Below are 57,671 nucleotides of genomic sequence, written 5' to 3' on the forward strand. Positions count from 1 at the left end.
GCCCGACACCGCCTGAGGTGCCCGATCCACCGACGCCGGTCACGCAAACGCAGACACAATCCAGCGCGGCGCCACAGCCGGATATGCCTAACTTGAATGTGCAAAGCAATATTCAAGGGGTGATGGTGCAAGCCCCGTCGCTAGGCGATTTAAGTGTCAGCACCGGGCCGAACAATCAGCAGGCGATGCCGCTATTTCGGGTCGAGCCCAACTATCCACCACGTGCCATGCGCCGTGGCCTAGAGGGATTTGTGGTGGTGAGCTTTACCATTAGCCCCTCGGGACGTCCACAAGATTTGACGGTGGTCGATGCGAACCCGCCACGTGTTTTTGAGCGAGAGGCGTTACGCGCGCTTCGAAAATGGAAATATGAGCCGAAAGTGGTTAACGGAGAAGCCGTGGCCCAACCCGGTCAACAGGTGAAACTGGAGTTTAACTTACGCTAATGTTTAAACGACTCATTGTTACCTTAGTATTGTTCACTGCGCTGCCAGTCGCCGCGCAGCTGTCACCCTCGGTGGCTCGCTCGATTGAAAAAGCACAAACGTTAGAGCAAGACGCCAAACTGGGGGAGGCGATTGCCGTGCTCGAAGCGCTGTCTGCTGAACGCGCCTACGATAAAGCGTTTGTCGATCGCGCGTTGGGGGTGTTCTATTGGCAATATGGTAATAACGACAAGGCGATCGTCCATATTCAACGTGCGGTTGACAGTGAACAGTTGCAAGATGCGCAAGCCTGGCAAACCAAGCGTATGCTCGCTGATTTATTGTTGATTGATGGTCAATATGCCGCTGCACTTCAATACTACTATCCGCTGGCGCGTTCGGTTCCCAAAGAGAAATCGGATCAAGCGGAAGATGTATGGCTGCGGATTATGCAGGCGCACTATCAGCGTGAACAATGGAGCCAGGTATTAAACGCCTATCCGGCGTATCAGGGCGTAGTAAAAAATAGCGCCAGCGTGTCAGCGCTGTCATTGAAGTTGGGAGCGCAGCTACAACTTGAACAATGGCGCGGGGCGACACCGACGCTTAAAGCATTGTTGAAGCTCGAGCCTGACAATAAGCAATGGTGGCGCCAATTGGCGGCCAACTATGTGCGCTTGGAGCAGCCAAAAGAGGCGATCAGCACCTATTTGCTCGCCAAGCGAAAAGGGATAGCGCTTGAACCGAGTGAGCAGCGCACGGTGGCGCAGTTGTATGCCAATGTCGGCGTCCCGGAGCGGGCGGCGAAGTGGCTCAAACGCTTGCCTGAGAACGAGCAAGATGCGCAAACGCTCGCGCAGCAAGCAAGCTTATGGCAGCAAGCGCGAGAATGGTCTCAAGCGGTTTCAGCTTGGCGTTTAGCCGCACAAAAAGACCGTCAGTACCATTGGCAATTGGCGTTAATGCAAATTCAGCAAGGCGACTATCAGCAAGCACTTACTTCGCTTGATAAGGCGGGTAAAGGGGCATCTGCTAAAGAGATAGCGCTGACAAAAGTGCGCGCCTACTACAAACTGAAGCAGTTTGACCAGGCCCTTGAGCAAGCACGCATTGCTAAAAAGATTGCCCCTGATGAGGCGGTAGAGAGCTGGTTAACGTTTTTGAAAAAGCGTCAGACAATGCAGCGAGGCTGATTAAGTCACACTTAGCGAGTGACCCTTGGTCGGTTACTCTGATAAAAAGCCCCAGCTTGGTGCAACACCAGATAGCCGGGGCTTTTTTGTGAAAACGTGTTGCGTCTATCGTTTGCCATCCGCTGTGTTGATCACGTTCGCCAAACTATAGGCACAAAAAAAGGGCGCCTGAGCGCCCTCTATCAATCAGATCTGGCTTCTTATGCGACGGTAACGTCAGATGCCTGTGGGCCTTTTTGGCCTTGCTCAACGGTGAAGTTCACACGCTGGCCTTCAGTTAGGGTTTTGAAACCTTCGCCAACGATCGCACGGAAGTGTACAAACACGTCTTTTTCGCCGTTGTCACGAGTGATGAAACCGAAACCTTTCTCTTCGTTAAACCACTTTACGATACCAGTTGCTTGATTAGACATAATCATTCTCTCTTAAATTACAAAAAATAGGATAGCTTTGAACGGAGTCGATGAAATGTCTAAAAGCGAAAGCGGGTAACGTTAGAAACTCTATAATATTGATAATAGCGTAGCTTATGTTGACTTTTACTTGATGTATCATTGATGCTCCATGTTCCAGAGCTGTGACCACCATACAGCATTCCACTCACATGTAAAGCACTTATACTTTTTTTTGAAAATTTGTAAGCCCGTACTGTGTTGAGTGTATTAGTGCTCTCTTTGCGTTACGGCGTGAGTATCGTTGTACAGGGTGATCTCCCGTGGCCAAGTTGCCTTGAACTCATCCGCTTGCTGCTTTATCCAGCAACAAAATTGGTCGACTTTATCGCGTTTAAAGTAGCCAGCAGGGGCGCACAAGAAGTAACCATTGGTAGGTTTTACCGCTGCTCCACCGATACGCACTAGGGTGCCGTCAGCTATATATCGCTGCACCAAACTATGACGAGCCAGCACTATCCCTTGCAACGATAATGCGCCTTCAATGGCATAGTTAGAGCCGTTGTAAGTGATGGTTGAGGAGCCCCCTGCGATGCCGACGGTATTGAGCCACCGGGTCCAGTCCATATCACGCCACATATCACTGATTAAATGACCCTTGGGTAAGTCTTCGAGGGTATAAATGCCTTCTTGCTGCTGATAGAGAGGGTGGCAAACAGGGTAGAGGATATCGCCCATCAGCCATTCACTGTGCAAGCCGTCGTAGTGGCCGCCACCATACCGGATACATAGATCAATCGAGGATTGTTCGAAGGTATTCAACGTGGTGGTGGATTCCAGCATGATCGATAAATCTGGGTAAGACGCTCTGAATTTTGCAAGCCGTGGGACCAGCCAGTTTTGGGAGAATGATGGGACGGTTGACAGTGACAACTGATGAGGGGCCGGATCATTATTGAGCAGCCACACACCGTTGAGAATACTTCTAAAGCCTTGTTGGGCATGTGAAAAAAGAATCTCGCCTTCCGGTGTTAGCGTCACTTTGCGATGCTGACGATAAAAGAGAGGGGTATCGAGCCACTCCTCGAGTAGCCTTATCTGTTGGCTGATGGCGGCCGCCGTAACAAACAACTCATTGGCAGCGGCTTTAAAGCTGCCTAGGTGAGCAGCTTGGTAAAAGTAATATAAACCTTGGAGCGGCGGCATGCGTGTAGTGCTGGCGTTTGACATAAGCTCACCTTAACTGAATGTCAGTGTTTATCGTTTGAGCATAATCGTTGGTTGAACAAAAATAAACCATAAGAATTGTTCAAAAAGGCGATATACCATGATGACGATGTATGACCCAGTATTCCCGACCATAAAACAAGTTGTCACTTCAGTTAAGAAAGCATTAACTGTGTGGCGTGCAAGACGCGCAAAAGTCAAGCGAGCGGTGCATGTCTCAGCGCTTCCTCAGCACCTACGTGACGACCTCGATTTAGAGGTGCCTCACAGAGCGCGGCCTAACGCGAGTGACTATTTGTTTCGCCGATGATCTGACCGATTGAGGGAAGGTTTAACCTCTTCCCCAATCTTTTAACAGTTGGGTTACTCCCATTTTCGGGTGATTCAACACGTTGTCATCTTGGGTGACTTCACCGACCACATCATTGGGGTTATAGAGCGAGCAGGTTTTCATTGATAGGCAGCCACAGCCAATGCAGCCACTTAAATTGGCCTGTAACTGCTGTAAGCGCGCGATTTGCTCATTAAGGGTGGCATCCCAGCGCTGTGCCATATCACGCCATTGCTCTTTGGTGGGAGCGCGGTGAGAGGGCAGTTCACTTAATGCTTCGCCTATCTCTTCAAGTGAGAGCCCCACATGTTGTGCAGCCTTAATCACCGCAAGACGACGCAGAACAGCGCGGTCGTAACGGCGTTGATTGCCCGCATTACGCCAACTGGTGATCAAGCCTTTTTGCTCGTAAAAGTGTAGGGTGGAGACCTTTACCCCCGCGCGTTTTGCCACTTGCCCAACGCTCATTTCCATCTTTTTTCACCTTTTTCTGCCACTCCTTGTTTACCTCAATATAACTTGAGGTTTCATCCTGACTAGCATCTTCACAACACAATGAGAGGGGAATCACGATGAAAGAAATGAAAGCGGGCGTTACCTCAATGTTATTGGCGATTATCCAAGGTATTCAAGGGCGAGTTGGTAAGAACCGTAAACCGAAAGCAGTGCCAATCGCATCGATGCCAGCCCACCTTCAAAATGACATAGGGGTGGATACTCTGGATGCTAATGTGCGTCCCTCGGAGAGTCGCTTTCTATAAGCGCGCTGCATCTGTCGCTGTTACAGCATGGGTTGCAGGATGCGAGAAGCGAGGGTAGAAAAAAGGCCAGTCATTGCTGACTGGCCTTCGCAGAATTAACGTGCCGTCGAGATGCGATTAAGCGAGCAACTCTTCAGCGGTGTTAACCACGTTTTCAACGGTAAAGCCGAACATCTTGAACAGCTCGTCAGCCGGTGCGGACTCACCGAAGGTGGTCATACCGACAACGCGGCCGTCTAGACCCACGTACTTGTACCAGTAGTCGGCGATACCCGCTTCAATGGCGATACGTGCTGTTACGTCTGATGGCAGCACGGACTCACGGTAGGCGGCGTCTTGCTTATCGAACAAGTCAGTGCTTGGCATAGAGACGACACGCACTTGCTTGCCGGCGTCGTTCAGTTTCGCAGCTGACTCCATCGCCAATTCGACTTCCGAGCCCGTCGCAATCAAGATCAGATCAGGCTTGCCTGCTGAGTCTTTGAGGATGTAGCCACCTTTGGCAATGTTAGCCAATTGTGCGTCATCACGCTCTTGCTGAGCCAGGCCTTGGCGAGAAAACACGAGGGCACTTGGGCCGTCTTTACGCTCAACCGCTGCTTTCCACGCGACCGCGGATTCAACTTGGTCACACGGGCGCCACATGCTCATATTCGGCGTTTGGCGCAACGTGGCCATTTGCTCAACCGGCTGGTGAGTTGGACCATCTTCACCCAGGCCAATCGAGTCGTGGGTATACACTTGAATATTCTGCACCTTCATCAGGGCAGCCATACGCATCGCGTTACGTGCGTACTCCATAAAGATCAGGAAGGTTGCACCGTAAGGCACAAAACCGCCGTGCAGGGCAATACCGTTGATAATGGCGGTCATACCAAATTCACGCACACCGTAGTGCAGGTAGTTACCGCTGGCATCGTCGGCACTGATCGCTTTCGAGCCTGACCACATGGTCAAGTTAGACGGTGCCAAGTCAGCAGAGCCACCGAGCAGTTCTGGCAGTAGCTTGCCGAACGCTTCTAACACGTTTTGTGATGCTTTACGTGATGCGATTTTGGCTGGGTTAGCTTGCAGATCGGCAATCAGCTTTTGCGTTTCGCTGTCCCAGTTGCTTGGCAGTTCGCCCTTCATGCGACGAGTAAACTCAGCGGCTAGCTCAGGGTATTGTGCTTGATAGGCGGCGAACTTCTCGTTCCATGCGGCTTCTTTGGCCGCACCGGCTTCTTTGGCATCCCACTGTGCGTAAATATCTTGTGGGATCTCAAATGGGCCATGCTCCCAACCGAGGAATTCACGCGCGGCTTGTACTTCATCATCACCCAGTGGTGCACCGTGGCAGTCGTGGCTGCCCGCTTTATTGGGTGAGCCGTAACCGATGGTGGTCTTGGTGCAGATCAATGTCGGCTTGCCGGTTTCCGCTTTTGCCGCGTCAATGGCCGCTTGAATAGCCGCCGAATCATGGCCATCTACTGCAGGAATTACGTGCCAGCCATAAGATTCAAAGCGTTTCGCGGTATCGTCAGAGAACCAACCTTCAACATGACCATCGATAGAAATGCCGTTGTCATCCCAGAAGGCGATCAGCTTGCCCAGGCCTAGGGTGCCGGCGAGTGAGCATGCTTCGTGTGAGATACCTTCCATCAAGCAGCCATCACCCAAGAATGCGTAGGTGTGGTGATCGACGATGTCGTGGCCGTCGCGGTTAAATTGCGCCGCGAGCGATTTCTCTGCCACTGCCATGCCCACTGCATTAGTGATGCCCTGGCCGAGTGGACCTGTGGTGGTTTCAATACCCGGTGCGTAACCATATTCAGGGTGGCCTGGGGTATTCGAGTGCAATTGACGGAACTGTTTGAGATCGTCAATCGATACGCCATACCCGGTCAGGTGCAGTAGCGAATAAATCAGCATAGAACCGTGGCCGTTTGACAGTACGAAACGGTCACGGTTGGCCCAATCTGGGTTTTGTGGGTTGTGGTTCATGTGGTCGCGCCACAAGACTTCGGCGATATCAGCCATGCCCATTGGGGCGCCTGGGTGACCAGATTTGGCTTTTTGAACACCGTCCATCGCAAGGGCGCGGATGGCGTTAGCTAGCATTTTGCGTTCCATGTGTTTACCTACAGGTTGAACAGGTGAAATAGGGTCAAACAGTATCATAAAAGCGGACTGAGCCGCTTTTATTGTGTTAAATCACGCTTTGTGTTGGATCACAATTGTTCGCGAATCATGTCTTCAAGCTTGCCTTGGTCTACCGCAAAATTGCGGATACCCTCAGCGAGCTTTTCAACGGCCATCGCGTCTTGGTTGTGCTCCCACAAGAATTCAGCATGTGTCATACGCGCTGGGCGCTGCTCGGTGGCCCCCACGTCTTTTAACTTAACTGGCACGTCACCGTCGGCGTCGCTAAGCTCTTGCAGCAATTGTGGGCTGATGGTGAGACGATCGCAGCCAGCAAGCTCTAGAATTTCGCCTGTGTTACGGAAGCTTGCGCCCATCACTACGGTGTCGTAGCCGTGAGCTTTGTAGTAGTTGTAGATGGTGGTGACAGATTTAACGCCTGGGTCTTCTGCCGCCTCGAAATCACGGCCTTCTTTGGCTTTGTACCAATCCATGATGCGGCCCACAAACGGAGAAATCAGGTAAGCGCCCGCTTCGGCACAGGCTCGTGCTTGTGCGAATGAGAATAAGAGCGTCAGGTTACAGTTGATCCCTTCTTTTTCCAGGATTTCTGCCGCACGGATACCTTCCCAAGTTGACGCCAGTTTGATCAGAATGCGCTCGTTGCTGATCCCAGCTTCGTTATACATGCTGATAAGCTTGCGCGCTTTGGCAACACTGGCTTCTGTGTCATACGACAAACGTGCGTCTACCTCGGTAGAGATACGGCCAGGGATCACATTGAGAATTTCTTTACCAATGTTGACGGCGAGACGGTCACAGGTATCGGCAACCTGTTGGTCTGCATCGCTGCTATGTGATTTTGCATAGGCAATGGCTTCCTCGATCAGCGGCGCATATTCTTTAATTTGCGCGGCTTTGAGGATCAGAGAAGGGTTAGTTGTGGCATCTTGCGGTTGGTATTTTTTAATCGCTTCGATGTCGCCTGTGTCAGCGACCACTGTGGTTAGGGCACGGAGTTGATCCAGTTTGTTGCTCATCTTCACTCACCTTCTTTACGTGGTAGGCCCAGACGCCGAATAACGTGCTAACGCTTGCTCTGAATATGAACAGATGCAACGCGTCTGAGCAAATGATGTGACGATCTTTGAGTTTTTTACGTCACTTGTCAATTGTATTGCGACATAAAGAGAGTTAAGTCTCACTCTTTCGTCACGAATTTACTCATCCTGTTGAAACGTGAACGCGGTTTCATCGGGAGCAGGCTCAGACATGTTGAGCAGCGCCATCGCACAGCTGGCACTGGTGGCCAACACATCAATCACGCCCGTGCGCAAAGCGCCAAGAATAGATAAGGCTTTGCGACTTTCACTGGCCATCGCGATAACGCTGGGAATACGCGCCAAATCAGGCATGGCTAGCCCAACCACTCGCCCTCGCATCAAATTATCGGTGGGTTGTCCGTCGAGACGGAAAAAATCAAAGCCACCGATGTCTCCGACAATACCATGGTTAACACGTGCTTCAACAAATTCGCGTGCGGTAAAGCAGCCCAATTTGACCATATGGCTATTTTCGTCCATGTCCCCAATGCCGACCAGGGCGAACTCTGCCTTTCTCGCCTGGTTCAAGGTTTCACTGATATTGGGATGAGAGACAAACACTTGCTGGATTGATTCATTATCGACGTAGGCCGGGGCATACAGGGTTTCACTGCTGCCGCCAAATTTTTTGGCGAGACGCCGGCAGATATGATCCGCGTTAAAGGCATCACCACTTCGGTGGGTACCGCCGATAGCACAGACAAAGCGCGCTTGGCGATGAGAGACGACTCCGGGGTGATCAGCCACCGCGGCGACGTTTTGGCCTTGTCCCACCGCGACCACCATGCCGTCGTTGAGGTTACCATCCAAGTAAGTGGAAACTAGGGTCGCGACTTGAGTGCGCTGCTCTTCGGGGGTGGGTTGATCGAGAGAAATTAATGCGCGTTTGAGATTAAATCGCGCCATGAGCCTTTGTTCTAACTGCGCGCTGTGCACCGGGTGAAACTTCACCGTGATTTCAACAATCCCTTCCTCACGTGCTTTTCGGAGCAGGCGGCTGACTTTGGGGCGACTTATTTTGTATTTGCGTGCGATCTCCTCTTGGGTCGCGCTTTGCTGGTAATACAGAATGGCGATTTCGGTAAGCAAATCAGTGTCTTCGTGAACGTTATCTAGGGACGTCGGCGTACTCATGTATTTTGGTCTCGCTCATCGATCGAATCAAACTCACCGCACACTGTACGGCTGACTGCAACGGTGATCAGTATAGCGAGCTGACGAGATTTGAACAAATGTTATGTTTAAAAACGATTGTTCATTGTTTTAGGTGCAACCACAAGTCGTGGAAATATCTGATTGATGGCACGGACAGGCTTTTTAAAGGCGTTATGTTTGAAAAAATAGCCATTACTATCTAGTTTTATTAAGTCCCTCCCAGGTCTCCGGACAGATTAATTTAAAAGATGTACACAGAAAGGGGAGTAAATCTTGGGCGGCAGACTCGTTTTTGGCTAAGGAGTGTATTTTTATGCACGCATTGCAGTCTCGGCAGCCCCTTATTTGGGTGACGACCTTGTTCATACTGGTGGTTATGTTCGCTGTCGGATTTTGGATGACGAGTTTGAGTCGCACCACAGCGCCCGAACTATCACTGGTGGATACGGACTATAGTTATTTCATTGACGAGACGAACGAGCTATCTCTTAACTATGTGCTCGATCATGCCCCCTTTACGAAAGCCGATAACACGGGTGAGATCCCGTGGAAGCTGGCTTATCAAACCTATTGGATCAAGCTTGAGTTTAATTACCACGGATTGACTGAGCGCGACATTCATGTGCTCACCGATAACCCACTGATTGACTATCTAGACGCGTACCATATTTTGGATGGCGAGCAGGTGCGCTCACAGATAAAAGCAGGGGATAAAACATCGGCACGCTTGAGCCGCTTGCCAATGCCCCATTCCATTCCGGTTAACTTACTGCCGGAGCGCGATAACCAATTACTGCTTAAGGTGACATCGAATGATATGGCGATCATGCCGTTAAGCGTGATGTCGCACCAGGCGTTTGATCAGTTATCTCGGTCTTTGCATTTGGTTTGGGGCGGCTTCATCACCTTTACCTTTTTGGCCGCGCTGTATAGCGCAGGGGTGTATGTCTACAGTCGTCAGCGCGTCTATCTCATTTTTGTGCTTGTCGCTCTAATGAGTACCTTGCTTGTGAGTGTTAATCATGGTTTCAGTCGCTACTTTTTGCCGGACCCGGTGCAGATATTGATCAGTAATCACTTGGTGGCGTTGGCCGTTTGCCTACTCATGGCGGGATTATGGTTCACCTACTATTTTCTAGACTTTGAGCGAAGTCGGCTTTATCAGCGCGCGCGTTCACTCTTTTTTATGACCACCGGGGGGCTGTTTGGCTTGGCCTTGCTAAGTTTTATCACCCCCACGTATGTGTCGCTTTCATTTGTTTTTATCGCGCAATTACCGGTCTATGGCTTGGTGGCCTATTATGTATGGCACCAATGGCAACCCAATAAATTTTGGCTATCGCTCTTTACCCTCTGTTGGATCCCGGCCATGGTGGGCGGGGTGATTTTCTACGCTCTGATGCTCAACGTTATTGATTACAGTCTGCTATCACGTTACGCACTGATGATGTCGCTGGGAATGACCATGATTTTCTTTTCATTGGCTCTCGCTGAACGCTTTCGGTACCAGCGATTACAGGAAATGCAGGCGCTGACGCATGACACGCTGAGTTATCTACCGAATAACAATGTGTTACATATGGTGATCAATGATTTGATCAGCCGGAATGCCCGTTTCAATTTGTGCTGTTTATCAGTGGATAATTACAACAGCCTGCTTCCGTATTTAGATGAGCACGCCCGCGAGGAATACATTAACGCGATTGCTGGCCGTATTAATGATGTGTTGATGATGCAACCTGTTTTGGGAGTGAAAACCGACAGTGATATGCCGGATTATCGTTTGGGTTGTTTAAAAGAGGGCGTGTTTGCGTTTTTGATTGATGATGTCGACCACTCGGCTTGCGATACGATTCTCGATTCCGTCATTAAAGGATTAAATGGTGACTTATGTGTTGGCTCATTTGTGACGCAAGTGAATGCGCGTATTGGTGTTTGCCACTATCCCAGTGACGGTGACCACCCAAGCCTTTTAATCAGCCGCGCCCTGAGCGCCATTGATCAACATCGATCGCTTGCCAGCCACTATGCACATTTTAATTCTTACGAGCAACGACACCATCAATTGCATGTTTCTCTCGTGACCGACCTGAGGGATGCTATCGAGAATGATCAATTAGAGCTGTATCACCAACCGCAAATTGATTTACGCACTGGCTCTGTCCATGGCTCGGAAGTCTTAGCGCGTTGGACGCACCCTGAGTACGGGCAAATATCGCCTGAAGTGTTTGTACGGATGGCAGAAGATGTCGGTATCATCAATAACCTCACTCTGTGGGTGATTCAGCGGGCTTTCCAGCAGCAAGCGCAGCTGATCACTAACGGCCATTGTCGTCGCCTGTCAATCAATATCAGTGCGTCTGATATCTATATTCCGGATCTGGCCAACCGTGTGGTCGCGCTGGCGCATCAATATGACATACCGACTAACTTAATTTCGCTGGAACTGACAGAGTCGGTGATGGTCGAGGACTACAACTGGCTAAAACAACTGATTACAGCACTATCAGCCAGTGGCATTGAAGTATCGATCGATGACTATGGCACGGGCTATTCCTCGTTATATTTCCTCTCGCAACTCCCATTCACTGAGCTTAAAATTGATCGCAGTTTTGTGCGAGATCTTCACAAGAGTGGTCGTCACCAAAGCATTGTTCGTGCGACCACGGACATGGCGCGATCACTGGGGGTAATGGTCGTTGCTGAAGGCGTGGAAACCGAGGAAGCGGAGACATTACTGCGACGTTATGGTGTCGATGTGTCACAGGGCTATTATTACTCTCGGCCGCTTCCGTTCCAACAATATCAGGCTTACGTTGAGCGCATGGACAGCGTGCAACCGACCACGGTGCTAAGAGAACAAAATATACGCTCGTCGTCAAGTGGATAAGAGTGGGTACATTGCATCAACCTAATTGCAATGCATCACGTAAATGCCCATTGGCCTGCTGAAGCCGCTGCCGTGCCGTCGCCGGGTCTTGCTCCGCTAAAATCATAAAAATGGCGACCTTCACCTCACCATCTGACTGTGACAGGGCGTGTGTTGCGGTGTGTTCTTCACATCCTGTCGCTTCCATCACGATCAACGTGGAACGGGTAACCAGTTTATCGTTGCTGGCTTTTACATCGACCATCAGGTTTTGATAGCACTTGCCCGTCTTTATCATGGCGGCGGTGCTCAGCATATTTAATACCAGTTTTTGTGCAGTGCCTGACTTCATTCGGGTTGAGCCTGTGAGCGCTTCAGGGCCAACTTCGGGCGTAATGGCAATCCGGGCGTAGGCGTTAATGGCGGCATTGGGGTTACATGACAAAGCGACCGTGACTGCGCCAATTTGCTTGGCGTAATCGAGTGCACCGATGACATAAGGCGTGCGGCCACTGGCGGCGATACCGACCACCACATCCTTCGCGGTGAGGCCTTGTGTGACCAAATCCGCTTTACCTGCATCTGGGTTGTCTTCCGCGCCTTCTTGGGCGACGAACATAGCAGGCTCGCCACCGGCAATCAGTCCTATGACTTGCTGGCTATCCACCCCAAAGGTGGGCGGGCATTCGGCCGCGTCAAGCACACCCAGTCGACCACTTGTCCCCGCACCGATGTAGATAAGACGACCGCCTTGGTTAAAACTTGCCGCAATCGCATCGACCGCTTTTGCAATCGCGGGGAGCTGCGTCTGCACAGCGGAGGCTACGCCCTTATCCTCTGCGTTAATCATTGTCACCAAGCCAAGTGTGTCTTGTTGGTCGATCGTCAGTGTATGCGGGTTGCGTGTTTCTGAGAGTAAGCCTTTTAGCTGGTCGACGCTGGGGGCTGACATAATCGTTCCTCAGTAAGGTAGATAAATGGCACCAAGACAACAGGCTTGCGTCGCGCCTGTCACGGCGGGCACATTGCCTGGTTGGTGATTAAGGGTTTGCCTGGCCAGCCAAGCAAAGGCAATGGCTTCCATATCGTCGCAACTGATACCGGCATCGTCAGTTTGTGCAATGGACCATTGCGGAAGTGCCTGTTGTAACGCATGCATCAATGCCTGGTTGTGCGCGCCACCGCCACACACGAACACTCGGCCACGCTCTAATGGACGGATCGCTAACGCGATACTTTCGGCAGTCAATGCCAGCAAGGTGGCTTGCACTTGGTCTGGAGAGAGTGAAAACGCGAGCAGGTGACGATCGAGCCAATCGAGATTAAAGTATTCCCGCCCGGTACTTTTAGGTGCCGGACGTGAGAAGTACGCGTCGGATAACAGGCGGTTGAGTAAGGGTTGATACGCGCAGCTGGTGGCTGCCCACTCGCCATTTTTGTCATAGGCTTGATGACGGTGACGCTGCGTCCAGGCATCCATCAACATATTCCCTGGGCCCGTATCATAGCCATATAAAGGGCGATCGGGGCAAATCATTGATACGTTGGCAATACCGCCAATATTCACTACTGCGGTGGCTTGTTCGCTATCGGCAAAGTAATCATTGTGAAAGGCGGGCACCAAAGGGGCGCCTTGACCGCCATACGCCATGTCTTTACGCCTAAAATCAGCGACAGTGGTAATGCCGGTTCGTGCTGCAATCACATTGGCGTCGCCAAGTTGCATGGTGAATGGATAATCGCCGCTCGGTTGGTGATAGACGGTTTGACCATGACAACCGACCGCCGCGACATGTTTAGGCAGTAACGCCGCTTGTTCAAGTAGGGTATTGATGGCACTGGCGTAACACTCCCCTAAGCGACGATCGAGTTCACCCAAGGCTTTGACTGACATCGGATGACCTCGGCTCAAGGTGATCACAGTGGCTTTAATATCCTGCGGTAGCGGGTCACTATGGCGAGCAATTGACTCCACGTGGCCGGCTTGAGTGAACCGGACAGCGACGACATCAATGTTGTCTAAGCTCGTCCCTGACATAACACCTATGTAGATATCGGCGGCGGGTTGTGGCATCGGGTGCTTCCTTACAGTAGTCCAGCGATAAAATGACGATAAGAACCAAGGTACTGAGTATAAACAGATTGCGATAAGTAGCAAAGTGCTTGATGATCCCTTTGTGGTACTGGCGCCTTGCAATAGTGAATGGTCTGATTGGACGAATATAATCAAAGTGGTTGTCAGTGGGTTGACAAGAGTATGAAGGAGAAACGATGGGACCGGTTTGGCTAGATGTGCACACCGAGCAACTTGATAACGAAGAGAAAGAAATCTTGGCACATCCCTCTGTGGGAGGCGTTATTCTATTTGCTCGCAATTATTTTGACTCCGCGCAGCTGCGTGCATTAACTCAGTCAATACGCACAGCGGCGGGGCGCGATATCCTCATCGGTGTTGACCAAGAAGGGGGCCGTGTTCAACGGTTTCGCGACGCGTTTACCCCCATACCCGCAGCGCAGTCTTATGGTGCGTTAAGTGCGAGTCCAGCGCTCGCGGAGCAAGCGGGTTGGGTGATGGCAATGGAGCTGATCGCTCATGGGATTGACCTCAGTTTTGCGCCTGTGCTGGATTTAGGATTTGGGTGTGCGGCAATCAAAGACCGTGCCTTCGGTGCGACACATCAAGCTATCACTGACTATGCTGGCGCCTTTGCTAAGGGTATGCGCGTGGCAGGCATGGCCACCACGGGGAAACATTTTCCTGGACACGGTGGGGTGAAAGAAGACTCGCACTTAGTGACACCTGAGGATACGCGCGATATTTTGCACTCAGACGACTTTGCGATTTTCCAATCGTTTATTGCGCGGGGACTCGTGGATGCGATGATGCCTGCCCATGTTATTTACCCGCAATATGATGCCTTGCCAGCCAGTGGCTCGCCGTACTGGCTTACCCAGATTTTGCGCCAGCAACTTGGGTTTAAAGGGATTATTTTCTCGGATGATTTAAGTATGGGCGGTGCGCATTTGTTCGGCGACGCGCCCGCGCGTGCCAAAGCGGCGCTTGATGCGGGATGCGACATGGCCTTGATATGCAATGACCGCCACAGTGCGGTGTCGGTGCTCGACGCTTTGCCCATTCAGTCGGTCCCTGCTGCTGAGACATTGCGGGTGCGCCAATCCGTGGAGTGGCAACGCTTACAGCAAGATCCGCGTTGGCAGTCGGCACAGCGTGAGATTAAGCGACATGCAGAAGAGTGGCAGGCGCAACAAGCCTGAGCGAGTGCACCAATGTCAACGTATTTCAGGACGGGACACAACAAGCAAAAAAGGCAACGTCATCACGTTGCCTTTATCCTATTAATGACGAGTGCAATGCACCGCGAGTCTTGCCTCGCGATTAGCGATCTTCTCCGAAATAACTGTCGTCGTGTTGCGATCGGGAAGCGCGCTTATTGTTGCGCTTCTTGTCTTTTTTGCCGCGTGGCATATCGTCATCAAAATCGTCGTGGTGGCGAGATTTAAACTTCTCTTTATGTTGCGAGCCGTGTTTTAACCATTGATCCCACTGTGCCATGGTGGTGTTTTCCTAACGCTTGTTGATTGTCAGTGCTATGTGTAGCCGGAGTGTTAGACACATAATGTTTGCCTAACGATTCTAAGATAGCCTAAAAATTGAACGTCGACTAGTGAAATAGGCGTGAATTTACCGATTTTTTCTGAGCACTTATAACTGACCGGTCGATGATACTAACTCATTGATTAACGGTTTTTTATCGCTGTTAGTGAGCCAGGTAAGGTAAAGGGGGTGGGTAAGAATATGGCCGTGATCAATAAGATGGAGTTGTCCGTTGTTCAGATAAGGGTGAACTGCCAGTGACGGTAGAAACGCGACGCCGCCGTGCACGAGTAAATAGTTTAATGCCAGTTGGCATGACTGGGTATGTAACACGGGTGAGCGTTGTAGTGGCGCAATTTGGCTTTGCTCAAGTGAAAAGCGAGTTCCCCAATCAAGATAAACCAGCGGTAGCGTGTCGCTCGTGTCCAGTGTGAGCCCCGGTAAATGGCTAACTAACTGAAGTTGATAATCGCCTAGGTGGTGTGATTGTAACCCTTCAAGCTTAGGCAGCTCTGAGGTCAATCCGGCATCAATACGTTTTTCAATCAAATGGCGTGCTAGCAACTGGGCGGGTGTCGACTCGGCACGGATCAACCAGTCTGGGTGCGCCGCATACACGCGGTTGACCCATGTGCTGACGCCATCGAGTTCCCACAGCATCGGGGAGGCGGCAAGCGTGAGTTGTGCGCTCGTGTGCTGCATCGCACTGACGTCCTGTTGGGCGCGCTGCCACGTTTGCAGCATGGTTTCGGCGTAAGGAAGTAAGCGCTCACCCGCATCGGTCAGACGAACATTATTGCGCTGACGAACAAACAGTGATGTATCTAGCTGGGTTTCTAGTTGGCGAATGCGAAAGCTCACAGCGGACTGGGTCAGGTAAAGGTTTTCCGCTGCACGACCGAAGTGACGCGTCTTGCTCACTTCAATAAATGTACGCAGTAGTTGAATGTCCAATGGCGTTTTCCTTCTCGGCGATATCGGGCATTTAGACAAAAAACTTCGATGCACGTCAAGTGAATGCGCGCGAGGTGGATCAGAGCATCAGATCTGCCAGTGTCAAAGGGCGTTCGGTCAAGCCAAGCCGTTGGGCTGGGGTGAGATGCGCGCGGTCTTGCCAACATAAGTTATGCCATGCGCGATAGATATCCAGCAGGGGCAATAGCCCACCAGGGCGCAGCCGGCGTCTCGGCTCATTGACCAATAGTGAAAACTGCTGGTGGAAGTGTTGTTGATATTTTTTCAACGCATCACAGCTTGCATGGGTTAACCAATAGGCCTCTTGACCTTTGTTTTGGCCATGATCGCAGATTGCTTTAGCACCGTCGCCACTGCGAGTAAAGGCCCAACGGTCACGCCACCAGCTTAGCAAAACGATATCAATTTTTTCTGGCTCTGATCCGGGCTGCCAACCGGCATCCTGCTCGACGTATACATGGCTGACGCGCTTATCTCGAATATCGGCCTCGAAAACGGAGAGGCAAGCAGAGCGCAATAAGGGCTCTTGCGGCGAAAAAACCACAATTTGCTGCCAATGTTCGATTAACGGCTTGAGGTTGAGGTAATGCGCATACGTAGTGTATTGAGGGCGGATCAGCGTACCGCGATTAGGATAAATAAAGTGCAGCGGCTGCGTATAGGGGTCTTCGACATTCGAGCGAGCAAAGACGTCGCGGTATTTGGCATCCACTCGACCCAGTAATCCCTCTGGGCGTGCCACTGTATCTTGCGGCTGACCCGCACTGTGCGTCGACATAAAGCGACAGTCAGGCTGATAAGGGTCATGATGTGTGTGCAAGTGGTGATGGTCATCCGTATGATAATTCACATCTTGTTGCAGCACGTAGCCACTGTGCGCTTCTCCTGTTGCCAGCCATTGCACGCCATTGTCGCTCTTGGGTTGCAAGGCGGTGTGGACACTGGCCAAATGGCCCGTTGAGGTATCGGCTAAAAACCGGCTGTCGTAAGCGGCAAGCTTTTGTCGGCAGCGCGCGGCTATTTGGTTAAGATGGTCGTAGAAGGTTTTCGGGTTCAGTGACAGTCTTCGGCAGATGTCACGCACTGTGTGGCCAGTAAAAAGAAACGCTAACAGCTTTTGCTGTAACTCACTTTTTTTGTTGACCCCAGACCAGCGGTCGACAAAGGTGCTTTGGCAGCTTTTGCAGCGATAACGCTGACGATCGCCACTATAGCCGAACGCATGATAACAATGCCGATGCGTGAGCACGGGTTTACCTAAATGCTCACATTCTGGGTTGGTACAGGCACACAAACCATCGGCATGAAGTTGACGCTGAGCAATCAGCTCAGCTTGAACATCATGGTTATTTAACAGTGGAGGAAACGCGCCACACTCTCGGCACACCAAGGTTGGGCGAGCAGGATTGGTGTGTTGAACCAAGTAATCTTGCTCATCTTTCGACCCAAAGTTGGGGCAGGTGAGTGTTTTACAAAAGTTTAGCTGTAATTCACCGGCTGCAAGAGGCAGCTTACTGCTTGACACGTTTCCTCCGACCAACACTTACAGGTTGATCGCGGTTTCTAGCGAGACCGTCATCATCTCGTTAAATGATTTTTGACGCTCGTCAGAGCTTAGTGCTTCGCCACGGATGATATGGTCAGACACGGTTAGGATGGTGAGTGCACGCGCACCCAGTTCAGCCGCAACACCGTAGATGCCTGCCGCTTCCATATCTACAGCGAGGATACCTAAGTTATCCATTTTGTTGAACAAATCACCTTCTGGGCTGTAGAACAGATCGGCAGAGAAGACGTTACCGACACGCACAGACACATTCTGCTTACGTGCTTCGCCCACGGCCGTTTCCAGGAGGTGATAGTCAGAGATAGCCGCGAAGTCATGGCCAGCAAAGCGTGTACGGTTTACTTTCGCATCCGTGGATGCGCCTTGTGCGATGATGACATCCATCAGTTTGACATCGTCTTTAACCGCACCACAGCTGCCGACGCGGATCACGTTCTTAACACCGTAATCTTTGATTAGCTCATGCACATAGATTGAGCAAGATGGGATCCCCATGCCGTGACCCATGACAGACACTTTTTTGCCTTTGTAGGTGCCGGTGTAGCCGAACATGTTACGTACGTCGGTGACGCGCTCCGCGTTCTCGAGAAAGTTTTCGGCAATGTACTGCGCACGCAGCGGATCACCAGGCATGAGGACAGTTTCAGCAAATGCGCCGTCTACAGCATTGATATGTGGGGTAGCCATAGTGTGCTCCAATTATCTTTAGTTAAGAGAAAAAGCGTTCGATCACAGCTTGGTAAGCCATGCCGCCAAGGTAGATACCAACGATGCCCATGATCCCAGAAATTACCGGGGGAGCAGGCAGTGGTAACTTGATCGCGCTGAAGAAAAAGCCAACAATGGCGCCAGCGACGACCGCAAGTAAAATTTCGTTCATTATAACCCTCAAACATCTAGTTAGGTGCAGTCCAGCTCAAATCGGTACCCAAATTGCGACAGTCATAGCTGTCTTTATTGTCTTTTAAGTGGTGCCGCATGAGATGAGTCCAGTGTATGTAACCCATGCGCATTTACGCGCGATCTTGATCACAACTATCCCCATATTAGCGCGTAATGGCCACAATGATTACTAAATATGTTGATAGTGTCGATGCAATCGCTTGCGTTTTGGTCAAATGGCGCGGTTTTATCGCCTCTCAGATGCGTGATGATGACGAATCAACAGCAGGTAGCCGATTCAATTGCGGTTTTTTTGCGCAGGATCAAAACAGTTTTGGTAAGCGTAACTGGCATCGCCGGATGAAAGACATGATGACTGGCCTTTGCGTGCGAAACCTATTGCCTCATGCCATGCGCTTAATCAATAACACTATAAATATGAATAATTCTCACTTCTATTCGTGACTTGTTTATTCAACTGCGTTAGCATTCCCCCACCGATTTTTGCGAGGAAAGGGCTATGCAAGCTTTTCGTTCATTTTTTCCATTTATTTTTCTCACTGTTTCTTTGTTGTTGAGCAGCCAGGCGGCCGCAAAAACCATCACCCATACAATGGGCACCGTTGAAATCGACGGCGTACCACAACGCGTCGTTGTGTTGGGGCAGGGCAGTTTAGATGTGCTGGATCGTCTCGGTGTTGAGCCTGTTGGCGTGGTGAAGTCTTTAATGCCGGATTATCTTGCCAAAACCTATCAAGACGATAAGTATGTCGCGGTCGGGACGGTGAAAGAGCCTGATTATGAGGCCATTTTCACCGCTAAGCCGGATTTGATCATTGCGGAAGCGCGTATGGCCTCGCTCATGGGTGAGTTAGAAGAAATCGCTCCGACAATTATGTTTCGAGCGGACTACGAGAATTACTGGCAAAGTGTGCAAGCTAATTGGCGCATGCTAGGCGAGGTGTTTAACAAGCAAGAAAAAGTCGACGCGATCATTGAACAAATGAATACCAAAATCGGGCAGACCCATGATAAAGCGGTGGCAGATAACTTTAACGCGTTGATGGTCATGAGCAACGGCAGTAAAGTGGCGATGTTCGGCGAGAATAGCCGATTTGGTATGGTGTTTGATGAGCTAGGCTTGAAACCTGCGAAAAGCGATGATGTAGAAGTGGCAGGCTCACACGGTAATTTGATTTCGTTCGAATATATTGCCGACGCCAACCCAGATGTCTTATTAGTCCTTGATCGTGAGCAGGCGATTGGGGAAGGTGAAGGCAAGGCAAAAGCGCGTTTTGATAATCCTTTGGTCAACAAAACGCATGCTCACCAACAGCAACGTATCAGTTATCTCGACCCAACCGCGTGGTACATTACCATGGCTGGCATGACGGCGATGGATAAGATGATCGATGATGTAAACCGCGTGCTTTAATCATCATACGAGAAACAAACAGACCCAGGCTGGCCCTGGGTCTTTGTGGTTATAGACCTCAACGGTAGTGATTCTGTGAAGTATCTTTCTATTCCTGTCCTCGTGGTGCTGGCGATCCTGTCGATATCCATTGGTGTGGCGCACGTGTCCTTCGCGAGCTTGTGGGCGGGCGATCCAGAAGCGTGGACAATTTTTACCACCAGTCGTATTCCTCGGTTACTGGCTATCTGTTTGGCTGGTGCGGGTTTAAGTGTGGCTGGACTCATCATGCAGCAGATCTGTCAAAACCGCTTTGCCGCGCCCGACACTACCGGCACCATTGATTGTGCGCTGCTGGGTTATGTGCTGACGTTGGTTGCGTTTGGGGGCGCCAGCCAATGGCTGGACTTGTCCGTTATTGTGGGGATGGCGATGGGTGGCACTTGGCTATTCGTCCATTTTCTCCAACGACTGAAGTTTAAAAATACCGTGCTGGTTCCCTTGATTGGCATTATGTACGGCAATGTCGTTTCTTCGCTAACCCAGTTTTTAGCTTATAAGTACGATCTGATTCAAACCTTGCAAGCGTGGACGGTCGCCAACTTTTCGTCGGTGCTCGCGGGAAATTATGAAGTACTCTTTGTGGCTATTCCGGTATGTGGTATCGCCTATGCGTATGCCAGCCAATTCAGCGCCGCCAGTATCGGCGAAAGCTTTGCCAAAAACATTGGCCTTGATTATCAAAAGGTAGTGCTATTCGGTGTCATGGTGGTCGCGTTGCTGTCGTCTGCTGTGGTGATGATTGTTGGGGTCATCCCCTTTCTTGGCTTAATTGTGCCCAATGTTGTCTCGCTTTTTATGGGCGATAACATTAAACGCAACTTGCCTTGGACGGCCTTTTGGGGCGTGGTGTTGGTGTTGAGCTGCGACATTCTGGGCCGTGTCATTATCTTCCCTTATGAAGTCCCGATTGCGATGATCATTTCTATCTTAGGCGGTGCGGTGTTTATCTATCTAGTGATGAGGGACAAAGCGAATGCGTGATGGTATCAAGCTTTCCCTGGTCGCAATGGGTGTGGTGCTCGTGGCGGGGTACTTTTTAGGGCATGGATTAACGGCGGATAATTACGCGTATTTTCTTTCGCGACGAACCCCTAAGGTTTTGGCAATCACGCTGGCTGCCGTGGCCATCTCTGCCTCTTCGCTGGTGTTTCAAACCATCACCAACAATCGGATCCTGACCCCTTCGATTCTGGGCTTTGATAGTTTATACGTTCTCTTGCAAACCGTTTTATTGGTGGTATTTGGCTCAAGTAGCGTATTGCTGATCAATGCGTACGCGAATTTTACCGCCAGTGTGGTGTTAATGACGGTAAGTGCGACTGTGTTGTTCACGCTTTACTTTCGTCGACATCGCGCCAACATCTATACGCTGCTGTTAATTGGTATTGTGTTAGGTAGCGTGTTTGGCAGTATCAGTCAGTTTTTTACCTTGTTGGTCGATCCGAGTGAGTTCGCCATCCTGCAAGATGCGATGTTCGCCAGCTTCAACAATGCTAATCGTGAGCTGGTCTATGTCAGTGTACCGGTCTTAGCCGCCTGTTTGCTGGTGCTATATCGATTTAGCAATCAGCTTGATGTGTGCTTGTTGGGTGAGGATAACGCAACCAGCCTTGGCATCGATACGCGCCGACTCACACTGAAAGTGATGATGGTGATTGCGGTGATGATTGCCTTATCAACTGCTTTGGTTGGACCGGTGCTCTTTTTTGGTTTGATTGTGGTGAGCCTCGCACGACAAATGTTTGTCAGTTATCAGCATCGTTTTTTAATTGTGGCCACCAGCGTGTTGGCCGCCTTTTTGCTGTTAAGTGGCCAGTATGTTGTCGAACAATGGTTTGGGTTTGAGACCACGGTGAGTGTGATCATTAACTTTGTCGGTGGCGGTTACTTTTTGTATCTACTGACGAAAAACAAGTTTTAACATTATGATTGAATTAATTGGATTATCGAAAGCTTATGGCCAAACAAAGGTGGTCAATCAAGCCAGCGCACTGTTTCCACTCGGTAAAGTGACCGCTATCATTGGTCCCAACGGGGCTGGGAAAAGTACGCTGCTATCGATGGCGAGCCGACTGACAGACAGTGATGCCGGTGAGGTGTTGATTGGTGATAAACCACTGAGTGAGTGGAGTAACCAGGCGTTGGCGCAGCGCTTGGCCGTGTTGCGTCAAGCGAACAACGTCAATATGCGTTTTCGGGTGCGTGAGTTGGTTGCATTTGGGCGCTTTCCGCATTCCAAAGGGCGGCTAACCGAACAAGACAACGCGGTGATTGATGACGCCTTAGCGCAACTCGGGCTGACAGAGTTGCAAGAGCGCTTTATTGATCAGCTCAGTGGCGGTCAGCGTCAAATGGCATTCATTGCCATGGTGGTGGCGCAAAACACCGACTATGTTTTCCTCGACGAGCCACTCAATAACCTCGATATTCGTCACTCTGTGGCTATTATGAAAACGGTACGAGAGTTGGCACACCGATACAACAAAGCAGTGGTGGTGGTGATGCACGATATCAATTTTAGCGCGTGCTACGCCGATAACATGATTGCGATGAAAGCGGGTGAAGTGGTTGCCAGTGGCCAAGTGAAAAACGTGGTGACTAAACCCATCATGGAGCGGATTTACGAGATTGATTTTGAAGTCGAGGAGATAAACGGGCAGCGCATTTGTCTGTATTATGGCGCCGCCACGCCATCGATGGCCGCTGCAGAGTCTTAAGCGTGTTGTGAATGACTAGCCGCTATTAGCGGCTAGTCGTCTTAGTGTGCTTTGGCCTCTGTGCGTTTGTTCGCCGCTTTTTTAACGGGTGCCCGAGTCAGCCACCAACTTGCCAGTGAGCCTAAAGTGACCATGGCCACACCTTGCCAAAAGGTGAGCGTCAACGAAGTAGAAAGTAGTACTGCCGACAATAAGGTCGATAAAATAGGGATGAAATAGGATAGGGTGGCCAAGACCATCAAATTGCCCTTGAGAATACCTATATTCCACAGCCCATAACCGCCTCCCATGGCGAGTCCAGCGAGCAGCACATAGCCGCTGGTTTGCCATGAAAGATGCATAGCGGGTGCGTCAGAGGCGAGATAGCCCACCCACAAAGTGACCGCGGTGGCACAGAAAAACCAGGTGATCCCGTTCTTACCCTGCGCACGCATCTTGGTGAGGTTGCAGTAAATCGCCCAAATAACCGCACCGCTAAACGCCAATATATAGCTAACCGGGTTCGACTGAATGTTGGCCACAAGGTGAGACCAAGATACGCCTTGCTTGCCTCCTACTGTCCACACCACGCCCATAAAGGCGACGACTAACGCAGGATAGAGCCACAGGCTTACTTTCTGACGGGTCAAAATAACCGAAAACAAGACAGTTAAGCACGGCCAGAGGTAGTTGATCACCCCCATTTCGATAGCTTGGGTGCGGGTATTCGCCCAAGCCAATGAGAGCGCTAAGCACAATTCATACACGACAAATAAAACGCCGCCAATCAGCAAATATTGGCGCGGGAAGGTGTTGAGTTTGGGGAGGCCGACGACGACAATCAAACAAAGAGAGGCAAGCGTATAGATCGCCGCTGCGCCACCGAGTGGCCCAAGCAGTTCGGTGACATGACGGATAAAGGCGACATTGCTGCTCCAAAGCATGATGGCGCCGCATCCGGCCAGCGTATATCGGTTCATGAGGTAGCCGTCCAAGCAAAACCTCTAAATTGCCTTTTTTATTGGACGTGTGCAACCACCATCGCCACTGCGTATTAGGTGAATGAGTCAAACAGTAGTCGGTGGTCGTCGGGCACCGTCAGTGACTCGGCGGTGTGAGGGTATGGGTGGCAAGCAGTGTATCAAGCGGTGTTGGGTAGTCGATAAGAAACCCTTGCACGTAGTTAATGCCAATTTCCTGTACGCAGGCAAGTTTTTCTTCGTCGGAGACCCATTCCGCGACCGTTTTGTAACCCATGGTGTCACAAATGCTGACAATGGACTCCAGTATGACGCGATCGATTTTGTTTTCTCGGTCGGTCAGGTTAGCCACAAATTGGCCATCAACTTTAACCACATCCACATTGAACAGCTTTAAGTAATGAAACGAGCAGAGACCGGCACCAAAATCATCCAGCGCGACATGCGCGCCATGGTGGCGTAGTTCGTCGATAAAAGAGACGGCTGCGTTTAAATGACTAATGAGTGCTGATTCAGTGATCTCAAAACACAGTCGCTCCGCAGGAAGGACGGAAGCGCTTAATAGCTGTTTGAGTTGTGTCTGAAATTTAGGGTCACTGATTGAGTTTGCTGAGAGGTTGATGTTGAACCTGAGTCCTGACTCTGCCAACTCCGCGGCGCGCGTATTGAGCACATAGTTCACTACCCAGCCATCGATATCGCGAATGTAGCCAAAGGCCTCGGCAGCGGGAATAAATTCCCCCGGATTCATAATATTACCGTCGGTATCTACCATGCGTATTAATAGTTCGTACCAGTGTTCAACCACAGGCCCCTGTGCGGGTGCCACCTGTTGGCCATAGAGCGCAAAGCGGTTTTCAGTCAGTGCTCGTGTAATTTTCCCCACCATTTGCATGTCACTGTGGCGTCCCTGCGCGGTGCCTGAGATATCGTTGTAATCCACTATCTGGCCGCGTCCTGCCGACTTGGCCTCATACATCGCTACATCGGCGCGGCTCATCAAATCCGAGAGGGTTAATGTCGCATCGTTAACATCCACCAGACCCACACTGGCACTGATGGCAAAAATGCGCTCGCCATAGGAGAAAGACAAGTGTTCAAGCTGTTTGATTAAGTCGGCGATCGTATGTTTCGCGTCGCGCATATTGCAGTGCGTGAGCAGCAACGCAAACTCATCACCGCCCAAACGCGCCACCACATCATCACTGCGTATGTTATCGGCTAAGGCTTGTGACACTTGGCATAGGACTTCGTCACCGGCGTGATGGCCGACCGAGTCATTGATGATTTTGAACAGGTCTAAATCGATAAACGCTAACACGGAGGGCGATTGGTTCTCGCTGGACAGGTGATTTTCCATGAGGGTTTCAAAGGCGCGACGATTGGGTAGCTGTGTGAGCGAATCATGATTGGCGTTGTAGTCTAACTGTGCCATCAGCGCATGCTCATCCGACACGTCTCGCAACACAAACACATAGCCGTGTTGACCGTTTTGGTTACTGGTCAGTGGAGACATAGCCACCGATACATACAGGCGTTTGCCGCCCGCGATAACCAGTTGGTAGGCGTCTTGTATTTGGGTTTCAAAAAAGGTCTCTGTTTGTTGACTGCTAAAGCTGGAAAGCAACACCCGTTGCTGGTTGTTGTAAAGCTCGAAAACCGCGTCCACAGGTTGGCCGAGTGGCAGCACGCTATCATTGGCAACAAGCCACTGCGCGGTGTTGTTGAGGTAGGCCAAGTTGCCCTGATCGTCGATGGTGATCACCGCATCGTTGATGGAGTTCATCACCACATCCAGCTGTTCACGCTCTTGGGCCAGTGCGTGGTTAAGCTCGTTGATTTCGGTATTGTCCCAATTGGCGCCGATCATCCGTACCGTGTTGCCATTATCGTCTATTTGTAAGCTGGCGAGAGCACGGATGTAGCGAATACGCCCTTGACTATCAATGATCCGAAACTGGGTATCGAGTCGTTGATGATGCGTAAGCGCGTCCTGGAGTGTTTGGTTGATCGTCTCTGCATCATCTGGATGAAGACGTTGCTGCCAGGTGGCGAGTTTTTCACTGCCTTCGGCCTCGGGGACATCGTAGAGGCGGTACATTTGTGCGTCCCACTCTAGCTTGTCTTCGTTAACGTGATACTCCCAAATACCAATATTGGCCGCTTTTGTCGCGGCTTCTAGGCGGCGGCGTAAGGTGTCTGTTTGCCGGTTAGTTAGATACTGCTCAGTGATGTCAATCACGGTACTCAAGACGGTTTCTGTTTCTTCCCCCGTTTGCCGCGCCGATGATTGGCGTAGATAGCGATAGGCGTTCGCGTCATTATTAAACCGGAATACCTCTACCATCCGATCGGTGTGTTTGTCGACGAGCAGGCGCATAGATTGTTCCCATGCGGCGCGATCGTCTGGATGTATGCGACTGACCCAGTCTTGGTAGGTGCGTATCTGTTTGGCATTGATGCCGAGCAAAGGCGCGGACCACCCAGAAAACAGCAACGCACCCGTATGAATATTGAGTTCAAAGACGGCAAGTTTGTTGATATCGAGGGCAAAACGCCAACGTTCAAGCCAGCGTTTTTGTTCACGTTGTGCCGCTTTGAGTGCGTTGATATCCTCGATTTGGCTGATCAAGTGAGTCACATGACCAGCGTGCTTATCCCGGACAGCGGTGAGCGAAAGCCGTCCCCATACTGTCTCGCCATCGGCACGTACAAAGCGCTTTTCCAATCGCTTATTATCAGAATGACCCATGATCAGATCGCTAAAATATTCCCTCAGCGAAGATTGGTCTTGTGCTCGCGTGAACAAAGAGACATGCGAACCGATAAGCACGCGGCGCTCACAGCCAAAAAACTGCGCCAAACTGGCGTTTGCTTCTTGGACAATACCTCGCGGATCCAGTATTGCCATCCCAATCAATGAGTTGTGCATGGCTTGCGTGAGCAGCGAGTGCTGCTCAATGTGATGCCGTTGATGGCGTCGATAGCTATACGCCAGCTGTGTCATCCCGACGCCTATCACCAAGGTCGCGGCCGCGGTGACTAAGCGCGACAAGGAGACTTGGTGTTCGCTGTCGATATGGAAAGCAAAGACACCGATCGCAGAAAGGAGGTCAAAACTGACCACTGACAAGGCGATAGTGGCAAGGCCTATTATTCTGCTTTGCAGTGTGGCAGCAATGAAAAACAAGCCTGTCAGCGCGATGAACGGATAGGGGAAAGCATAAAAAAGCAAACTAATCAGGACAAACAGCGCGAGACTGCCGCTGATCATTGTCGATGGAGAGGGAGCCGGTCGGTAGAGCTTGTCGAGAGTATCTGTGTATAGTCGCTCTTTGAGCGCTAAGCATAGCGGAAATAGCGCAACGAATCCGATTAATTCACTAAAAAACCAGCGTACTACATAGTAGTTAAACCCGTGTTCATTGAAGGCGGATAAAACATAGCCCCCGAGGAGGGCACCGACAAGCGGGCTCATAACGGCTGTTGGCATCAGTCCGCGGATAAATGGCCACACACCGTGCAAAGGGTTGCCATAACGCCGGCGCATCATAAGGTATAACGTACAGCCCGTGAAGGCGGTTAATGTATTGATGGCCGCCAGCTTAAGGCTCAGTTGGGATGGGAGCCCCATGACACTGTCTGCTGCAAATACCCCTATAAAAAAACCGAGGGTGGCCAGGGCACGCGCGCGGTGAGGAAGGTTGGCCAGTGAAAAAGCGCCCACGGCGGAGGCATACCAAATGACGGCAAATTCTTCACTCTCGGGAATGACGGCCAACGAAAAGCACACCAGCGAGAAACTAATTGTCATCAATACCAAAAAGGCGTGAATCGCCTGGCGCACTCGGTGATGGCGGGGCATGGCTCTCTCATTAATTACAATGACCTAGCTGTAGCTTAGCGCATTTTGTCTTAGAGTTAACGACCTTTATTGCCTTTCCGCTACCTTTGTCGGTACTGACTTGTTGACCGCCGTATTGAGAGGCACCTGCGTCCTATTAATCGTTTGGTTACTAGCGCCTCAGATCTAATGCTTTAGTCGAAATTTGATCACTTTCACCGCTATTGAGTGTGAAGCATGGCATTAGTAATAAAAACGTGGCAGTCCTGTGTGTCGTGATACGACCGCATGCCATGACATTGGATAAAATCAGTTCAGTGAGGAACAAAGGTGGCTCGATGACAGGGAACGCAGCGAACAAACAATCATGGATTTGGGTTGTAATAGGCACCACGTTGACACTTTTAGTGTTGGTGAGTTGGCACTTTTTTTCTGAGCAGTTTTATACGGTAGCGGGACTCCTCGCCTGCCAAGCGCTCGTGACCGTGTTGGCGATGAAAGTGTACTCGTCGGCACCCAAGGTGGTACCGGGGCAAGATACCGAGGAAGAAACGCAAACGCTGCCGATGAAAACGGTCGGACGGCTGGCAACGCGCGCTACCATGAATGCCATGAATGCGGCGGAAGTCTCGCATCGCTCGGATATATTAAAAACGCGATTAACCGAACAGTTTTCTTCTGTGGTCGAGGTCACCGAGACCGCGCAGCATATCGAACAGACTTTGTCTGACACCTGCCAAGCGCAAGCGGCGTCTGTTGAGCAAGTAACGCGCATGCGAGATCTGAGCTTGGAGGGGGCCGATAAGCTCACCGCCTCAATCGCGGAAATGCGTGATATTAACCAAAAAACGGCTGAAACAGTGGCACGTATTGAAGCGCTAGACGCCAACGTCAATAAAGTGAGTGATGTCGCACAGGTCATTGATGCGATTGCAGAGCAAACAAACCTATTGGCGTTGAATGCCGCCATTGAAGCGGCACGAGCGGGAGAGCAAGGGCGTGGCTTTGCGGTGGTGGCCGACGAAGTGCGTCAGCTTGCGCAGCGTACGTCACAAAGCACCAGTGAAGTCGCGGCGATCATAAAACAAATCATGACAGAGTCGAGTAATGTGATGACCCATATTCAAACGCTGTCATCGGATGTCGAGGCGGGGACGTGGAATGTTGAGAGGGTGGGAGAGATTTTAACCGACCTCTCGTCCAGAGCCGATCAGGTTGAAGCGGCCGTGAGACAAATGGCGGATGGGTCGTCACAAAACAGTGCAAGCCTCGAGCAAATTGCTTCAGCATTGACCCAAGTGCGGACTGGACTAGAAGACAGTGATAACCAGGTCATTGCGCTAAGCCAAGAAGCGGAAGGCTTGATGGAAACCACCGAAAAAACCAATGCCGTTTTCGCTGAGCTGTCTGAGGCGAGCCCACATCAACGCTTTTTTAAAGCAGCCAGCTTATGTCGTGATCGTATAGAGGCGGCGTTTGCACACGCCATTGAGCAGGGTGAGATCAGTAAAAGTGATTTGTTTGATCGCCACTACCAGCCGATCGCGAACACCGATCCTAAAAAATATACCACCCGATTTGATAGCTTGTGTGATCGGATCTTACCGCCTATTCAAGAGCCCATTCTTGAGACAGATGAGAACATTGTTTATGTGATAGCCAATGACAACCATGGCTACGTCCCCACGCATAATCAGCGCTTTTGCCAGCCTCTCACCGGTGATTATGCGCAAGATATCACCGGAAACCGGACTAAACGCTTATTTGATGACCGAACAGGTAGGCGTTGCGGTCAACATACTGATACCATGTTGTTGCAGACCTACAAGCGCGATACCGGTGAGGTAATGCATGATCTTTCTGTTCCTCTTTTTGTTGCAGGTCAACATTGGGGCGCAGTGAGAATGGGGTATTATCCACCGGTATCGGCGGATTAAGCGAAAAGGAGTAGCAATGAATCCAGTTGCGATTGTAACCGGGGCAAGTGGCGGCATTGGCCGTGAGACGGCAAAACTATTGGCACAGCGTGGCTATGCCATTTGCATCAATTATCTTAGCAACAGTGAATCTGCTTTTGCGCTTGTTGATGAGCTTCAAGCGATTGGTGTCAATGCGATTGCGGTTCAGGCGGATGTGTCGAGCGAAGAGGGCGTTAAACGCTTATTCAGCGAAGCAGACAACCGTCTGGGAAATATCACTGCACTGGTGAACAACGCGGGGATCATGTTGCCACAGTCGACGGTGAGCAGTATGGATGCCGATCGGATTAACGCGATGTTCCAAGCGAATGTCACTAGTGCCTTTTTGTGCTGCCGCGAAGCGGTACACCGCATGGCGCAGTCCCGCGGCGGGAACGGTGGCGCGATTGTCAACGTTTCTTCCGCAGCGGTAAAAACTGGGTCGCCCAATGAATATGTTGACTACGCAGCCACCAAAGCAGCGCTTGATACGCTTACCATGGGGTTGGCAAAAGAAGTGGGGCGTGAAGGCATTCGTGTGAATGCAGTGCGGCCAGGACCCATCGATACGGATATGCATGCCGCAGGCGGTGAGCCGGATCGCGTCGCCCGTGTCGCGGATAACATTCCACTGGGTCGCGGTGGCTCTACCCTAGAAGTGGCAGAAATGATTGCTTGGTTATTATCTGATAATGCCTCGTACTCGACAGGAAGCTTATTTGATGTGGCGGGCGGCATGTAGCTTTATTTTTTCATCAATTTGTAAGTAACTTGGGCTTTCTCCTGTCTATGATTAATAAGGAGGAGTAAGCCAATGGTTGAGAGCATGATACCCAGTTTGGCGACTTTACCGTCACTGGGTTTATTTTTTGTCATTATAATTGCCTCGTATGTTTTTGAGGACGGTGCGATTGCGCTGGCTGCTTTTGTAGCGGTTGAGTCGGTCTTGGCGTGGCACACGGCCTTGTTGGCGATTTTCCTGGGCATCGCAAGTGGTGATATCGCCCTATTTTTACTGGGTCGTTATGCGCGGCGTTATCGCGGTTTACGTGCCCGTTTATTGTTGATGAAAGGGGTGCGAGACGCACGCCACCTTTTACGGCGTCACGCTTTTTTTAATCTTTTCCTTATCCGCTTTATCCCCGGTTTAAGAACAATTACTTATAGCCTCAGCGGTTTTCTCGCGATCCCGCTCAGCACCTTTTTATTATCCGTTGGTATTGCCACCGCCTGCTGGACAGGATTGATTTTTTGGGGCGCATTCACGATTGAGCACAGCGATTGGCTGGCAGAGAAACAACTGACAGGTTGGGCGTTTGCGCTCTCGATTGTCTTGCTGGTGCTGATTAATCGTTTTCTCCGTCGCCGCGCGTTGCCAACACCACCAAAAGGATCGCTATGACAAAGCCTTCGGTGACGCTTGTCGGCCAAGCTGGCATGCCCCACTATTCTGTGTCACGGTCGTTGGGCTGGTTTGAGTTTCTGCCTGCTTGGTGTTTCTACACGCCCGTCGTGGTTCAATCAATCGGGCTTGGCCTCTACTATCGCAGTTTGACGTTGCCGTTGATTGCTAACCCGGGGATCCGTCTCTCAGGGATGGTCGGTGAGGCGAAATCAGAGGTGTTTGCCCAAGCGGGCGACACGGCGCAACGATACATCGCTGCCTATTGGCGATGGACGCGGCCCAATGCAATCACCCCCAGCATTAAAAAAACGCTACTTGCCGAACTTGCGAAGGCAGGTATCGCTATGCCGCTGGTGGCTAAGCCGGACAAAGGCTGTCGAGGGGCTGGCGTTCAGCGCATCGATACGGAAAAAAAGCTCTTTGCTTATATCAGCACTTTTCCTCCCGACAGAGACATTATTTTCCAAGCATTGGCACCTTACGACGCGGAGGCGGGGGTTTTCTATATTCGCTATCCCGGCGAGGAAAGTGGGCATATATTCTCCCTCGGGTTGAAATATTTGCCCGCCGTGATCGGTGATGGCAAGCATACCTTAGCCGCGCTTATCCAGCACCATGATGCCGCTTCTGTGCGCGGACACCTTTATCATCAGCGCCACCACCACCAGCTTGATGACGTAATACCAGCGGGCGTACGTATTCCGTTAGCCTTCTCGGGTAGCCACTGCCGCGGTGCCATCTTTAAAGATGGGGCGGCTTGGGTGACGCCAGCGTTGACGGCAAAAATGGATACGATCGCGAAAGACATTGATGGTTTTTACTTCGGTCGCTTTGACATCAAGTTTCTCGATATGGCGTCGTTAAAGAAAGGAGAGGCGCTTTGTATTGTTGAGATCAACGGCGCGAGTAGTGAGCCGGCGCATATTTGGGACAGTGAGGGGAGTTATTTCCAAGCCATCAGCGCACTTTTGCATCAATATCGGCATTTGTACCATATTGGTGCGCGCTTGCGATTGCAGGGACACAAACCGCCCTCTGTGTTTGCTTTGCTCCGCGCATGGTACCAAGAAAGGCGCTGGATGAAGCAATACCCAGAAACGGACTAAAGCGGCATGACATCTGCTTGAATGAAGATGATGGCGCCAAATTGCCGCAACATGTACTAAGGTGAGGGTATGCATTCGAGTCTAACCAAAGCAGATAGTGCGATTATTAGTGGTAACCTGGATGTGGCTTATCAGGCACAGCAGCTACTGACGAGTGTTACGAGCGCGGCTTATGGTCGTATGCGGGCCGATGGATTTACCAGCACCATTGGCCAACATATGCGTCATGCGCTTGATATGTATTGGGCCTTACACCAAGGAGAGGGTAGTGGCGTGATGAATGCAGATGGACGCCGGCGAGGCCATCGCGTAGAAACCGATAAATCTCTTGCCCAAGCTGAGTGGCAGGCCATAGCCAGCTGGTTACATACGCTGTCTAGTCAACAACTCAAGCAGTCGATACAAGTGTCGACACAGGTCACCTTGTATGCCTCCAATACAGTGACTACCCCCTCAACCATAATGCGTGAATTGATTGCCGTGGCCAGTCATGCCACTCACCACTTTGCTATGATGCGCACAGCCGCATACGATCTGGGGGAAGTGTTGGATAAAGAGATCGGCATCGCTGCAGCGACGGCAAGTTATCAGCGAGAGCAGCACCCATGTGCACGCTGACATGGTTGACCTCAGAGCAAGGGTTTGAACTGTGTTTTAACCGTGATGAGGCACGAGGTAGAAGCCGTGCAATACCGCCGAAAGTCTATCAAATAGCGGGAACACGCGTACTTATGCCGATTGATCCTGATGGGATGGGCACTTGGATAGCGGCGAATGAACATGGGTTATTGGTCTGTTTGTTAAATGATTATCAAGGTCAACCGTCTGTTGTGCCCAAGCGCAGTCGGGGTCAGCTGGTGAAATCCGTGGCGAGGGCAAGCGATCTGTCTCAGGTGGCGGCCATGGTGACAGAGCATGAAATGACGGATTTTGCGCCTTTTACCTTGTTGGTCTTTAGCCCGATGAATACCGATAAGACCCAACACGCGGCGTGTTCACCGGTGGCTTGGCAGTGGAATGGACGCACGTTGCAAGGTATCGACTGTGTGCCACCTGTTGTCTCCTCTGCGGTGGTAGCAGATGACGTACGTCGCACGCGCTCAGCGCTCCTCGCCGCAAAATTGCGTGATTCATCTTCTTCCGCCCATGCGCTACTCGATTATCATCGAAGCCACGAGCCAGTATTGGGGAGTTTATCTGTGTGTATGCACCGAGAAGACGCCAGTACAGTGAGTTTGACACATATCTGCGTGAACGCGGATACCGCAAGTATGTATTACTACGATGGTGCCCCGTGTCGGGTCAGCAGGCCATTAGTGGCCCACTTACCCCTCGAGGTTGATCCTACTATGCCACTAAAAGCCAATACTGGTTCCGACGTTTACTGAGCTGGTTTCCGCGGTGCCTCTATCGGCATAAGTGAACTCAAACGCCATTTTGGGGCCGACGGTAGGCTGTAGTTCAAAGCCCACCGTGCCTGTTGCGCCCCAGCCAATATCTTTATCTGAACCGAACTTTGTTTGATAATAATTACCACCACCGCGCAAATAAACATTGCCCATGCTCATGGGGACATTGATCTGCACTCCCACCGGAATATAGCTTGAGGTGAGTGTTGTTTCTGTACCGTTACTATTGTCGAAATCGGCACTGGTTTGGCCGTAGCCGCTGTAAAGGCTTGTGTAATCGGTAACACGTAAGGTGCCGTTAATTTCCCAAGTGTGGCCTGTTTCTGTTTGTGTGCCGTACCTGACATCTGTGATACCGGCACTTGCGCCAATACTGAGCGGGGAGGTTTGCGCTTGTGCGGTTGTGGCCAACAACATACCAGCACACAGTGTGGCGAGCGATAAACGTTTGGTCATAGTAACTATCCTTTGGGCCGAGCGTGCAAATGACGTCATAGATTCAGTATAAGGTGTTAGCGGCGAGCGTACACCAAGCTTGAGTGATATTTGTGCTTTAACGCTGTCTGGCGACAAAGAATCATCATGATCGATTTTAAGTCTGAGTGAGCAGTGCTATTGTAATGCCCCTTGTATGTCAGCATGAACGCATGCGTGTTTGTTTCTCAAAGGGCCCTACAAATGAAATTTGCTGTTCTCGATCAAGCGATCTACGACCACCTTTACCGTGATATTGAAGCCTTCCGCACCACCTTTGATTTGCCCTGCAATGATCCTGACTCTCTCGATGACAAAGCCGATGATCTGCACACGGCGTTGGCGGTCGAGGAAATGACAGAGCTTGCGGAAGCCGACTCGCTGGTTGAGCAAGTGGACGCTATTGTTGATAGTGTCTACGTGCTGATGGGGCGTGCTGTTCAAATGGGCGCGCGTGGGTATCGAGAACAACTCGAAGTGAGCTACATGGTTGATATCTTGCTTCAAATCGCCTCGCGCCTAGGTGTTGATTTTGTGACCTGTTGGGATGAGGTGCATAGCAGCAATATGAGTAAAGTCTGTCGCAATCAACAAGAGTTTGCCGACACCCAAGCGTTTTACGCGCAAAAAGGCATTGATGTTGTCGCCAGTCCCAAAGAAGATGGGATCATCGCCAAATGTGCCGCCGATGTCAGTGTCGACGGCAAGCTTATCCGTGAAGGCAAGGTGATGAAATCGGTTTACTACCGCCCCGCTGACCTTGCCAAGTGTGTGATGGCCGAGCTGGCGTAGTCCCACGCTTCTCGCCTGCCCAAAACGCCACCGTGATCAGCGGTGGCGTTTTTGGTTCGTGAAAAGGAATACCGGTTAGAGTGAAAACTCTCATCGCGATGGCCCGAGGCGAGGCTGTCATCAAAAATTGTCACAATTGTCTTTTTATCTAGCACGTCACTCGGCCTTTTTTCTTCTATACTTTTGCACTTAACGCTGATTTAAGTCTACGTTAAGGGTTTGCGGTTGCCCTAAAGTGGATGATGTCTTTTTTAGTGTAATCACTCAGCCTTCTGAGCGATTAACACTTTCGCTATCCAATTTAAGGGAGAGTATTGTGGAACATCCTTTTTCACTTGCAGGTAAAGTCGGTATTGTCGCCGGGCTGGCCAATGAAAACAGCATTGCGTTTGGGTGTGCTCAAGCGCTAAGCCAAGCGGGTGCCGATGTGCTGGTCACCTATGGCACACCTAAGGCAGAGCGGTTTGTGACCCCGCTCAAAGCGTCCATGGGCGATCCAGAACTCATGCTGTGTGATGTACAGGACGATCAACAACTCGACGCACTATTCGCTCGCGCCAAGGAGAAATGGGGACGGGTCGATTTTGTTGTGCATTCCATTGCCTTCGCGCCTTTGGAAGATTTACACGGTCGTGTGGTCGATTGCTCACGAGAGGGGTTCTCGCTGGCGATGGATATCTCTTGTCACTCGTTTATCCGCATGGCGAAACGCGCAGAGCCACTGATGTCTGATGGCGGCACGCTGTTTAACATGTCCTACTATGGGGCGGAGAAAGCCGTCGATAATTATAATCTAATGGGGCCTGTTAAAGCGGCGCTTGAGTCGACCACCCGTTACTTGGCAGCAGAATTAGGACCAAAAGGGATCCGGGTGCATGCTATTTCCCCCGGCCCGATCAGAACGCGTGCTGCGTCGGGGTTAAAAGAATTTGAAGCCTTGGCCGTGGATGGAGAAACGCGCTCGCCCCTTCGACGTTTGGCCACAGTGCAAGATGTTGGTCATGCCGTGGTTTACCTTAGCGCCGATGCTGGCCAAGTGTTGACGGGACTCACCCACTACGTTGATGCCGGTCATCACCTTAGGTTTTAAGCGCAACGAGGCTAACACATACTTTTTTGACTTGATCGATTATTGAGGAGCCCACCATGTCAGGGACGAATAACGAGGAAGTCATCGAGAATAAGACGTACGATGAGATTTCATTAGGCGATGAAGCGTTTTTAGAAAAGCGCCTCACCATGGAGGACATTAAGCTTTTTGCGATTATGTCGGGGGATGTCAATCCTGCCCATGTGGATGATGACTTTGCCAAAAGCAGTCGCTTTCAGGAAGTGATTGCGCACGGTATGTGGGGCGGAGCATTGATTTCTACCGTATTGGGGACAAAGCTGCCCGGTCCTGGCACTGTCTACCTCGGACAAACACTCGCGTTCAAAGCCCCCGTCATGCTAGGCGATGTGCTGCGCGTCGCTGTTCGTGTCGATAAAATGGACGAAAAGCGTCACCACATTGTGTTTGCTTGCCGGTGTGAAAACCAACGCGGTGATACTGTGATTGAAGGGGAAGCACGCGTACTGGCGCCCACTAAAAAAGTTCGACGTCAACGCACGGTATTACCAGAAGTGCGCTTATCTGAGCGCGGGCAGTTGCATGCGATTTTAACCGCGGCCGATCACCCTGATCCCATGCATACCGCGGTGGTGCACCCCGTTGACGACAGCTCGATCCGCGGCGCGGTGGAGTCGGCGAAGCAACAGCTCATTATTCCTACCCTCGTCGGGCCTCGTGACAAAATAATGGCGGCGGCGGATAAAGCTGAACTGGATATCCGCGACTTTGACATTGTTGATGTACCCCATAGTCACGCGGCGGCGGAAAAAGCGGTGGCTATGGCACGTGCGGGGGAGATAGAGGCGCTGATGAAAGGCGCACTGCATACCGACGAATTGCTACATGAAGTGGTTAAACGGGAAGGAGGGTTGAGAACTGAGCGTTGCCTCAGTCATGTGATGGCCTTTGATGTGCCGACCTATCCGCGCCCGCTATTTATTACTGATGCCGCCATTAATATCTATCCAGGGTTGGCTCAAAAGCGCGATATTATTCAAAATGCCATCGAACTGGCTCATGCGATTGGCAACAGTCATCCACGGGTGGCGATTTTGTCGGCCGTGGAAACCATTAACCCTAAATTGAATGCGACCCTTGATGCCGCGGCACTGTGTAAAATGGCGGAGCGTGGTCAAATAACGGGCGGTATCTTAGATGGACCGCTGGCGTTTGACAGTGCCGTCTCCGAAGACTCTCGCGTGACCAAAGGGATTAACTCCCCGGTTGCAGGGTGTGCGGATATCCTGGTGGCCCCTGATCTTGAGGCTGCCAATATGCTGATGAAACAGCTGAGCTACCTCGCAGATGCCACCGGCGCGGGTGTGGTGGTGGGGGCGCGTGTGCCCATTATGCTGACCAGCCGTGCCGATGATGCATTGACCCGCATTGCATCGAGTGCGCTGGCGTTGTTGCTTGCGGAGCATCAACGTAAAGCACTGGATAAGTATAAGTAGGCGACAATGGCGAACATACTGGTCATTAACAGCGGCTCGTCGAGTCTGAAATTCGCGCTGTTTGACGTCAATACGGATCCGGTTGAGGAGACGCGTTGGCAGGGTGTTAATCGGTTAATGGGTGGACAATTTTCCGGTTTGGGGACCCAAGGTTACGCGGTGTCCGTTGATAGCGGCGCGGATGGGCTTTCTATCCCGCCCGCCAACGCAGCGGATCACCATGCCGCGATTGTTTCGCTATTGGCGTGGCTCGAACCGCGAGGCTTTCTTGATAATCTGATTGCTGTCGGTCACCGCGTGGTTCATGGTGGTACGTACTTTCAGCAAGCAACGCCTCTTGATGCGCGCAGCGTCAAGCTGTTGGAGGCATTAACCTCGCTGGCGCCGCTTCATCAGCCTTATAGCCTTGCCCCGATTAAAGCACTTCAGACCCGATTACCCAACATGCGCCAAATTGCCTGTTTTGATACCGCCTTTCATGCCCAGCAGCCCAAGGAGGCGCGCCAGTTTGCGCTTCCTTACGCAATGTATGACAGGGGCTTTCAACGTTATGGTTTTCATGGCTTGTCTTACGACTTTATCTCGCGTTGCTTACCCGAGGTGATCCCGGATTTTGATTGCGACGCCAAAGTGATTGTTGCGCATCTTGGTAATGGCGCGAGTTTGTGTGCTATCCAATCACGACAAAGTGTGGCTTCCACCATGGGCTTTACCGCGCTTGAGGGGTTACCAATGGGAACGCGAAGTGGCGCCATTGATGCGGGATTAGTGCTGCATCTGATCACCGAAGAAGGCATGACTGCAGACGACGTCAGCACGCTCTTATATAAAGAGTCTGGGCTGTTAGGTTTATCGGGTATCAGCAGTGATATGCGCACCTTATTACGCAGCGATAAACCAAGAGCTAAGCAGGCGATAGCGCACTATTGTTATCGGATTGCGCGAGAAATCGGCAGCCTCTGTGCGGCAATGGGCGGTGTCGAACATCTGGTGTTCACCGCTGGGATTGGCGAGCATGCTGCACCTGTACGCGAGCGTGTTGTGGCACAGTGTGATTGGCTAGGTATGCGCTTGGACGCCTCGGCCAATCAAGCCAATCAAACGTGTATATCTGCATCGGACAGTAAGATTGGCGTGTGGGTTATCCCCACTGATGAAGAGCGCGTTATTGCCGCTGATTGTGTCGCGATGCTGTGATGACGATCGCTTCTTGGCGTTGCCTGCCGCCAATGGGGGACATATTGGCTCAAAAAGGTTCAAGGTGGATTGATGATTGCAGCGCCAGTTATACGCTAAAAGTGTGATATTCCATACAAGATTTTTTCTAAGAGTGCACCGAGCGGGCGTAAATCGTTATGCTAGCGCCGAGTTAGAGGATGCAAGGATGTTGTTATGATGCGCTGGGTATGGGTGAGCGTATTATTGCTTAGCCTCACAGGGTGTGCGCAGAAGCTTGGTCGGCCATTTGATATTAAAAATCTCGCCAAGTCAGACATGGATTTAATTACCGATATTCACATTGCTGAGATTCGTGATCTCAGCGAAGCCCTCATCGTGAAACTGTACAAGCGTAACCCGCGCGAGCTCAAAAAAGTGCCCGGCATGACGATTGAAAAACGCGTAGCGCAGTTGATGACGGCAGAACGCCCCGACAATGGCTTTCGAGAGCTGGGAGGAATGGATGGCATCGCGCTGCTGCCTTTAGCCTTTTCAAGTGAATTTGAGGGCGATCGCGTGTTTGCGCTCATGGCGGGTGTTACCGGCATGATCAGTGCGAGCTATAATCATCAACTTGAGTTTTTTTTGCTCGATGATATTGACCAACAAAAACTCTATAACAGTGCTCGAAACCTAGAAAAAATTGCCTGGCTTTTAAACAATCAAAAGGACGAACACGGTCAACTGCTGTTGCTGAGTAATGGCATGGGCAAAAATGGTGTGCCCAATTATAGTTACGAGCGCTTGTTGGGTCAGATGATTATTATTCAAGACATGATGGCCATTATGGTGGCGGACAGTACTAACCGTAATATTAATCAGGTGGTACACAGCATGGCGTCGATGACGTTCTTCCCTATCTAATTAACGAGGCGGCGCAATCACCGCCTCGCTCCTTACCAACCAATTTCTTGGCCTTGATAATCAATAAAGTTGCCGTTTTGACTGTCCGTTAGGGTATCGAGCACATGCTTCAACCCTTGGGCCGATGTGGCAGTATTGATAAGGGCCTTGGGTCCACCCATTTGCGTTTGTACCCAACCGGGGTGGAGAGCAATCGAACGAATGCCTTTACTTCGCAGGTCAATAGATAGACTTTTGATCACCGCGTTGAGCGCGGCTTTTGAACTTCGATAAATATACCCACCGCCTGATTGGTTATCACTCATGCTCCCGACTTTTGAGGATAGGAAAGCGAAAATGGGTGTATGGCCACTTTGGCTTGCCTTTTCAAGATGCGGGGTGAAATGTTCAGCGATAACCAGGGGAGCGATGGTATTGACTTCCAGCACCTCGCGCCAGGCCGCTGTATCCACGTCACCGAATTGATACCCTTTGGGGCCATATAGACCTGCATTGTTGATCAGTAAATGGATAGGCGTGTCGATAAGCTGTAATGCAAGTTGCTGTATTACCGTATGATCCGTGACATCTAATCCGTAGGTGGTGAGCGTTGAGTAACGGTTTTTTAGTGTCATCAAGTGAGGCGCAGAGCCGGGGAAGCGGCAGCAGGCAATCACCTGCCAACCGTGCTCGAGATACAGCTCAGTGAGCGCCAGGCCAATTCCACGGTTCGCGCCTGTGATAAGAAGTGTTGGAGTCATTGTTGCCTCATAATGGCCGGAAGTGTCCTTCCATTATATGACTAACCCTCCATCGACTTTAAGCGTTTGACCTGTGATAAAGCTCGCGTTATCGCTGGCAAGAAAACTAATCGCGTTGGCGATATCCTGCGCGGTACCCATGCGGCCCAAGGGTGTTTTCCCTTTCATCATCTCAATGACTTTATCGGGTAAATTTTCCGTCATGGGCGTTTCAATAAAACCGGGCGCGACACAATTGGCGCGTATTTGCGCACCGTGACGAGCGAGTTCTTTTGACCAAGTCTTTGTCATTGCAATCACGCCACCTTTTGAGGCGGCATAGTTGGTTTGACCAATATTGCCGTCGGTGCCGACGACCGAAGACAAGCTCACAATCGCGCCTTTCTCTTGCGCCATCATCAGTGGCGCGATGGCTTGTGTCATGGTAAAGACGCCCTTTAGATTGACGTCAATGACCGCGTCCCAGTCACTTTCGCTCATTTTGGTCAGCAGGTTGTCACGAGTGATGCCAGCATTGTTCACCAGCACATCGATAACTGCGTGTTGTTGGTGCAAGCTCTGCACCCAATTCGCGACAGCCTCTTGATCGCAGACATCCAGCGCAACGGGAACGATAACCCGATGTGCTTGCCAGTCTTGCATGTTGTCAATATTCCTATCTAATGCATAAATCTTGGTAGCGCCTTGTTCGACAAAGGTTTCAACGATGGCGCGGCCGATCCCTTGTGCGGCACCTGTAATGACACAGTGTTTACCGGTCAGCATGGTGTTTCTCCTCATTATATTCATCGTGCTTTTCTTGGGCGTTGGGTCACCTAAGCCCCTGCTTCTACGTTGGTATCTCGCGGCCAACGTCAGATAACGTGCAACAACTAGGCCAGTGGTGACATCCTCTATAGTAAATTGAGATATCAATTTGTGGGCGTATGGGCTAAAATTTAATCAAGTTGTCACCTTGTTCGAGAGAGGACCTATGCCGACGTCAATCAATTCGCAACCTTTAGCGCAGCAATACATGCAGCGTCAGCGCGATCGTCAAGATGATCAGGTCAATGGCGGTCTCAATAACTCGATGAGCGTGCAAGAGCGTGCCGAGCTGATCCGTAAAGAGCGAGAAGAGCAAAAAGAAGCCGCAGCATCGGGCGAGCAGCGTGAGGATAAGCGTGATTATCAAGCCCTCATTGATCGTGTGGCGGAACAAGAAGCGCAGAAAACGCGAGCGGATGCCTACAACCAACAGCAACAAGCGCTGATGGATCAGGTGCAAAAAACCATCACACCCAACGGCCAGCAAAACAGTTACAGCCTCAAGGTTTAATACGCCCACCCGCCTGCTTTTTGGTCGCCGCCTTTGGGCGGCGTTTGTGTTTTTGCTGTATGGTTTTCATCTCGCGTTGCAAAAATGTAAAATGTAATGGCGTTTTGGTTGCTATTCTTTACACTTGTTATTGGCTTAAACCCTTAAAAAAACGCGGTTAGCGACGCTTTCCTCTCACTGTTCAGCATAAGTGACACTATTGGTTAACATTTGATTAACCAGCTGTCCGCTTGTCTTCTCTAGTCCCAGTCACCGTCTAATGCTATCTCTAATGTTACACACAAGGAGGAAGCGATTATGACGTCAACCATGCAAGCACCTGTCAAAACGATTAATCCATTGGGCACAGATGGGTTTGAGTTCGTTGAATACACAGCGCCCGATCAAGCGGGTATCGATGCACTTAAGAATTTGTTCTCGTTGATGGGTTTTGCGGAAATTGCCAAACACAAGCACAAAGACGTTTGGCTGTATCGTCAGGGAGACACCAACTTTATCGTAAACGGTGAGCCCGAATCACAAGCGCAAGGCTTTGCTAAGCAGCACGGTGCGAGTGTCAACGCCATGGCGTTTCGAGTGAAAGATGCGGTACACGCGATTGCGTATGCGGCCAAACAAGGCGCCAAAGTGGTTGAGCCAAACATTGGTCCAATGGAGCTCAGCATTCCTGCGGTATACGGCATTGGTGATTCATTGCTTTACTTTGTCGACCGCTATGGTGACCAAAGTATTTATGAAGTCGATTTTGACTTTTATCCAGACTGGCAATCGCGCCTGAAAGAAGCGGATGCAGGATTGAAAGTTATCGATCACCTGACCCACAACGTCGATATTGGCAACATGGATGTATGGGCTGACTTTTACGAGCGTATTGCCAACTTCAAAGAGATCCGATTTTTTGACATTGAAGGCAAAAAGACCGGGCTGAAGTCGCGAGCGCTGACCGCACCTTGCGGAAAAATCCGTATTCCTATCAATGAGTCAAGTGATGACAAGTCACAGATTGCAGAATATTTGAAAGAGTATAACGGTGAGGGGATCCAGCATATCGCCATGACCACCGACAACATCTACCAAACGGTGCGGACGTTACGCCAACGAGGCATGGCGTTCATGGATACGCCGGACACCTACTATGAGAAAATCAACGAGCGTGTCAATGGCCATGAAGAAAGCATCGATGAGTTGCGTGATACCCGTGTATTGATTGATGGTGACGTCGACAGCGGTATCTTACTGCAAATCTTTACCAATACTGTTATTGGACCGGTTTTCTTTGAAATCATCCAACGTAAGGGTAACCAAGGCTTTGGCGAAGGTAATTTTAAAGCCTTGTTCGAGTCTATCGAGCTGGATCAAATGCGTCGTGGTGTATTGGACTAACCGAAACGGTACATAACAAACTCGCTTGAGGCTGCGATACGGGTTATCCGGATAAACTGACTCAAGTCGATAGGCTGTCGTTATTTGTAGACAACCTACGTTGTAGGCGCTCCTTTGTGAGCGCCTTTTTTGTTCTTTTTCGCCCACTAACTAGGACATTTCTCGCCCAAAATAAGATTAGACTCTATGATTAGCAGAGAAGCTTTTTCGATAAAAGGTGATTATGAAGGTAGGCAGCCCCCTGACTCGCCCCTCTCTTTCTGCGGGAATCATTACCAAGCTAGCCTTAAGCTGGACCGTACTGACTGCGTTATTTGCGGCGCTTCTCCTGCTGGGCGATTACCAAACGCATAAAGCAGATGTCGATCGCGCCTTGCAAGAGGTGGGCAACAGAGATCTCAGTGCAATGACTGGACATCTATGGCGTGTGGAAACGCAAGCGTTTGAGCAACGGATAGAGCAGCTCATCGCCCAACCTGAGATTGATTATATCCATGTGTATGATGCCGATGGCTCGTTAATTGAGCGTGGCGTGGAGCCTGCTGCACAATCGTTGCAAAAGCGTTGGTCGTTAATTGCAAGAGACGAGGGAAACGAGTATACCCTTGGGCAACTTGAGGTGGCGTCAAATTATACGGCGTTAAATGCCTACTTTGGTGATAGTGCCCAGTGGGTTTTTCTTGGATGGTTGGCTGTTTCAGGATTGGGGATCTTAAGCTCGATATGGATTGTCCGTCGCCACTTAGAAAGGCCGTTAGTGGCGCTACACCAGCAGGTCAACCAGTGGGATAATGGCGTACCCACGCCGATTCAGGTTCCCCCCCAATTCCATCATTGGCGAGGTTTTGAAACGCGTTATAACGCTATGATCACGGCGCTAGGGCAACAACTGGCGCAGTTGGAGGACGCTAAGCACGACGCTGAAAAGGCTAGCCAAAAGAAAAGTGAGTTTTTGGCCAACATGAGCCATGAAATCCGTACTCCAATGAACGGCATTATTGGGATGGCCTCACTGTTAAAAAGCACTCGCTTAAACAACGAGCAACAAGAGTTTGTCGAGATGTTGGAAACATCGTCGATGTCGTTATTAGATATCATTAACGACATCCTCGACTTCTCTAAAATTGAAGCAGGTAAGTTAGAACTGGAACCATTAGAGCTCAATATATTTGAGTTGGGGAAAGATCTTGAGAATCTGTTCATTCTCCGAGCGAAGGAAAAGCAGCTCGCTTTTCGCTGCGAAATAGATGCTGATATTTCCCCTTTGTTGATAGGTGATGCACCACGATTACGCCAAGTGATGATTAATTTGGTGGGTAATGCAATCAAGTTTACTGAGCGTGGGGAAGTGGTTGTCTCTATCAAGCAGGTGAGTGACGAGGATACGGCCAGTGTGCTTCGTTTTGAAGTGAGTGATACCGGGCCTGGCATTCCCGTTGAAGAACAAAGCCGTATTTTTGGTAAATTTGAACAAGGTGACTCCTTAACAGCAACCGCCCGAGGTACCGGGCTTGGGCTCGCCATCTCACAGCAAATTGTCAATTTAATGGGGGGGCGAATTACCCTCAACAGTGAAGTAAATGTGGGCAGTGTGTTTACCTTCACCGCGCGTTTTGATTGTGCGGATATTCCTTTAGCTACACCAGTTGAGGCGTATCTTTTCGCGGGCGCCCCGATGTTATTGGTAGACGATAGTCGTTTAAACATGCGCATCACCACGGCACAATTGAGCAACCTTGGTTGCCAAGTCACATGCTGCATGCACCCGGATGACGTGATTCCTTTAATTCGCGAACGCCTTGATAGCCATTATCCATTTAAAGTGATTTTACTCGATAAAGTGATGCCCAAAATGGACGGTTTTCGCTTGGCTGAACAAATCATTACCACGTTTGGAGATAAAAGCCCTGCGATCATGATGTTAACGGCGGCGCCCGATGCATTGGATAAGCCGCGGATTGAACGCTCAGGCATAGAGGGTTACTTAGGCCGTCCCTACCAATTTAATGACTTAAAAGCGCATTTGGTGCGCATCTTACAACAGCGCCAACCGACACTGGGGGTCGTACGATCTACCGGAAAAGGCACATCGCTGGCTGGATTGCATGTCTTGGTCGTGGAAGATTCCAAAGTTAATCAACGAGTGACTGAGGCGATGTTGACCCAACTAGGGATACATGTTCGCTCGGCTGCCGATGGTGAGCAGGCGCTGGCACTGTGGAAAAGCCAACCTTTTGACGCGATTTTCATGGATTGTCAGATGCCTGTGATGGACGGTTACCAAGCCGCTGAACACATTCGGGCACAAGAGTCGCGCTTTAATCGAACCCCCATTATTGCACTGACCGCGAATGCGACAACGGAAGACAAGGAAGCGTGTTTAGCCGCGGGTATGGATGATTATATTGCCAAACCGGTCAGGCAGCATGAGCTTGCGACCATGTTGAGAAAACATACCTTTACCTCGCAAACTTACTTAGTGACGCATTAATGACGTAATACAAGGAACGTGAGCTTAGTTACAAAAATATCAGAAAAAGTAAACAAATCCTGGGGCGGCTCACGCCATTTTCGTTAGGCTTCTAATCTTTTGGTGGGCGAAACACCTAAAACAATTAGAAAGCAAAACGAAAAGAGGAAACATGAAAATCAATAAACTGCTCTCAACGGCAGCTGCGTTGCTGCTTAGTCTCAGTGCGCATGCGGGTCAGCTTAACGTCATGGCGTATAACATTATGCAACTAAGTAACCTACAAGACTGGGATCAAGCTGAGCGTGCCGCCCGTCTGCCGCAAGCGATTGCCGATATGGACACGCAGCCTGATGTGATTTTGATCAGTGAGGCCTTTAACGCGGAAGCCGAGCAAGCGATGAATCAGCTGGCAAGCTTATACCCCTATCAAACACCCAATGTCGGTCAAGACTGCAGTGGGGAAGGTTGGGATGCGCTGACTGGAGATTGTTCCAATTCTTTATTTGTCGTGCGTGGCGGCGTGACTATCCTTTCTAAATACCCCATTTTGACTCAAAAGGCGCACGTTTATCATCAAAGCTTGAAAGGTAGCTGGGACTATCAAGCCAACAAAGGCTTTGCATACGTCGAGATCGATAAAGAAGGTGAAGCCTTTCACTTAATTGGCACCCATTTACAGGCAACGCACGATGGTATGTCTGATGAGGAGCACCAAGTGCGCCTTGGTCAGCTTAGCGAAATCAAAGACTTCATCGACAAGGCGGCGATTCCCGCTGACGAGCCTGTGATTATTGGTGGTGACATGAACGTAGAGTGGAGTCGCCAAGATGAAATCAACGACATGAAAGTGGCATTAAATGGCGCATTGCGGTTCACCGAGCCTGAAGTAACGTCTTTTTCCGCCAAGCATAATTGGTTCACGAAAGCGAACGCGTATCACTTTGAATATGACCTTAACTACAACACGACGCTAGATTATATTTTGTGGAGCCGTGACCATGCAGTGCCTGCCAATCAACCTGAGATGAAGGTGGTGCAATTAACCGCCAACGATGATTGGTATTGGGACTACCTTGAAGGCGAGTGGCCGCAAGCGGCTGGACAAACCTATCATGATGGTTACTACCATGAACTCTCTGACCACTATCCGGTCATGGTACAGTTTGAATTTGAGTAATTTCAGCGCTTGATAGAGTGCATTGGTACAGGGCTCAACCATGTTGAGCCCGTTTTCCCTCCCTCCCCCTATTAACGTTATCCAGACACCGCTAATTTCTTCGCGTATGCCAAGACAGTCTGGGATTTTGGACTACGCTTACTGAAAGGATTGCTGGGTACCTCACCTTGGATAAGGTTCCACTGAGATAAGCCGCAGCGTTGATTACTCTCTCACTTACTGCCTAACGATAGCGCTAGGTCGTTTGAGGACAACGATGAGAATACGAGGGAAGCATGAGTAGGCCGCGTTTCCATGTCATCTACGTTGACGATGACGCGCTCACATTAAAGGCGATTGGTCGGGTGATTCGCCGCTTGAAACCGAGTTGGGCTATCAGCTTGATTAAGAATCCTACCCATTGGGAGAAAGGCCTGTTAGATGATCAGTCCCCTTCTCTGGTGATCAGTGATCTACTGATGCCCAAGCTAAAGGGGGATGCGTTATTAGAGCAGGTTCGAGCGCGCTTTCCTGGTACGATACGTGCCCTGATAACAGGGGATACGCGCCAAAAAATTACCGAACTCGCGACGCCTAGTGTGCACTTCGTCCTACCCAAACCCTTCTCTGAAGATGACTTTGATAATGTGCTTAATAGTGTTGAGCGCCTCTATAAGTTGCCGATTGATGCTGAAACGCGTAACCGGTTAGTTGGTATTGAGGATTTTCCCGTCTTGCCTGACTGCGTGCGCCGTTTACGTGCCACGATTAATGATCCCCATTCAGACATGGAACAAATTGCACGAGTGGTCAGCGAAGAGCCTCCCCTAGTTGCCCGACTTTTACAGCTTGCTAATTCTGCTTATTTGGGCTTTCGAAACCGGACTTGGTCAATAGAAACAGCGATTAATCGACTGGGCATTCAATCGGTCGAGTCAATTGCTGCCACTATGGTGGGACATAATGCCTTTAAGCACTTGTCCACCAAAGAGCACTATGCCGTGGTGGATGAACATATTGAACTGGCTAATGTGAGTAAGTCGCTGGGACTATTCCTTGGGTATGACAAAGCGCATGCTGAGCGTTTGTATCTCGCATCAGTGTTGTCTTCGTTAGGGGAACTGATGGCGCGAGAGCTTGGCTGTCGTGAAAGTAGCAACAATCCCATTTGCGATTTACCTGCCCGTTTTGATACTGCGCTTGTCGTCTCGAGTTATATCATTATTTTGTGGGGCTATGATTTTGAGCTTGCAGAGATTGTGTTGGCAAGCGGCGCCATTCCGTTATCCCCTGAAAGTGAGCGAACCAAGGATGGCGCGCTATTGCATTACTGCCGGCAGTGGATTAATGCGAACGATATTGACAAAGCCAAGCTTTTACAGTCTTGGTCGGCCAATATCGGCGCTTTTTTTACTCAGTCGTATAAGGAGACGATTTGAATGTGCCGGATAACAATCTATGACGCTGTGGTTTGCTGTGCATGTGGCATAAACATGGAAGGGGAACGTGGAGGATAACAAGATTTCACCCGCGATTTTAAATGGGCTCTCTATCGCGGTATGTCTTATCGATCGTGACTATCGTATCGTTGACGCCAATACCTGCTTTCTTCGCAGCCTCAACGCAGCAAACGACGCCCTCGTTGGAGATGCGCTGTTAGCGCGTCTTCCTGCTCATCATCAATTTTTACAACAAAACATCGACACGGTTTTCTCGACGCAAGCGCCATTACAGTCATCCGGCGCTGTCATTATAGATATATGCGGGGATGTTGATGCGGCATACATATGGCAAGACGTCGAGTTTCTTCCCATTCTGTCAGTGCATGGCGAGGTCACACAGGTCGCCATTTGTTTTTATCGCCCGACAGCGTTGGCGGCCCCTACGCGAGAGGCTCTTCCCTCTATCCCAGATACTGAGCGACTCAAACGAAGCACTGAGGCGTATCAAGAGGTCGTTTCAGAACTCAAGCAGTTACAGAGTCAACTGCTTCAGTCAGAGAAAATGGCGTCGATTGGGCAAATATCGGCGGGAATTGCCCATGAAATTAATAACCCTATCGCTTTTATCTCCTCCAACATTCGCACGCTATACGACTATCTAGATAAATTTACCGCCTATGTCCGTTGTTTGGACGAAAAGATAGAGAGCACCGACAATAGGGCCTTACTGGCAGACCGACAGGTGCTAAAAGACGATATTCAATTGAGTTATTTACTCGAAGATGCCAGCGATCTGATTGAAGAGTCGTTAGAAGGGATCACGCGAGTGATGACGATTGTCAAAGATCTCAAAGAATTTTCACACGTTGACAATGGTGAATGGGCGGCCACTGATATTCGCCGCGGTATCGACTCGACACTGAAAATCATCCATAACGAGATTAAGTATGCGATTGAAATAGAGAGAAACTACTCGCCTCAGACACCTGATATCCTTTGTCAGCCCATGCAGTTGAATCAAGTTTTTCTCAATCTACTCATTAATGCGGCACACGCGATTGAGGGCGAGGGAAACATAAAGATTTCTGTCGCCCCCCTCGATGAAGAGCATCTGATTATTGAAATCAAAGATAACGGCCAAGGGATCCCAGAAGAGGCGCTGGCGACGATTTTCGAGCCATTTTATACCACCAAACCGGTCGGGCAGGGGACGGGGCTTGGCTTGTCCGTCTCGCGCGATATTGTTGTCGCTCACGGTGGCCAAATCACAGTAACCAGTGAGCAAGGAAAAGGGACGACGTTTACGATTGTGTTGCCTTGCTCGGGAAATCAGGCTGAGGGTATTTCTTCGCCAGTCCATGAGGTGATGAAAGGAGGGCCCAGCCCATGATGGCGTACACGGAAATTCTATTGGTTGATGATGAGCCGCATATCCTACGTGCGCTAAAGCGAGAACTGCGTCGTTTTGTGGCGCATATTCATACCGCAGAGTCGGGGCAGCAGGCGCTTGCTATTTTATCTGAACATCACATTGGCCTCGTGATTTCCGATTACCGGATGCCGCAAATGGACGGTGCGGAATTACTGATTAACATTCATCAACGTTATCCTGATATTGCCACCATCATGTTATCCGGACAAGCCGATTTGCCGGGTGTTTCCCGGGCCATCAATGCCGGCGCATTGAGCCAATACGTTAGCAAACCTTGGGATCGCGAGGTGCTGTGCGATACGGTTAAAACGATCTTGAGCAATAAACAAGCGTCTTTGCCGCACGACACGCTGACGAGATGCCTTTCGCAAGACGCCCTTAATCAGCGCATTCAAGCTATGGCGGTGGATGTCAAAACGCCGTGGTTGGTGGTGATTATTGATAGTCAAGGAACCAGCACGATTAATGAAACCCAGTCGGTGATGGCGGGGAATCATCAGTTACAGCATGTCAGTGAACATCTTCATCAAATAACGGAATTTCACTGGTACCGCATCGCAGATAAGTTTGTGGGGTTGTTGGCGTACTCCTCGACAGGTCATTGTTTGTTAAATACGTTGATTGAGAGCTTGAACCGTGCCAGTGAGGAGAAAGCACTACCTACACGATTGATGGTCAGCGCGCTTCGCTCTTGGCAGGAGATATCCTTCGAGACGATTCAGGCGCGTAAAGCGAAAAAAATACCGCTTTATGATGCGCACTATTGGCTTCCTTGTCCTGATGGGCATCAAGACGACGCAACGTTGCGTACTTTGATTCGCGATATTGAAGCCAAACACTTCGAGGCATTTTTTCAACCACAATTGAATATTGTGACTGACGAAATTGATGGCTTTGAAGCACTGGTGAGACGTCGACTCGAATCGGGTGGTTATCAAAGTCCTGCGGCGTTTTTGCCTTTGCTAAGTCAATACCAGCTCGAAGACGTGTTAACCACCGCGATGTTTGAACAAGCGCTGGAAGCGATTCGTTTATTACGTCAGGCAGACATTCTCAAGACAATCAGTGTCAATGTGACCGCTCGGCAGTTGGAGACGGGATTTGTGGTAGGCGTGATTCAGCGCCTTTTGCCTGACTATCCAGATGATGTCCCGCAACTGGAGGTTGAACTGGTCGAAACCGACAGGATCCATAACTTTACGCATGCCCACCAACAAATGGATTGTTTGAAATCACTCGGTATTTCCTGTGCGTTAGATGATTTTGGTACCGGCTTTGCTGGCTTTGAATCCATGTGTGATTTACCTTTTGACGTGATAAAAATTGATGGTCGCTTTGTTCGTAATATCGGCCAGAGTGAAATGGACGAAGTGATCTTGTCATCGATTAGCCAGAGTGCGGCGTTAATGAATGTAGAGGTGGTCGCTGAGTGGGTCGAAAATCAAAACCAAATTGACTTTTTGAGAGAAAAAGGATGCACGCGAGTACAGGGCTATGGCATTGGTGCGCCGCTTAGCCGTGATCATCTCCTGGAGTTTTTAGCGACTTTTAAACACAACAACATACCCTCTCAAGCATAGCGGCAGTGATTAAGCATTATTCGCCGCTGCATGAGTGACCTGACGCACGAGTGCGATGGTCGCTGTGGTGCCGTCCGTGGTTGAAGTAAGCTGTATCGTCCCTTGATGATGGCGAACAATATCATAGGCATAGGTCAACCCGAGCCCCATACCTTGTCCAACGGGTAAGGTGGTGAAGAAGGGATCGTAAACACGGTGGCTGTCATCTTGAGGTAGCCCTGGTCCTGAGTCTTTCACCGTGATGGTGCACAAATCGTCATTCTCCATACCGGCTACGTCAATATGATGTGTCATCGTTGCATGACCGCGTTCACAAGCTTGAAGTGCATTTTTGAGCACTTCTTTGAACAGCATGACCAGTTCGTCATGGCGGCCCATCACTGGAGGAAGTTGATAGATACTGGCAGCAATAGATATGTTGATATTCTTGGGTGGAGACAGGGTATTCAGCGCCTCATCAATCACCGCAAAGATTTCAACGCTTTGAAAGTGTTGGCGTGTTTGTTGATTATAACTGGAGTACTGCTGTAAGGCGGAAACAATATTGATGACACGTTGCACACAGTCGTTAGCATCGGCAAGGCTATCACTGAAATCATCGTAGATGTCATCCACGAAGTGACGTTGTTTCCAGCGAGTGAGGGTCTCAATTGGCTCTGATTGGTGAACAACTCGCTCGGCAATATCTGTCCACTTTTGATAGGTCTCGAGATACTCTTGACACATTTGAAGGTTACTTTTCACCACGCCGATGGGGTTATTGATCTCATGAGCAACTCCTGCCGCCATGGTCCCAATCGAGGCCATTTTTTCGCTTTCGACCAGCTTCTCCTGCGTTTGCTTGAGTTGATGATTTATCTCGCGTAGCTGTTCATTCGATTGCACTAGGTCAGCGGTACGTCGCGCCACCTTGGTTTCCAGCGATTGATTCGCTTCCTCTAACCGCTTTTGGTAGGTCTCGGTTTTGTTTTCGGAATCACGCAATGCTTGAATCATATTGGTAAACGCGGTAGCCACACTGGCCAGTTCATCTTTGCCGTGGGTTGAAATGTGAACGTTTCTTTTGCCACTGGCGATAGTATCGGCGGCGTTTTTAAGCTCTGATAAGCGCTGGGTGAGATAGCTCCCCAATAGATAAGAGAATAAGGCCACTAACAGCATCTCGCCCAGCACAATGAGCATGCTCCAGTTTTTGGCATCTTGTATCTGGCTCAAAAGGCCTGTTAGGTCAAAGCCAATCCAGACCGATCCAAACTCAATGTTCGACTCGGAAATGGTCGCGCGTACATCATACAGTCCATCCGTGACGGACTGTGCATTCATCTCAAGAATGTCTGTATTGAAAGAATCAGGAAGGTCCCCGGCTGATGATAGGACGCTTCCGTTATCGCCTACAACCGCGACATACATAATATCGCTGTTATGGAGTAGCTCTTGAGTAAAGGAGTCAACAGTGGCGAGATCGAACGATAACACCGCATTTTTTACCGTGGAAGCGAATAACTGGGTTGTTGAACTGGCACGTTGGTTGAGCCCTTGGTAGTTGGTGGTTTCTAAATAGTTGAGAGTCAATGTCAGCAGAATCGCCAACAGGATCGCCTCAATCAGGGCGACACCTAAGATGGTCTTTAATCGTAAGGACATGGGCTAGTCACTCAATAAGTGTTGCAACAGCGTAATGTTTAACGCTCTTACATCGTCCCAATCCTCATTCTGCGCTGGCTCTATCCCTTTAAAACTGATATTTCCCAGCAGCGTTTGGCCCTTTTTACTGTTATTGAGGGAGAGAAAGGCCGCTTTAATCGCATTGGCGACTTGAGGGTCAAGGTCGGGATGAAATGCGAACGCATGAGGTGTGTAGCCAGGGGTTTTCCATAATACTCGTAACTGTTTGCTAACCTCGGGATCGGTATTATTAAACGTCCGTTCAATGCCACCACCGGCAATAAAGAAATCTCGCGCAACGTTTAAATAAACGGAGTCATGAGACGAGACATATTGCGGTGTAATGTTTATGCCTTGATTTTTCAGCGCGGCACGAGGCACCACACTGGCGGCAAACGCGGCCGGAGAAGGAAACGCTAAGCGCTTGCCATCGAGCGCTTCAAGTGAGGAAATGGACGCGTCTTTTTTGACGACTAAAATACCGTGAATCCGCTTATCTTTTTGCTTCGCAAATGCTTGGTAGCCAGGTTTTTGATGGAAAACCGTATAGTGGTAAGGATTCATGTAAGCGACATCATATTCACCGGTGAGCACACGTCCTTCGAATTCGGGAATGTCTTTGGCAGTACGAAAGACAAGGTTGTACCCCGATTGTTGAGAGACGTACTTTAAAATTGGACCCCAGTTGTTAGCCAATGTAATTGCAGATTGCTGTGGCACGATACCAAAGGTAATGTCTCTTGCGTGAGCGTGGCTAACGAGGGTAATGCTGAGTAAAAAAGACAGCAAAATGACTTTCATTCATTCTTTCTCGCAATGTGATTGATGAACTACCAGACAGTGTAGTTACTGACTTCATCCCTTGCCACGCAATGAGGCGTGATTAAGCCAATGAAATCACATTGTAATCACACCACGCGCTTTTCTTATTTGGGACGAAACGGCAGTGATACCCACGCGAGCTGTTCGTCCTTAATGACAGACGACGGGGTGTCAGTGGGTGAGGGTATTGGTTGGAAAACCGGGAAGCTGCAACGTCCAGGCGCCCAGCGAGGACTGGGCGCGAAAAGGAACATAATTAAAACGTGGCGCTATAGCTTAAACTAAAGGTGCGCCCCTCACCGGCGTAATTGAACAGGTTGCTAAGCCCATAAGCACTGTATACTTTTTGTGCCTTTTGGCTCCAAATGGTTTGATAGTCTTTATCCAACAGGTTTTGGACGCCAAAATTAAGCTGACCCACCGGCAAGGTGTAGTAACCGTTTAGCCCAACTAGCTCGTAGCCTTCGATACGATCATTATCTTGGTCAGATAAATCACCGACATGCTGTAAGTTAAGCTCTGTTCCCCAATCGAAGTTATCGTAGCCTACTGCTGCCATCGCGGTAGAAGGGCTCGCATTGTAGATGCTCAGCTCATCCCAATGGCCATTATTTTTGATTTCGCTTTGCACTAAGTGGCCGTGCGCACGGCTATACCAAGTGTCAGTGAGGTAGTATTTGATTTGTCCTTCGAGGCCATAAATACGCTGTTTGTCACTATCTAACGTAACATCCAAGTTGCTGTTGTATTTGTAAGACTTATCCGACACAGAGTAGTAAGCCGCAATTTGTGCATTATAGTCTTGCTGCTGAGTTCGCCAGCCTAGCTCAAAGGAATTGGTTTTTACGCCATCCAGTTCCGTGTTTTGAACATTCACGCTATTGGTGAGGTTGCCGCCTGAATACTGTCCTTTACCGTAGAATTTGCCCGGGTCTGGCATATTAAAGCCCTGGCTAAAGTTGGCCCAAACTTGTTGGTTGTCGGTCAGGTCGTACTTTAGCCCTGCATTTGCGAGCCAAATATCTTTATCCGTCGTGCCACCGGGGATGGTATCCGCGCTGTTTAATTTTCCAACGAGTATTTTGGCTTGCTCTGCAAAACCGATAAAGTTATCGCCTTCATACTGAGTGTACTGATAGCGCAATCCGGCAAAAGCATTAAGTTTGTCGTTGATAGCCCAATCCAGCTGAGAAAATACGCCTACGTTTTGAGTCGTAAAATCTGGATAACGGCCTACATCACCAAGGTGCTTAAATTCTAGTCCATTGCTGGTTAGGCTTGTGCCTTGATCATAGAGGCGCTGGAATGCATCGAACTTCTCTTGGCTAAAATCTATTCCATAGTTAATCGTTATGTTGTCAAGACTTTTCTCAAGTAAAACTTTTGCGCCGATAACTTGGTTGCTTTGCTCTGAAGCCCCAAGATATTGCATTTGTAGTGCACTAACGGGGAACGGAAAGAACCCAAATGTTTCTTTGCGATAATAAGCTTGGGCCAGTAAGGAATGGTTAAAGACGTTAGCATTACTGTATTGAGCGTTGAGCATCATGCGTTCAGTGAAGGGTTGCTCATCCAATTCCAGTCCATCGGCGCGTTTAATCAGCGAATCATCTTTAAGACCCGCAAACATAGGCCCATAATCAATCCCATAATCCGTATCTTGCTGACTGTCATAGTATTGTGCAGTCAGGGAAAGGTGCTGTTCGTCGTCAGGGCTGTAATCTAAGCTACCCATCACATCAATGCTGTCATTGAATTGGGTATCGGTTTGGGTGACATCGGGCAAAATAGGATCGCCATTGCCGTCGTAGGCCGCGCCTGTGCCTTCATACGCCACTGACAAGCGCCCTTGCAAGGTATCACTGCCGCCGGAGACCGCGACCGCGGCTTTCTTGGTCAGGTCTTCGCTGTTGTTAAACCCAGTGGTGACGCCAGTCTGCACCTCGAGTTGCGCATCGCCTGCTTCACCTCGTTTGGTGATGATATTGATAATACCGCCGGTTGCGCCCGCGCCATAAATGGAGGTCGCGCCTGACAGTACCTCAACACGGGCGACATTAAAGGGGTCGATACTATCCAGTTGGCGGCTAATGGTGCGAGCGGCATTCAATGCCACGCCATCAATCATGATTTGCGCGCTGCGGCCACGTAAATTCTGTGAGGCGTTGGTACGTGCGTTGGTGCTGCCAAAGTCAAAGCTTGGGATCAGCTTTCCTAGTGCCCCTTTTAATGACTCACCGCCTTGAATTTCACGGGTTAATTCTTCATTGGTGATCACCCAGTTGGTGCTGGCTGAATCGGCGATCGTGGTTTGAATTTTACTGCCGGTGACAATGATGGTTTCGGTATTGGCCGCAGAAGGGGCGGCGTGGGCGAGATGGGCACTGATCACTAACGCCAGCGGTGAGAGCGAAAAGCTGACTGCTTTTTTGGTGTTCATAATTATCCTTATACGTTACAACCCTGCAGGGCATAGTGAGGCTGCCTCCCTGCAGATACGTCTACGTCACTACCTTTTTCCAGTATCAAATGATAATGGATATCATTATGATTATTGATATGTAACCTGATTGTCAATACATAGATAGTTGGATTGATGCATGTAATCTAGCCTCTTGAAAAAAGAGTATAAAAACGCAGTGACTAAATAAGCCTGTGTCTAGTGATATCCGTACGTCGACAAATCGTTTGGCACAAGCTAACGCGGTAGGGAATGATTGAAGAGGGGTAACATCTGGAAGCTATGAAGAAATCCATCAAAAAAGCCAGCTACTGGAGCTGGCCTAAGAACTGTCAACCTATTTTAGGACGAGACATTCCTTAATGTGGGCTTATTTGCCGCCCTTGCTTTGTTTAGTTAGTTCTTTGATAGTGCGGCTGATTTCACGGCGCTGCTTAGAAATTTCCGCATTTTTGATGATGTGGTCATCAACGCGATCTTCGTAATCGCCTTTCATGTTTTTGATGATCTCCACGATCTCTTCATAGGACATCTCTGGCTGGATGTAGTCGAGCAAGTTTTCTAACAGCACCACCCGCTTTTGGTTGTCGCGGATTTTCTTGTCGTTGTCCTGGATTTCGCGCTTCAGTTTGTTCTTTTGTCGTGAGTGCTTAACGATCTCGTATACGCTGGTCATAGTAGTCGCCTTCTATCTTTTGAAGTATGAAAAAATTAAACCACAAGCGCTGCCGCAAACCCAGTCTTTTCGCGCTTGAAGTGAGGAGTTTTTAAACACTTGAATGAAACAGGCGGGTGAAGAAAAGACATTGTGAGGCCAGTTTATCAACAACCTCATTAGCTGGCTAAACCGTCACCCTACCTTCTTCGCTGATTGATGGTGGCAACGATAACAGGTGAGCATTGACAGTGTCATGACACATATCAAGGCTCACCGATAACGTGGTAATCACGCTCAGTAGTCGGTTGGGCTGCCCTCGAGCTTGACCGATGAACCGGATGTTTTCATCATCGCGCCGCGCAACATGGCTTGCACTAGCTCAGTGGCATCGAATTTCGTCAGTGCTTCGTGCGCCCCGACTTGTTTGGCACGGTCGACACTGATATCACTTGATAGCGAGGTGTGCAATATCAAGTAAGCTTCCGCCAGTTTATCGTCGCTGCGGATTTCAAAGGCTAGCTCATAGCCATCAATCCCAGGCATTTCGATATCGCTAACAATAATATCAAATGGCTTGCCGGCTGAGGCGGCATTTTTCATCATTTGCAGCGCTTCTAGGCCGTTATTGGTGACAAAGTAGGGGATGTTTATACTATCAAGCGCCTCTGATAATTGCCGTCTCGCCGTCAATGAGTCATCGACCAAGAGGATATTCATGGGTTTGAGTTTCTCACGATCGACGTCGGCTAAGATGGGGTGCAGCTTGTCAGGATCAGAGGGGAAAATGTGCTCCATAATGTATTCAACATCAAGCAGTTGCACCAACTTGTCGTCGATGTTCATCACGCCGGTAAGAAACGCGCGTGTTCCTAAGGTTTCCGGTGGCTCTGAAATAGAACGCCAATCGCACTCGCTAATCTTGTCGATTCCACGGACCAAAAAACCCATCACCCGGCGCTGACAATCGGTCACGATAATGTAGCAAGACTCCCATTCTGACTTGGCCACGGGTTTGTAGCCAATCGCTTTTGCCATATCAATGACAGGGGTTGCGATGCCACGGAAGCTAGTGGTTCCGATCACCGTTGGGTGAGATCCCGGCAAATCCGTGAGCGGCTGAAAAGGAATGATTTCTC

The 57,671-nt window shown here is 50.1% G+C and carries 51 protein-coding genes (2 of these 51 cut by a window edge); 28 read left to right on the forward strand and 23 right to left on the reverse strand.

What is annotated here, in order from left to right; translation table 11 throughout:
• Positions 1-446 carry the 3' portion of an energy transducer TonB gene (locus BZG72_RS02945; RefSeq protein ID WP_077666042.1) on the forward strand. The gene continues 187 nt to the left of window position 1, outside the view, so only the last 446 of its 633 coding nucleotides appear in the window; its start codon lies off the left edge, out of view; it ends in the stop codon at positions 444-446.
• Positions 446-1,618 carry a tetratricopeptide repeat protein gene (locus BZG72_RS02950; RefSeq protein ID WP_077666043.1) on the forward strand — a complete coding sequence of 391 codons (1,173 nt, stop codon included), beginning with the start codon at positions 446-448 and terminating at the stop codon, positions 1,616-1,618. The genes BZG72_RS02945 and BZG72_RS02950 overlap by 1 nt, the downstream gene beginning before the upstream one ends.
• 200 nt (positions 1,619-1,818) lie before the next feature.
• On the opposite strand, the gene cspE is transcribed toward BZG72_RS02950, so the two are convergent.
• The 3 genes from cspE to soxR form a co-directional block, all read right to left on the reverse strand.
• Positions 1,819-2,031, reverse strand: a complete 213-nt coding sequence (gene cspE, locus BZG72_RS02955; RefSeq protein WP_046075612.1) for a transcription antiterminator/RNA stability regulator CspE — start codon at positions 2,029-2,031, stop codon at positions 1,819-1,821.
• Positions 2,032-2,280: 249 nt separating this feature from the next.
• On the reverse strand, positions 2,281-3,240 hold the full coding sequence (locus BZG72_RS02960; RefSeq protein ID WP_077666044.1) for a LysR substrate-binding domain-containing protein: 960 nt from the start codon (positions 3,238-3,240) through the stop codon (positions 2,281-2,283).
• 328 nt (positions 3,241-3,568) lie between these two features.
• Entirely contained in the window at positions 3,569-4,042 is a 474-nt protein-coding gene (gene soxR, locus BZG72_RS02970; RefSeq protein WP_074214475.1) for a redox-sensitive transcriptional activator SoxR, read from the reverse strand.
• 98 nt (positions 4,043-4,140) lie between these two features.
• Between soxR and BZG72_RS02975 the strand changes: the two genes are divergently transcribed.
• On the forward strand, positions 4,141-4,329 hold the full coding sequence (locus tag BZG72_RS02975) for a hypothetical protein (protein WP_077666046.1): 189 nt from the start codon (positions 4,141-4,143) through the stop codon (positions 4,327-4,329).
• Between the two features lie 117 nt (positions 4,330-4,446).
• Here the strand turns inward: BZG72_RS02975 and tkt are convergent, their stop codons facing one another.
• The 3 genes from tkt to BZG72_RS02990 form a co-directional block, all read right to left on the reverse strand.
• Positions 4,447-6,441, reverse strand: a complete 1,995-nt coding sequence (tkt, locus tag BZG72_RS02980) for a transketolase (RefSeq protein WP_077638397.1) — start codon at positions 6,439-6,441, stop codon at positions 4,447-4,449.
• Between the two features lie 98 nt (positions 6,442-6,539).
• Positions 6,540-7,490 (reverse strand): transaldolase, encoded by a 951-nt coding sequence (tal, locus tag BZG72_RS02985; protein WP_077638396.1) that lies wholly within the window; start codon positions 7,488-7,490, stop codon positions 6,540-6,542.
• A gap of 180 nt (positions 7,491-7,670) precedes the next feature.
• The gene (locus tag BZG72_RS02990) at positions 7,671-8,687 is read right to left on the reverse strand and encodes a sugar-binding transcriptional regulator (protein ID WP_077666047.1); all 1,017 of its coding nucleotides are present in this window, start codon (positions 8,685-8,687) and stop codon (positions 7,671-7,673) included.
• A 418-nt stretch (positions 8,688-9,105) separates the two neighbouring features.
• On the opposite strand from BZG72_RS02990, the gene BZG72_RS02995 reads away from it, so the two are divergent.
• Positions 9,106-11,598: an EAL domain-containing protein gene (locus BZG72_RS02995; RefSeq protein ID WP_158075438.1), complete on the forward strand. Its 2,493-nt coding sequence runs from the start codon at positions 9,106-9,108 to the stop codon at positions 11,596-11,598.
• 16 nt (positions 11,599-11,614) lie between these two features.
• Here BZG72_RS02995 and murQ read toward each other — a convergent pair whose 3' ends face one another.
• The gene (gene murQ / locus BZG72_RS03000) at positions 11,615-12,529 is read right to left on the reverse strand and encodes an N-acetylmuramic acid 6-phosphate etherase (RefSeq protein WP_077666049.1); all 915 of its coding nucleotides are present in this window, start codon (positions 12,527-12,529) and stop codon (positions 11,615-11,617) included.
• A 9-nt stretch (positions 12,530-12,538) separates the two neighbouring features.
• Positions 12,539-13,651, reverse strand: coding sequence for an anhydro-N-acetylmuramic acid kinase (locus BZG72_RS03005; RefSeq protein WP_077666050.1), 1,113 nt, complete (start codon positions 13,649-13,651; stop codon positions 12,539-12,541).
• A 197-nt stretch (positions 13,652-13,848) separates the two neighbouring features.
• On the opposite strand from BZG72_RS03005, the gene nagZ reads away from it, so the two are divergent.
• The gene (nagZ, locus tag BZG72_RS03010) at positions 13,849-14,853 is read left to right on the forward strand and encodes a beta-N-acetylhexosaminidase (RefSeq protein WP_077666051.1); all 1,005 of its coding nucleotides are present in this window, start codon (positions 13,849-13,851) and stop codon (positions 14,851-14,853) included.
• 121 nt (positions 14,854-14,974) lie between these two features.
• On the opposite strand, the gene BZG72_RS16300 is transcribed toward nagZ, so the two are convergent.
• From BZG72_RS16300 to BZG72_RS03030, 5 genes are all read right to left on the reverse strand, one after another.
• Positions 14,975-15,151, reverse strand: coding sequence for a hypothetical protein (locus BZG72_RS16300; protein WP_167369752.1), 177 nt, complete (start codon positions 15,149-15,151; stop codon positions 14,975-14,977).
• Between the two features lie 150 nt (positions 15,152-15,301).
• Positions 15,302-16,147, reverse strand: coding sequence for an HTH-type transcriptional regulator HdfR (gene hdfR / locus BZG72_RS03015; RefSeq protein ID WP_077666052.1), 846 nt, complete (start codon positions 16,145-16,147; stop codon positions 15,302-15,304).
• Positions 16,148-16,226: 79 nt separating this feature from the next.
• Positions 16,227-17,693, reverse strand: a complete 1,467-nt coding sequence (locus BZG72_RS03020; protein ID WP_046075623.1) for a lactate dehydrogenase — start codon at positions 17,691-17,693, stop codon at positions 16,227-16,229.
• Positions 17,694-17,711: 18 nt separating this feature from the next.
• Complete coding sequence (gene deoD, locus BZG72_RS03025) at positions 17,712-18,422, reverse strand: purine-nucleoside phosphorylase (RefSeq protein ID WP_046075624.1); 711 nt, start codon at positions 18,420-18,422, stop codon at positions 17,712-17,714.
• Between the two features lie 22 nt (positions 18,423-18,444).
• On the reverse strand, positions 18,445-18,615 hold the full coding sequence (locus BZG72_RS03030; protein ID WP_021023774.1) for a XapX domain-containing protein: 171 nt from the start codon (positions 18,613-18,615) through the stop codon (positions 18,445-18,447).
• Between the two features lie 176 nt (positions 18,616-18,791).
• Between BZG72_RS03030 and BZG72_RS03035 the strand changes: the two genes are divergently transcribed.
• From BZG72_RS03035 to BZG72_RS03055, 5 genes are all read left to right on the forward strand, one after another.
• Positions 18,792-19,082: a hypothetical protein gene (locus BZG72_RS03035; protein ID WP_077666053.1), complete on the forward strand. Its 291-nt coding sequence runs from the start codon at positions 18,792-18,794 to the stop codon at positions 19,080-19,082.
• A gap of 55 nt (positions 19,083-19,137) precedes the next feature.
• A complete protein-coding gene (locus BZG72_RS03040) occupies positions 19,138-20,052 on the forward strand; it encodes a siderophore ABC transporter substrate-binding protein (RefSeq protein WP_077666054.1) in 915 nt (304 codons plus the stop codon).
• A 75-nt stretch (positions 20,053-20,127) separates the two neighbouring features.
• Positions 20,128-21,075 (forward strand): ABC transporter permease, encoded by a 948-nt coding sequence (locus BZG72_RS03045; RefSeq protein WP_077666055.1) that lies wholly within the window; start codon positions 20,128-20,130, stop codon positions 21,073-21,075.
• A complete protein-coding gene (locus tag BZG72_RS03050; protein ID WP_046075628.1) occupies positions 21,068-22,015 on the forward strand; it encodes an iron chelate uptake ABC transporter family permease subunit in 948 nt (315 codons plus the stop codon). The genes BZG72_RS03045 and BZG72_RS03050 overlap by 8 nt, the downstream gene beginning before the upstream one ends.
• A gap of 4 nt (positions 22,016-22,019) precedes the next feature.
• Positions 22,020-22,811 carry an iron ABC transporter ATP-binding protein gene (locus BZG72_RS03055; protein WP_077666056.1) on the forward strand — a complete coding sequence of 264 codons (792 nt, stop codon included), beginning with the start codon at positions 22,020-22,022 and terminating at the stop codon, positions 22,809-22,811.
• A 41-nt stretch (positions 22,812-22,852) separates the two neighbouring features.
• Here BZG72_RS03055 and yddG read toward each other — a convergent pair whose 3' ends face one another.
• Together yddG and BZG72_RS03065 are read right to left on the reverse strand one after the other, a co-directional pair.
• A complete protein-coding gene (gene yddG / locus BZG72_RS03060; protein ID WP_077666057.1) occupies positions 22,853-23,770 on the reverse strand; it encodes an aromatic amino acid DMT transporter YddG in 918 nt (305 codons plus the stop codon).
• A gap of 118 nt (positions 23,771-23,888) precedes the next feature.
• A complete protein-coding gene (locus BZG72_RS03065; RefSeq protein WP_077666058.1) occupies positions 23,889-27,635 on the reverse strand; it encodes an EAL domain-containing protein in 3,747 nt (1,248 codons plus the stop codon).
• A 317-nt stretch (positions 27,636-27,952) separates the two neighbouring features.
• Between BZG72_RS03065 and BZG72_RS03070 the strand changes: the two genes are divergently transcribed.
• The 6 genes from BZG72_RS03070 (at position 27,953) to BZG72_RS03095 (ending at position 33,471) form a co-directional block, all read left to right on the forward strand.
• Positions 27,953-29,551, forward strand: coding sequence for a methyl-accepting chemotaxis protein (locus BZG72_RS03070; RefSeq protein WP_158075439.1), 1,599 nt, complete (start codon positions 27,953-27,955; stop codon positions 29,549-29,551).
• Positions 29,552-29,567: 16 nt separating this feature from the next.
• Complete coding sequence (locus BZG72_RS03075) at positions 29,568-30,314, forward strand: SDR family oxidoreductase (protein ID WP_046075632.1); 747 nt, start codon at positions 29,568-29,570, stop codon at positions 30,312-30,314.
• Between the two features lie 72 nt (positions 30,315-30,386).
• Complete coding sequence (locus BZG72_RS03080) at positions 30,387-30,974, forward strand: DedA family protein (protein ID WP_077666060.1); 588 nt, start codon at positions 30,387-30,389, stop codon at positions 30,972-30,974.
• The gene (locus BZG72_RS03085; RefSeq protein WP_077666061.1) at positions 30,971-32,083 is read left to right on the forward strand and encodes a hypothetical protein; all 1,113 of its coding nucleotides are present in this window, start codon (positions 30,971-30,973) and stop codon (positions 32,081-32,083) included. The genes BZG72_RS03080 and BZG72_RS03085 overlap by 4 nt, the downstream gene beginning before the upstream one ends.
• A 69-nt stretch (positions 32,084-32,152) precedes the next feature.
• Positions 32,153-32,701 carry a hypothetical protein gene (locus tag BZG72_RS03090; protein WP_077606693.1) on the forward strand — a complete coding sequence of 183 codons (549 nt, stop codon included), beginning with the start codon at positions 32,153-32,155 and terminating at the stop codon, positions 32,699-32,701.
• Complete coding sequence (locus BZG72_RS03095) at positions 32,689-33,471, forward strand: NRDE family protein (protein ID WP_046075635.1); 783 nt, start codon at positions 32,689-32,691, stop codon at positions 33,469-33,471. The genes BZG72_RS03090 and BZG72_RS03095 overlap by 13 nt, the downstream gene beginning before the upstream one ends.
• On the opposite strand, the gene BZG72_RS03100 is transcribed toward BZG72_RS03095, so the two are convergent.
• The gene (locus BZG72_RS03100) at positions 33,439-33,948 is read right to left on the reverse strand and encodes an outer membrane beta-barrel protein (RefSeq protein WP_046075636.1); all 510 of its coding nucleotides are present in this window, start codon (positions 33,946-33,948) and stop codon (positions 33,439-33,441) included. The genes BZG72_RS03095 and BZG72_RS03100 overlap by 33 nt on opposite strands.
• A 222-nt stretch (positions 33,949-34,170) precedes the next feature.
• Here BZG72_RS03100 and BZG72_RS03105 point away from each other — a divergent pair, with 222 nt between their 5' ends.
• From BZG72_RS03105 to BZG72_RS03125, 5 genes are all read left to right on the forward strand, one after another.
• Positions 34,171-34,758, forward strand: a complete 588-nt coding sequence (locus tag BZG72_RS03105; protein WP_046075637.1) for a nucleoside triphosphate pyrophosphohydrolase family protein — start codon at positions 34,171-34,173, stop codon at positions 34,756-34,758.
• Positions 34,759-35,074: 316 nt separating this feature from the next.
• Positions 35,075-35,848: an enoyl-ACP reductase FabI gene (fabI, locus tag BZG72_RS03110; RefSeq protein ID WP_046075638.1), complete on the forward strand. Its 774-nt coding sequence runs from the start codon at positions 35,075-35,077 to the stop codon at positions 35,846-35,848.
• Positions 35,849-35,904: 56 nt separating this feature from the next.
• Complete coding sequence (locus BZG72_RS03115; RefSeq protein WP_046075639.1) at positions 35,905-37,323, forward strand: bifunctional enoyl-CoA hydratase/phosphate acetyltransferase; 1,419 nt, start codon at positions 35,905-35,907, stop codon at positions 37,321-37,323.
• Between the two features lie 6 nt (positions 37,324-37,329).
• Positions 37,330-38,520, forward strand: coding sequence for an acetate/propionate family kinase (locus BZG72_RS03120; RefSeq protein WP_077666062.1), 1,191 nt, complete (start codon positions 37,330-37,332; stop codon positions 38,518-38,520).
• 195 nt (positions 38,521-38,715) lie between these two features.
• Positions 38,716-39,405: a hypothetical protein gene (locus tag BZG72_RS03125; RefSeq protein ID WP_046075641.1), complete on the forward strand. Its 690-nt coding sequence runs from the start codon at positions 38,716-38,718 to the stop codon at positions 39,403-39,405.
• 32 nt (positions 39,406-39,437) lie between these two features.
• On the opposite strand, the gene BZG72_RS03130 is transcribed toward BZG72_RS03125, so the two are convergent.
• Both BZG72_RS03130 and fabG read right to left on the reverse strand, forming a co-directional pair.
• Positions 39,438-40,145: an SDR family oxidoreductase gene (locus tag BZG72_RS03130; protein WP_077666063.1), complete on the reverse strand. Its 708-nt coding sequence runs from the start codon at positions 40,143-40,145 to the stop codon at positions 39,438-39,440.
• 33 nt (positions 40,146-40,178) lie between these two features.
• Positions 40,179-40,910, reverse strand: a complete 732-nt coding sequence (gene fabG, locus BZG72_RS03135) for a 3-oxoacyl-ACP reductase FabG (protein ID WP_077578485.1) — start codon at positions 40,908-40,910, stop codon at positions 40,179-40,181.
• 208 nt (positions 40,911-41,118) lie between these two features.
• Between fabG and BZG72_RS03140 the strand changes: the two genes are divergently transcribed.
• The 7 genes from BZG72_RS03140 to BZG72_RS03170 all read left to right on the forward strand — a co-directional run bounded on the left by BZG72_RS03140 (position 41,119) and on the right by BZG72_RS03170 (position 50,929).
• Positions 41,119-41,463 carry a hypothetical protein gene (locus BZG72_RS03140; protein WP_046075644.1) on the forward strand — a complete coding sequence of 115 codons (345 nt, stop codon included), beginning with the start codon at positions 41,119-41,121 and terminating at the stop codon, positions 41,461-41,463.
• A 297-nt stretch (positions 41,464-41,760) separates the two neighbouring features.
• Positions 41,761-42,846: a 4-hydroxyphenylpyruvate dioxygenase gene (gene hppD / locus BZG72_RS03145; protein ID WP_046075645.1), complete on the forward strand. Its 1,086-nt coding sequence runs from the start codon at positions 41,761-41,763 to the stop codon at positions 42,844-42,846.
• Between the two features lie 223 nt (positions 42,847-43,069).
• The gene (locus tag BZG72_RS03150; RefSeq protein WP_077606702.1) at positions 43,070-45,337 is read left to right on the forward strand and encodes a response regulator; all 2,268 of its coding nucleotides are present in this window, start codon (positions 43,070-43,072) and stop codon (positions 45,335-45,337) included.
• Between the two features lie 151 nt (positions 45,338-45,488).
• Positions 45,489-46,496 carry a sphingomyelin phosphodiesterase gene (locus BZG72_RS03155; protein WP_077606703.1) on the forward strand — a complete coding sequence of 336 codons (1,008 nt, stop codon included), beginning with the start codon at positions 45,489-45,491 and terminating at the stop codon, positions 46,494-46,496.
• Between the two features lie 275 nt (positions 46,497-46,771).
• Entirely contained in the window at positions 46,772-47,914 is a 1,143-nt protein-coding gene (locus tag BZG72_RS03160) for an HDOD domain-containing protein (protein WP_077578482.1), read from the forward strand.
• 67 nt (positions 47,915-47,981) lie between these two features.
• The gene (locus BZG72_RS03165; protein ID WP_077666064.1) at positions 47,982-49,307 is read left to right on the forward strand and encodes an ATP-binding protein; all 1,326 of its coding nucleotides are present in this window, start codon (positions 47,982-47,984) and stop codon (positions 49,305-49,307) included.
• On the forward strand, positions 49,304-50,929 hold the full coding sequence (locus BZG72_RS03170) for an EAL domain-containing response regulator (protein ID WP_077606706.1): 1,626 nt from the start codon (positions 49,304-49,306) through the stop codon (positions 50,927-50,929). The genes BZG72_RS03165 and BZG72_RS03170 overlap by 4 nt, the downstream gene beginning before the upstream one ends.
• 9 nt (positions 50,930-50,938) lie before the next feature.
• Here BZG72_RS03170 and BZG72_RS03175 read toward each other — a convergent pair whose 3' ends face one another.
• The 5 genes from BZG72_RS03175 to BZG72_RS03195 form a co-directional block, all read right to left on the reverse strand.
• Positions 50,939-52,573, reverse strand: a complete 1,635-nt coding sequence (locus BZG72_RS03175; protein WP_077606707.1) for a HAMP domain-containing sensor histidine kinase — start codon at positions 52,571-52,573, stop codon at positions 50,939-50,941.
• A gap of 3 nt (positions 52,574-52,576) precedes the next feature.
• Entirely contained in the window at positions 52,577-53,395 is an 819-nt protein-coding gene (locus BZG72_RS03180) for a phosphate/phosphite/phosphonate ABC transporter substrate-binding protein (protein ID WP_077606708.1), read from the reverse strand.
• A gap of 277 nt (positions 53,396-53,672) precedes the next feature.
• Positions 53,673-55,856 carry a TonB-dependent receptor gene (locus BZG72_RS03185; protein ID WP_077666065.1) on the reverse strand — a complete coding sequence of 728 codons (2,184 nt, stop codon included), beginning with the start codon at positions 55,854-55,856 and terminating at the stop codon, positions 53,673-53,675.
• 391 nt (positions 55,857-56,247) lie between these two features.
• Positions 56,248-56,553 (reverse strand): DUF496 family protein, encoded by a 306-nt coding sequence (locus tag BZG72_RS03190; protein ID WP_046075653.1) that lies wholly within the window; start codon positions 56,551-56,553, stop codon positions 56,248-56,250.
• Positions 56,554-56,829: 276 nt separating this feature from the next.
• A protein-coding gene (locus BZG72_RS03195) for a chemotaxis protein CheV (RefSeq protein ID WP_046075654.1) crosses the window boundary here: on the reverse strand, positions 56,830-57,671 show its 3' portion. Its footprint extends 88 nt past the window's final position; only the last 842 of its 930 coding nucleotides appear in the window; its start codon lies off the right edge, out of view; the stop codon is at positions 56,830-56,832.

It is taken from the genome of Salinivibrio sp. PR6, from assembly GCF_001995955.1.
Taxonomy (GTDB): Bacteria; Pseudomonadota; Gammaproteobacteria; order Enterobacterales; family Vibrionaceae; genus Salinivibrio; species Salinivibrio siamensis.

What these genes read in the sequence shown, in the direction of transcription:
- BZG72_RS03050 (WP_046075628.1), top strand. Translation starts at nt 21,068, where the DNA reads ATGCGTGATGGTATCAAGCTTTCCCTGGTCGCAATGGGTGTGGTGCTC.
- BZG72_RS03100 (WP_046075636.1), bottom strand. Translation starts at nt 33,948, where the DNA reads ATGACCAAACGTTTATCGCTCGCCACACTGTGTGCTGGTATGTTGTTG.
- BZG72_RS03055 (WP_077666056.1), top strand. Translation starts at nt 22,020, where the DNA reads ATGATTGAATTAATTGGATTATCGAAAGCTTATGGCCAAACAAAGGTG.
- tal (WP_077638396.1), bottom strand. Translation starts at nt 7,490, where the DNA reads ATGAGCAACAAACTGGATCAACTCCGTGCCCTAACCACAGTGGTCGCT.
- BZG72_RS03095 (WP_046075635.1), top strand. Translation starts at nt 32,689, where the DNA reads ATGTGCACGCTGACATGGTTGACCTCAGAGCAAGGGTTTGAACTGTGT.
- BZG72_RS03180 (WP_077606708.1), bottom strand. Translation starts at nt 53,395, where the DNA reads ATGAAAGTCATTTTGCTGTCTTTTTTACTCAGCATTACCCTCGTTAGC.
- BZG72_RS03035 (WP_077666053.1), top strand. Translation starts at nt 18,792, where the DNA reads ATGGCCACAATGATTACTAAATATGTTGATAGTGTCGATGCAATCGCT.
- BZG72_RS03155 (WP_077606703.1), top strand. Translation starts at nt 45,489, where the DNA reads ATGAAAATCAATAAACTGCTCTCAACGGCAGCTGCGTTGCTGCTTAGT.
- BZG72_RS03090 (WP_077606693.1), top strand. Translation starts at nt 32,153, where the DNA reads ATGCATTCGAGTCTAACCAAAGCAGATAGTGCGATTATTAGTGGTAAC.
- BZG72_RS02995 (WP_158075438.1), top strand. Translation starts at nt 9,106, where the DNA reads ATGACGAGTTTGAGTCGCACCACAGCGCCCGAACTATCACTGGTGGAT.
- BZG72_RS03120 (WP_077666062.1), top strand. Translation starts at nt 37,330, where the DNA reads ATGGCGAACATACTGGTCATTAACAGCGGCTCGTCGAGTCTGAAATTC.
- BZG72_RS02950 (WP_077666043.1), top strand. Translation starts at nt 446, where the DNA reads ATGTTTAAACGACTCATTGTTACCTTAGTATTGTTCACTGCGCTGCCA.
- BZG72_RS02990 (WP_077666047.1), bottom strand. Translation starts at nt 8,687, where the DNA reads ATGAGTACGCCGACGTCCCTAGATAACGTTCACGAAGACACTGATTTG.
- BZG72_RS02975 (WP_077666046.1), top strand. Translation starts at nt 4,141, where the DNA reads ATGAAAGAAATGAAAGCGGGCGTTACCTCAATGTTATTGGCGATTATC.
- BZG72_RS03190 (WP_046075653.1), bottom strand. Translation starts at nt 56,553, where the DNA reads ATGACCAGCGTATACGAGATCGTTAAGCACTCACGACAAAAGAACAAA.
- BZG72_RS03175 (WP_077606707.1), bottom strand. Translation starts at nt 52,573, where the DNA reads ATGTCCTTACGATTAAAGACCATCTTAGGTGTCGCCCTGATTGAGGCG.
- BZG72_RS03105 (WP_046075637.1), top strand. Translation starts at nt 34,171, where the DNA reads ATGAAATTTGCTGTTCTCGATCAAGCGATCTACGACCACCTTTACCGT.
- BZG72_RS03140 (WP_046075644.1), top strand. Translation starts at nt 41,119, where the DNA reads ATGCCGACGTCAATCAATTCGCAACCTTTAGCGCAGCAATACATGCAG.
- tkt (WP_077638397.1), bottom strand. Translation starts at nt 6,441, where the DNA reads ATGGAACGCAAAATGCTAGCTAACGCCATCCGCGCCCTTGCGATGGAC.
- BZG72_RS03115 (WP_046075639.1), top strand. Translation starts at nt 35,905, where the DNA reads ATGTCAGGGACGAATAACGAGGAAGTCATCGAGAATAAGACGTACGAT.
- cspE (WP_046075612.1), bottom strand. Translation starts at nt 2,031, where the DNA reads ATGTCTAATCAAGCAACTGGTATCGTAAAGTGGTTTAACGAAGAGAAA.
- BZG72_RS03185 (WP_077666065.1), bottom strand. Translation starts at nt 55,856, where the DNA reads ATGAACACCAAAAAAGCAGTCAGCTTTTCGCTCTCACCGCTGGCGTTA.
- BZG72_RS03040 (WP_077666054.1), top strand. Translation starts at nt 19,138, where the DNA reads ATGCAAGCTTTTCGTTCATTTTTTCCATTTATTTTTCTCACTGTTTCT.
- BZG72_RS03160 (WP_077578482.1), top strand. Translation starts at nt 46,772, where the DNA reads ATGAGTAGGCCGCGTTTCCATGTCATCTACGTTGACGATGACGCGCTC.
- BZG72_RS03085 (WP_077666061.1), top strand. Translation starts at nt 30,971, where the DNA reads ATGACAAAGCCTTCGGTGACGCTTGTCGGCCAAGCTGGCATGCCCCAC.
- BZG72_RS16300 (WP_167369752.1), bottom strand. Translation starts at nt 15,151, where the DNA reads ATGGCACAGTGGGATCAATGGTTAAAACACGGCTCGCAACATAAAGAG.
- murQ (WP_077666049.1), bottom strand. Translation starts at nt 12,529, where the DNA reads ATGTCAGCCCCCAGCGTCGACCAGCTAAAAGGCTTACTCTCAGAAACA.
- nagZ (WP_077666051.1), top strand. Translation starts at nt 13,849, where the DNA reads ATGGGACCGGTTTGGCTAGATGTGCACACCGAGCAACTTGATAACGAA.
- BZG72_RS02960 (WP_077666044.1), bottom strand. Translation starts at nt 3,240, where the DNA reads ATGTCAAACGCCAGCACTACACGCATGCCGCCGCTCCAAGGTTTATAT.
- BZG72_RS03070 (WP_158075439.1), top strand. Translation starts at nt 27,953, where the DNA reads ATGACAGGGAACGCAGCGAACAAACAATCATGGATTTGGGTTGTAATA.
- BZG72_RS03065 (WP_077666058.1), bottom strand. Translation starts at nt 27,635, where the DNA reads ATGCCCCGCCATCACCGAGTGCGCCAGGCGATTCACGCCTTTTTGGTA.
- yddG (WP_077666057.1), bottom strand. Translation starts at nt 23,770, where the DNA reads ATGAACCGATATACGCTGGCCGGATGCGGCGCCATCATGCTTTGGAGC.
- BZG72_RS03170 (WP_077606706.1), top strand. Translation starts at nt 49,304, where the DNA reads ATGATGGCGTACACGGAAATTCTATTGGTTGATGATGAGCCGCATATC.
- fabG (WP_077578485.1), bottom strand. Translation starts at nt 40,910, where the DNA reads ATGCTGACCGGTAAACACTGTGTCATTACAGGTGCCGCACAAGGGATC.
- deoD (WP_046075624.1), bottom strand. Translation starts at nt 18,422, where the DNA reads ATGGCTACCCCACATATCAATGCTGTAGACGGCGCATTTGCTGAAACT.
- BZG72_RS03080 (WP_077666060.1), top strand. Translation starts at nt 30,387, where the DNA reads ATGGTTGAGAGCATGATACCCAGTTTGGCGACTTTACCGTCACTGGGT.
- BZG72_RS03150 (WP_077606702.1), top strand. Translation starts at nt 43,070, where the DNA reads ATGAAGGTAGGCAGCCCCCTGACTCGCCCCTCTCTTTCTGCGGGAATC.
- BZG72_RS03075 (WP_046075632.1), top strand. Translation starts at nt 29,568, where the DNA reads ATGAATCCAGTTGCGATTGTAACCGGGGCAAGTGGCGGCATTGGCCGT.
- BZG72_RS03130 (WP_077666063.1), bottom strand. Translation starts at nt 40,145, where the DNA reads ATGACTCCAACACTTCTTATCACAGGCGCGAACCGTGGAATTGGCCTG.
- hppD (WP_046075645.1), top strand. Translation starts at nt 41,761, where the DNA reads ATGACGTCAACCATGCAAGCACCTGTCAAAACGATTAATCCATTGGGC.
- BZG72_RS03005 (WP_077666050.1), bottom strand. Translation starts at nt 13,651, where the DNA reads ATGCCACAACCCGCCGCCGATATCTACATAGGTGTTATGTCAGGGACG.
- BZG72_RS03125 (WP_046075641.1), top strand. Translation starts at nt 38,716, where the DNA reads ATGATGCGCTGGGTATGGGTGAGCGTATTATTGCTTAGCCTCACAGGG.
- soxR (WP_074214475.1), bottom strand. Translation starts at nt 4,042, where the DNA reads ATGGAAATGAGCGTTGGGCAAGTGGCAAAACGCGCGGGGGTAAAGGTC.
- BZG72_RS03030 (WP_021023774.1), bottom strand. Translation starts at nt 18,615, where the DNA reads ATGAACGAAATTTTACTTGCGGTCGTCGCTGGCGCCATTGTTGGCTTT.